Origin of the sequence: Clostridium sp. LIBA-8841 (assembly GCF_034439435.1) — a bacterium.
Taxonomy (GTDB): Bacteria; Bacillota; Clostridia; order Clostridiales; family Clostridiaceae; genus Sarcina.
The window spans coordinates 173,015-220,777 of record NZ_JAPCKJ010000006.1; the positions used below are offsets into that span (position 1 = coordinate 173,015).

A 47,763-nucleotide genomic window follows, 5' to 3' on the forward strand; every position below is an offset into this window, starting at 1 on the left:
TAATAGCTGATGATATAGAAGGCGAAGCTATGACAACATTAGTTGTTAATAAATTAAGAGGAACATTCACTTGTGTTGCTGTTAAGGCACCAGGATTTGGAGATAGAAGAAAAGAGATGTTACAAGATATAGCTATCTTAACAGGTGGAGTTGTTGTATCTGATGAATTAGGAAGAGATTTAAAAGAAGTTACATTAGATATGCTTGGAGAAGCTGAAAGTGTTAAGGTAACTAAAGATAATACAACAATAGTTAATGGAAGAGGAAATTCAGAAGAAATTAAAAATAGAATTAATCAAATAAAAATTCAATTGGAAGAGACTACTTCTGAGTTTGATAAAGAAAAATTACAAGAAAGACTTGCTAAACTAGCTGGTGGAGTTGCGGTGGTTAAAGTTGGTGCCGCTACAGAAACTGAGCTTAAGGAAAGTAAGCTAAGAATAGAAGATGCTTTAGCGGCTACAAAGGCAGCCGTTGAAGAAGGTATCGTTCCAGGTGGTGGAACTGCTTATGTAAATGTAATAAACGAAGTTGCTAAATTAACTTCAGATGTTCAAGATGAACAGGTTGGTATAAATATAATTGTAAGAGCCTTAGAAGAACCAATGAGACAAATAGCTCACAATGGAGGTTTAGAAGGTTCAGTTATAATAGAAAAGGTTAAGAATAGTGAAGCTGGTATAGGATTTGATGCTTTAAGAGGAGAATATAAAAATATGCTTAAAGCAGGTATTGTTGACCCAACTAAGGTTACAAGATCAGCTCTTCAAAATGCATCATCAGTAGCATCAACATTCTTAACAACAGAAGCTGCTGTAGCAGATATTCCAGAAAAAGAAATGCCTCAAGGTGCAGGTATGGGAATGGACGGAATGTATTAATGAAAAAAGGGATGGCATTTGTTTGTCATCTCTTTTTTATTGTATTATTTTGAAAATAATTACATAATATACTTTTAAAGGTTTAAATGTCGAAAAATCAATTGAAAATAGCATGTAAATAATTAATTTATAAACTAATTGTTATTAAAAGTATTAATTTTAAATTTTTAATTGGTGAAAAAAATATATATTAAAAAAAACAAAAAATATTGTATTATTTTGTAGACAACTGGAAAAATATGTGTTAATATAAATACATAAGTTACAAATGATTTTTTGAAAAACAAAAGAAATAGATACACTAAAGATAAAATAATGATTAACAAATGAACTTATAAAACAAAAGATATTAAAGTTACATATGATTTGAATTTATATAATAGCTTAATGCTATTACAACAAAAGACGTTAAAGAAAAACGAAAGAAGTTATAGAGTACGTACATAAATTAGAACAAACAAATGATTTAGATATACGAAAGATTTTAAGATAACTAAGGATTTTAAATAACATAAGAAATTTAATAAACGAATGATATATAGAAAGAGATTCTTTTTAAAAGAATCTCTTTTTTTATGTATAAAAATGGTAAAAAAGTCCATAATCCTAATATAAATCTAAAGTTAAAAATTATTTAACTTTATGAAAAATATAATAGGAGGGGTACAGAAATGGTATCACTAAAAAACACAAATTTTAAAAAAGAGGAATCTAGGAAAAAAAAGAAAAAGGGATTTACTTTAATTGAGTTGACTGTTGTTTTGGCTATTATGGCAATAATCATAACAGTCATAGCTCCAAATTTTTCCTCAGTAAAAGAAGGAGCTAGAACAAAAGTTGATGAACAAAACTGTGCGGCAATTGAAAGATCAGTAGAAATGCTATTAGCAGAAGATGTTATTGAAAGTAGTACAACAAATATAAAAATTGAACCTAATGATTCAGGGGTTGAAATATCAGGAATAAGTGGCGATGGAGAGAGTAAATTACAAGAGTTGCTTGAAGATTTAGATAAACCACAAAGTGGAGACTTCTATAATGTAAATATAGAAAATGGAAGAAAAGTAAAAGCAACAACAGGAAAAACAGAATCTTTTTAAAACTTAATTAGTTACAAGTTATATTTAAAGCTTTTGATAAAACTAAGATCAAAAGCTTATTTTTATAATGTGTAATTTAATGGATTATTAAGTATTATTTAAGAATATTGTTTATAAAAAGAAAAATAGTAAATTATTCATTTAATAAGATAAAAATGTTGTTTAAAATTATTTACAAAAAAATGTATGATGTTTATAATTAATATGAAATATTAATAAATAGTTAATTTTTTTAACTAATTTTGGAGGAACTGTGTCTATAATATTTTTTTTATTTGGATTAATAATTGGAAGTTTCTTGAATGTATGTATTTTTAGAATTCCTGCAGGTGAATCTATAGCATTTCCCCCTTCACACTGTGGTACATGCAAAAGAAACTTAAAACCTATAGATTTAGTACCTGTTTTAAGTTATTTATTCTTAGGGGGAAAGTGTAGATATTGTAAAACAAAAATATCTATAAGATATCCTCTAGTAGAATTACTTACAGGTTTTTTATATTTTTGTGTATATAAATATTATGGTATATCTTTTTTGACAATTAAGTATTTAGTCTTAATTACATTTCTTATAGTAATTTCACTTATAGATTATGATACTCAAGATGTTTATGCTGTTACAATTTATCCAGCAATATTACTTGGAATCATTTTTGCATTAATAGAAAAAATTTATTTTGGAGGAAGCATTTTAAATTATTTTTTTGGGTGCTTAATAGCAAGTGGAGTGATTTTTTTAGTTAGTAAGCTAACTGGAGCTATGGGAAGTGGAGACATAGAAATACATGCTATAGCAGGAATTTTTCTAGGATGGAAATTAGCTATAATAAATATATTTTTGTCATTTATAATCGGTGGAATATTAGCTGTTTTAGAGATTGTGTTCAAGAAAAAGAAAAGAGACGATTATATAGCTTTTGGACCAGCTATCGGTATATCAACTATAATATTAATTTTTATGGGAAATATTATAATTCCAATATATTTTGGAATTTAAGTATTTACTTTAGATAAAGGAGGATATTCCTTTGGTAAGTTATCAAAAGAAGCGTTTAGGAGATATCCTAATAGAATCAGGAAAACTGACAGAAAAAGAACTAAAAGAAGCTTTAGCAATTCAGAAACAAGTTGGTAAAAGACTTGGAGAAATACTTGTTGAGCAGAATTTTGTTACTGAAGAAGACATAATAGAGGTTTTAGAAAAACAATTAAATATAGAAAAGGTGAATCTTGAAATCATAACAATAGATAGAAGAGCTATAAAGATGATTTCTGAAACTGTCTGTAGAAAACACATGATATTTCCTTATGAAATAGATGGAAATATTATAAAGGTTGCTATGGCTGATCCTTTGGATATAGTAGCAATAGATGATGTTGAGATTTCTACAGGGTTAAAGGTTAAGCCTTATATAGCTTTAAAGCAATCTATTCAAAGAGCAATAGACATATATTATTCGAATCAGAAAGTTCTTTCAGTTGCAGAAGAATTATCAAAAGTATCAGGCGAAGAGAATAATGAACTTAATTTAGATAAAATTGAGGAAATTGATAATTTAGATAATGCACCTATTGTAAAAATGATAGAGTATGTTATTAAGAATGCAGTTGAAGAAAGAGCAAGTGATATACATATTGAATCTTATGAGAATATATTAAGGATTAGATATAGGATAGATGGTAAGCTACATACTATATCAACATTGCCAGTAGATACTTTAGCGCCCTTAGTAACACGTGTTAAAATACTGGCTAACCTTGATATATCGGAAAAAAGACTTCCACAGGATGGAAGAATACTTACTAAAGTAGGAAATAAACGAATAGATTTAAGAGTATCCATTTTACCTATGATAACAGGAGAAAAGATAGTTATAAGAATAGTAAATAGAGAGAACTTTATAATAGCTAAAGAAAGTCTTGGAATGAAGAAAGATGAGCTTGATTTATTAGAAAAAATAACTAAACATTCTAATGGATTAATACTTGTTACTGGGCCTACAGGTAGTGGTAAAACAACAACTCTTTATGCTATTTTGAATGAATTGAATATAGAGAGTAAAAATATTATTACGGTAGAAGACCCGGTTGAATGTGAAATAGAAGGAGTTAACCAAGTTAATGTTAATTTAAAAGCAGGGTTAACTTTCGCAACAGGATTAAGATCAATTTTAAGACAGGACCCTGATATTATAATGATTGGAGAAATTAGAGATACTGAAACGGCTCAAATTGCTATAAGAGCAGCTATTACAGGACATTTGGTTTTATCAACTTTGCATACTAATGATGCCCCTTCTAGTATTTTAAGATTAGAAGATATGGGAGTTCAAAAGTATCTAATAGCAAATGCTATTAAAGGAGTTATAGCTCAAAGACTTGTGAGAAAAATATGTCCTAAATGTGAAGAAAAGTATGAAGCAAATTCATATGAAAAATCGATTTTAGGAATAGATAAGCATGAAAATCTAATTTTACATAAAGGAAGAGGATGTGTTTATTGCAATAACACAGGTTATGTTGGAAGAGCTGGTATATATGAAATTATGGAAATTACTAAAAAACATAGAGATGCAATTTTAAATAGTGAAGGTGCTCATGTTCTTAAAGAAATTTCTATTAGACAAGGAATGAAAACTTTAGGACAAGCTTGTAGAGATTTAGTTTTAGAAGGGGTAACTACAGTAGAAGAAATGTTAGCAGTAACTCATGATGATTAGTTTTGATAAAAGAGAAGGAGATGAATTATGGCAAATTATAAATATAAGGCTATTAATTCAGAGGGACAAAGAATAGAAGGAACACAAACTGCCGATTCTGAGAGTCAAGTTAGGGAAATTCTTTTATCTAATGAATATTATCCTTTAAGCATAGAAGTAGTTAATGTCAGAAATAAAAAACGCTTTTCTTTTAGGCATAAAGTAAAACTAAAAGATATAGCAGTGTTTTGTAGACAATTCTATGTTATGTTAGATTCTGGTTTATCCGTAGGAAAAGTTTTAAATATATTAATAGAGCAGGATGAAAATCAGAAGATGAAGGAGGCATTAATTGGAGTAAATGCTGATGTAAAAAGAGGAGAAACTCTTGCTAGTTCTATGAAAAAAAGAAAAGGTGTTTTTCCCAATTTACTTACTAGTATGGTTGATGCAGGTGAGAGAAGTGGTAATTTAGATTTGATTCTAAAGAGAATGGCAGATTATTATGAAAAAGAGAATAAGATAAGAGGAAAAATAAAAAGTGCCATGATCTATCCTATAGTTTTAGGAATTGTTGCTATCATTGCAATAACTTTTATTCTTACCTTTGTAATGCCTACTTTTATGCAAATGTTTGAAGAAAATAATGTTGAGCTTCCAGCTATAACAAAATTTGTTTTAGGAACAAGCAAAATTTTGGGGAAATATGGAATAATATTATTTTTAATTTTAGTTTTGGGGATTTATTTCCTAGGAAAATATTTTAGGAGTGAAGAAGGTCAATATAGATTAAGTATTATAAATTTAAAAATTCCAGTTATAAAAAAGCTTACTCAAAAGATAATAGTTTCTAGATTTACAAGGACTATGGGAATAGTTTCTTCAAGTGGTATGTCTTTGGTTACCTCACTTGAGATTGTGGCTTCTGTTGTGGGAAATAAGATTGCAGAAAAGGAATTATTAAGAGTTAAGGATAAGGTTGTAAGAGGGGAAAGTCTTGGAGATTCAATTATGACAATTAAAATTTTTCCACCAATGCTTGCTTCTATGGTTAAAGTTGGAGAAGAATCTGGTTCTTTAGATAGTATATTAGATAAGACGGCTGATTTTTACGATGATGAGTTAGAGAGAGGAATACAGACTGCAACAGCTTTAATAGAGCCTTTTATGATAGTTGTTATGGGAGTAATTATAGGATTCCTATTAATTTCGATATTAACGCCTATGTTTAAGATGTATAACAGTATAGGTTAAGTTTAAGGAGGCGATAGTCTTGAGTATTAATAAAAGACTAAAGAAAAAAGGCTTTACTCTTATTGAACTTATTATAGTAATAGCAATAATAGCTATTTTGGCTGCAATAGCTATATTAAACTTTTTAGCTATTCAAAGGAAGGCTAAGGTTAATGCTGATATAGCTACCGGAAAAAGTTTGTATGATATAACTACGACTTTAATAGCAGAAGGCAAATCAAAAATGCCAGAACATACTGGAACTGGTAATGATGAAAGATGGGGGTATGGTATTGATTTATCTTCTTCTTATGATCAATCAAATTTAGTGAAAGCATATTTGCAAAATGGTGAATTACCTAAACCTCAATCAGTTAGTGGAGGATATTTTTATATAAATGTTCAGTTTGAATATGAAAATGGAAAACTTAATTTAAGTAAACCAATAATAAACGTATCCATCATTAACTCTAATAATAAAACAGTAGGCGATGTATATCCCACTCAAACAGGTATTTTAAAATTAGATTAAAAACTTAGACAAGCTAAGTTTAATAGTTTATGTAGTTAAAAATAATGTACTTTGAGAGTTACATCTAACTCTGACAGTGATTTTAAAAGAAATTAATAGTCTTTTGGGCTTTTAATAGATTACATATTATTTTAAGGAGGAAAACAAATGAATACAAAAAAACAAAATAAAAAGAAAAAAGGTTTTACTTTAATTGAGTTAATTATAGTAATAGCAATAATAGCAATATTAGCAGCAATAGCAATACCTAATTTCTTATCAATACAAAGAAAAGCTAAAGTAAAGGCTGATATAGCAAGTGCTAAAACAGTATATGATGCAACATCAGCATTAATAGCAGAGGGAAAAATAGTACCAGGCTCTAAAGATGCTACAGTATTAGCAAATGTTACACCAATAGATGGAACAAAAGATGTAAATGCAGATATACAAGACATACAAAATTATCTTCAAACAATACCTAAACCTGAATCAGTTGATAATGCTCACTTTGCAGTTAAAATAACTGGAACTGAATCTAACCCAGTTATACAAATATATATAGATGGAACAAGTGATGTATTAGTTTATCCTAATCCAACAGATGCTGAATATCAATTAAACTAGTAAGGAGGAAAACAAATGAATACAAAAAAACAAAATAAAAAGAAAAAAGGTTTTACTTTAATTGAGTTAATTATAGTAATAGCAATAATAGCAATATTAGCGGCTATAGCTATTCCAAACTTCTTATCAATTCAAAGAAAAGCTAAAGTTAAGGCAGATGTAGCCAGTGCGAAAACAATATATGATGCAACTTCAGCTTTAATAGCAGAAGGTCAAATAATTGCTCCTGGTGCAGATAAGACGATAACTTTAACTTTAAATGCTGATGGAATAGTTAATGGTGGTGACGGAAAAGATGATCCATCAACAGATCCTGGAATGGATGCACAAGATTTACAAAACTATTTACAAACAATTCCACTTGCTCAATCAGTAGATAAAGGAATATTTAAAGTTACAATTACAGGACCTGAAAGCAAACCTGTTATACAAGTAGATATTAATGATAAAAATATTTATCCTACAGCAGATTCAGAATATGCTTTAAATAAATAAGCTAAGTAAATAGCAAAATAATAAGTAATAAAATTATAAAATTATAAAGTGTAAGGACCAAGTATCCTTACACTTTTCAACTATAAAAGGCAAGGAGGGATCCCCTTGAATTTAGAGAAGAAAGATAAAAAAAACATATTGCAAATGGATGTTAGTGATATATTAAAAGTTTTTAAGAGAAAAAAGCAGAATAAAAAAACGATTAAAACTGCTAAGGTAATTTCTAAAAAGGCAGTATCTATAGATATTGGAAGCGAAAATATAAAGGTTGTAGTTGGAAGATACAACAAGAATAAAGTTGCTATAGAAAAAGCTTTTAAAATATCAACTCCAGAGGGTGCAATTGAAGATGGACATATAAAAAATATTGATGAGCTAAGTGACGTTATAGGTGATGCTTTAGATTTACATAAGGTAAATGTTGATAATATTATTTTTACTACTAATAGTACATCAATAATAAATAGAACCATAATGATACCTAAAGTAAATGAAGATGAAATAGAAACTGTAATTAAGTATGAAGTTAAACAATATCTTCCTATAAATTTAGAAGAACATATGATTCAATACAATATATTAAGTGAGAAAGTTATTGAGGGAAAGGAAAAATTAGAGGTTCTTATAGTTGTTTACCCTAATAGAATGATTTATTCCTATGAAGAGCTTACTAATTTGATTGGTGGAAAACCATATGCACTTGATTTAAATTACAATTCTAAGAGAAAGGCACTTTATGTAATGAATCCATATATAAAGGAAACAGTTTTAAGCATGGATATAGGTGCAAATAATATTAGCCTAACAATAATAAGTAATAATGAACTTGTTTTAATTAAAACAATAAATTCAGGTGGTAATCATTTAGATCATGAAATATCAAGAATGTTAGGACTGTCATTACAAGAAGCAGAAAGTGAGAAAAAAGAAAGTTGTAATTTAATGAGTAGAGAAGAGGGCCCTTTAGAACACTGTGTTAAAGAAAGTGTAGATATGTGGTTTGACGAAGCAAATAGATTGATAAAGTATTATAAAAGTAAAAATTCTCAGGGTAAAATAGATAAAATATATCTTTGTGGTGGTGGAGCTAACATAAAAGGACTAGAGAGATATGTTTCAACTAAATTTGATATGAGAGTTAAAATACTTCAAGGAAATAGCAATATAGAATTTAAAAAGAACGTAGATGAAGTAAGTATTTCTGAATACATAAATGCTATTGGAGCCTTAATAAGACTTTAGGTTGGTGATTAATAATGAGAGATTTTAACTTTTTCTCCCATATAGTTCAAGAAAGAAAAAGTGATTCAACAAGAAAATATATAGGGTTAAGTATACTAGGAGTAATTTTATTTATATTTATAGCAAGTTTTACAATAAATTTTGTGAAAATTCATCTTTTGAAAAAGCAAATAAGTACTTATGAAGCTGAAATAAATGCTGTTGATATGAAAGAAAATTTAGCTCAGGCAAAAAAAATTGATTCAGAACACTCTACTTTAGAAAAATATTATACAAATGTAAAAGCGGCTTCAGAACAAATTTGTAGTAATGACTATGTAAATACACAAAGAATAAAAATAATAAATAGTACAGTACCTAATGATGTTATATTTACTCAAATAAGCATAGATAATAAGAATTTAACAATCCAAGCTTTATCCAAAACAAGAAGTGCAATAAGTGATTTACAGTATAATTTAAATAATCTTGGATTTATTGAAAATACATATATAAGTGGTATTGGAGAAAGAGATGCAAAAGGAGAATATTCATTCTCTATAAGTTGTACTCTAAAGGAGGTAGGAAGTAATGAAAATAACTAAAAAAGAAAAGACTTTATTATTTGTCCTAGCTCTTGGAATTCTTGGCTTTGGATATTATAAATTAGTATGGGATTATCAATACAGTGAATTAAAATCTTTAGAGAGTAAAAAACAAAGTACTGAAAAAGAATATGAAGATGATGTGAAAATGGTTCAATCTATGGAACCAAATAAAGAAGAAATAAATATATTTAATACAGAAATCAACAATTTAACATCTAGATTTTATTCAAGTATTGAGCAACCTAATATTATTTTAGAGTTAAATAATTTAATGAATAATACTAATGTTAAGGGAACTATGAGCTTTTCTGAAGTAAAAGCTCTTCCAGTTGTACAAAAGAGTGATAAACAAAGTAATAATGAGAATGGTGAAGAAAATCAAAATCAGATACAAGGTATAGTAAATGATTATAATAATATAGTTGATGATAAAAAACAAGAAACTTCAAGTAAGAAACAAGAAGAGATTTACAACTTAAATCAAATGACTATTTCTTTAAGTGTAAATGGAACTTATGATGATATTATGAATTTTATGAAGGCTCTTGATGAAAATCCTAAGCATATAAATATACTTAATTTTAATTTAAGCGCTCAAACTGATGGGAAAGTTTCAGCTAATATAAATATACAATTAATTGCAATACCAAAGATTGATGCTACAACTGAAGAGTTTACAACAGCTGATGATAAATATGGTAAGGAAAATCCTTTTTCAGGAGCAAGTGTTGCAGGTAGTGGAACACTAGAAAGTCAATTAGAAAATTCAAAAACAAAAAATGATTTTTTAATGACTATTAGACCAATAAACTCAGATTTACCAACTATAGTATTAGGTAAAGCTGAAGATAAAAATAAGACAAGTTATTTAAGTAACGATGAAAATGATGTTACCAATGTAGAAATGTACATAACTGAAAAGGATGGTAAATATTATTATAAATATAAAGTAGGAAGTAAGACATATCCAGCAGATTTTAGTGGAGATGGTGAAGAATTTAAGCCAAATGGAAATGATATAAATTTTGAAATTTTCTCAGAGAAAAGAGGAAATAATGATGATAAATCTGGAGTTAATATAAAAATAGTAAATAGTTCAGATAAAAATGTTAATTTGGTTGTAGATAAGGATGATACATCCAATCCAAGAGTTAACGTAACAACAGAAGGTAAAGTGAAAGTAATAAAAAACTAGAAGAGGTGTGAAGCTTATGGGTATCAAAAAAAGAAAAAGTAAAAAAGGATTTACAGTGATAGAAGCTATAATTAGTTTGGTTTTGTTTACCTTAATAATGATACCCTTAGGAAGCTTTACTTTGACAGCAATTAAAACATCTAGCAAAAGTGCAGAAAAACAACAGGCTATAGACTTAGCACAAAGTACTCTTGAACAGATAAAAGCTTTAAAAGTTGATAAGTTATATAATTTATCAAATTATCCAGATACAAATAAGATAGTTTTGAATAATGGCATAATGATAACTTTGAATAAAGAAAATAATAGTGAAAATAATTTTGATTCATATAAAGTTAATGGTGTTGTTAAGTTTAATAATACAAATAAAAACTTTGAGGTTGAGGGAACTATAACACCAAATTTAAGTGGATATAACAATGATAAGGATGAAAATAATGAAAGTAATAAATTAGATTTTAATTATTGCGTTTATATTGGTAATACTAGTATTACTGTTTACAGAATAATAAATAGAGAGTGGTACAGGTTAAAATATAAACGAATTAACAATTTAAATAATGAGTTGCTTGAATTAACCATAGATAAAAATAGTGATGGAACTGTTGATATTAAATCAACTCATGAGGGAAATGATATCACAGTTAATAATGATAATGTGAAAACTGAAAGTGATATAAATAAAGCTGATTTAGCTAAAGAAAGCAAAGATTCTAAAGTGAAAGTTCTTTTTTATGAAGATGAAAAAAATAAATCTATAAAGTTAAGGGCTTTAAACAGTGATTTAGAAGGAGACTTAAGTATATATGCTTATAAATACAAGGGAAGTGGCGTAAGATATTATGATACTATTGAAGATACAAAGCCACAAGGGATAGTTAAGATCTACAAAAACTATGTTGAAAAGTCTCCTTATGACAATAAGGTAGGGTTATATGATATAAATTTAAATATAAAGTGTGGGAATGAAGAAATATACAACCTTAAAGCTACAGAATTTATAGGAGAGTGATTATATGTTATACATGAAAAAGAAAAAAGGAGCTTCTCTTGCCTATGTAATAGTAGTACTAGCAATAGTTGCAACAATTGGTACAGCAATAGTGTCACTTTCTTTGTCAAATTATAAAGCTATAATAGTTGAATCTAAAAAAACACAAAATTTATATATGTCTGAGTCAGGTTTAGATGAAGTTAAAGTTAAAATAAATGATATGACTGCAGAAGCTGTAGAGGCTGGGAATGATGCAGTTGCAAAGAGTAGTGTGGAGGGTTTAACTTCTGAAAATATAGAGAGTACTCAAAATTCTATATTCAAGAGTGAATACAAAAATTATATTCATGATAATTTTAAGAATCTATTTAAGATTAAAAATGGACAAGTTTTATTTAATACTAAGGGGTTTAAATATGAACAGAATTCTGATTATTATGATATAAGTGTTATTTCAATAAATGGAAAAGAAATTAATTCATATAGTGGGATTAACCAAATAAGTGATCTAGATAAATATTTTGTTTTTGGAGCTTCTGACAACAATGAGATTCTAACTATAAGATTAAACTCAAAATTTAATGTAAAAGACGGAAATAAAACTAAAAATTATAAGGATGTTCAATTGACTTTTAATATAGAGGTACCTGATTATAATGGTGCATATTATACAGAAAAAATACCTGTATATAATATATGGCAACAAGGGTTAGTTGTTGGGGAAAATCTTAATATTAATCAAAATAGTGATTTAAATATAAGTGGAAGTGCTTATGTTTCTGCTAATTATAGTTTTGATGATAATAAATCTTATAAAAATCAAAATCAAAATAAAGTTGCCAGTGGAATTGTAATTTCAGGGGGAAACTTAAATATAGATAATGGAGTTTTGGTGAGCAAGCAAGATATTATCCTTAATGGAGAAAATGGGTCACTTAAAGCTTTAGGTTCAGCAGGAACAAATAATAGTGGAATATATACTCATAATTTAGGTATATATTCTTTTGAAAATATAGATTCAAAGAAGGCTTTTGGAAATAGTGAGTTTTTAAAAGGAAATAGAATAGATTCTAAAGTACCAGTTTATACGATGAATGACTTGATAATGAATGGATTAAATTCTAGTATTAATCTTCAAGATGGATTTTATGGTTTGAATAGTAATAGTTCAAATGAAAATCTAGCAAGTGATAAGCAAAACTCTAGTGCTATAGTAATAAATGCAAAAGATTTAGGCGATGGATCTAATTTAGATATTAAAAATAAAGCAGTAATAATGGGAAGTGCATACATAAATACTTTAGGGGAGAGCTATCAAACAGGTGAATCAGTAGCGGTAAAAGGTAATTATATAGCATATACATATGCTGTAAAAGGAAAAGATGTAAAATTCAAATACTATAATCCACTACAGTTAGTAGAAAGTATAGATGGAGATAGTAGCTTGGATGCTAAGGCGAAATATTTTAAGGAAGCAAGTAAGGCTGTAAATATAAATAGTAAGGGCATTTCTTTGCCAGATTCAGATGATGTAACAAGTGTTGGTGTAACTGTTGAAGGTGATAATGATATAAAAGGAAATAATTTAACTTTAGACAAAGTTCAAGAAATAAGAAGTGATTATATAGATAATTATTTTAGAAAGATTAATTCTATAAATACGGAAAGCATGCTTTCAAAAAATCAAAAGTATGTTAATAAAATTACTAAGAGTAACGATTTAATATATATTGATATAAATAATGGAAGTAATATAGGTGAAAATAGCGATAATAGTCCATTAACAATTGATAAAAATACTGTAACTATAAATAAAGATTGCAATGGAATTATTATAACTGATAAAAATATAAAAATAGATAGTGATATAAGTTTTAAAGGGACTATAATAACTACTGGCAGTTTAGATGTTTTAAATAAGGGAAGAACTAAAAAACAAAATGTGAAAATAACTTATGATGAGGAATATTTGAAAGAATTAGTAGGAGATAATTACGAGGATTTTAAAGGTGTGTTTAGTGGAAATCCAACTTCTACATACTTAGTAGTTAAATCAGAAAAAGATATAAATGATACAACTTTAGATTTAGTAAAGACAAATGATTGGAAAGTAAACTAATGATAAGAGAAAGATGGTGATAAGAGTATGAAACTTAAAACTAAAAGGAAAGGTGTTTCTCTTATAGAGTTAGTTGTTGCTTTGTCATTAATTACTATAATATTAATGATAGTTGGACCTTTCTTTATATCAAACTATAGAAGTTTAAATAAGACAAGCAATCAAATAGATTTTCAAAGAGAAGCAAAGGTAATAATGAATTATTTTACTGATTCAGCTATGGAAGCTTCAAAGATTTTAGCGATTAATTTAAATAATAGTAAGGAAAATATAGACTTAGCGGAAAATAGTACAGCGGAATCTATAGGAAATGGTGATGCTATATCAATAACATTTGATAATGATGATATAAAGGATAATATAGAAACAAGATTTAGGTTAGATGATGAAATTTTATATTATAAAAAGGATGATAATAAAGAAGTTCAAATAGGACAATTTATTAAGAAAATGAGTTTTAATGCTATGCCTAGTGGAACAAATTTTGAGAATGCTAGTTCAATAGAAGTAAAAATAGAGTTTGATACTAATAATGCTACTCCATATGAGATTAGTAACATATTAACCTTTAGAAATAAAAAATAGATGTTTGGAGGTGAAATAGTTGATTAAGTTAGTTGATAATAGAAAAAATATTTTAATATTTATATTTGTAATAGGACTAATAAGCTTAGTAGGTCTAAATGTATTGGCATATCAAGTACCTTATATGTCAATAAATACTAGTACTACGGATTACATAATAAATAATGGTGAAGAAGTAAGTGTAACTTATACAGTTCAACCTCAAGACTTAGACCCAAGTTATTTTGGATATAGTAATAGAGAACAGCCTAATAGTATAGAAAGTCTTAATTATGCAATATTAGACTTAAATGTTCCAGATGGAATGCAAGTAAATGGGATAGAATGGAAGCAAAATGGAGTAAGTAAAAATATTGATGTAAATGGGCTTGACTTAACTTCAATTAAATTGCCTAGTATACAATATGAGTCTATTGGAAGTTGGAAGTGGAGTTGGCATTGGTATTGGAATGGATATTTTAGAGCAAACCCAATTGAAATAACTATAAAATATATTGGTAACAATTTAAGTAATGATGCTATCAAGGAATATTCAGTTGATGGAAGCATAAAAGTAGATTGGGAACGCGCAGGAGATTTACCTACTGTTAGATTTAGTGTTAATAAGGAGTTAAGTGTAAATATATCAGTAAGTGATTCAAGAGGAAATTTGGGAAAACCATATAATACGATAAATGATAAAGAAAATAAGCTTTATTATGAAGATTTAACTCAAGACAATACTTTAATAGGAAGAGGACTAGCTAATTTTAAAGTTTCAGGAATCGCAAAGGATAGAGATAGTAATTACTATTTAAAATATAGGTTTATTAAAAAAGGACAAGGTGATAATCCAGAGTGGCAAAATATATTATTAAATACAGATGTAATTAATGCTGATATAGATTATGATAATCCTAATAATTTAACCTTTAGATCATATGACGTTAACCATTTACCTACTTTAAGTGGAAATAGTCAATGGTCTGATCCAAATCTAGTATTTAAAAATCCATCAAGTAATATTAAGTATTTACCTACAAATGTTGCTAATAGTAAAAATCAGTATGGACATTTAAGTAGCTATGTTGATAGTGATGGAAGATTAAAATATAAATGGGTACCTAATATGGCCTTTTACAATAGTATGATGATTGGTGGAGAATATAAAGAGGCTGCAAAGTATTGGGGTTATATAAAACCTAAAAAAACTGGATGGTATAAGCTCGGTATATTATCCGATGATGGTGCAAAGGGTACTATTACTGCAGATGGAAAGGCTTATGCATTTTCAAAAGATGGTTTTTATCCACATGGAGTACAATACTTTTCTAATAGAGATGCTAACCCAATATATTTAAGCTCAGATGAGTATTATCCAATATCATTAGAGTACTTTAACTGGGGAGGTGGAGGAGCCTTCAAAGTAGGTTATGAGTATAGTACTAATAAAGATTATGGATATGGGTATAGAGAATATATGGGTGAAAATGGGTCAGCATTTACTTTTTATCCTTCAAAAAGTAAAGAACCAGGAGAAAATGCTGATGGTATATTTACTGGAGGAAAAGATGGAATACCATTCCCATCAGAAGAAGGAAGTTATTACATAGAATATAGAATAGTATCTATAGGAAAAAAGGATACATCAAATCAAAAGGTATTAAAAGAAGGAAAATATGGATATTTTAATGTTGAAAATAGGTTTATAACTAATATTAGCTTAGATAGTAGTGAAAAATTAGTTCAAGGGAAAAAGTATGATCTAAAATATACATTAAAGCCTAAACCTATTGCGACTAAAGATATAAGCAATGGATCAGAAGAAAAATTGCCGGATACTATAATATTGACTGACATTGAGATAAATGGAATGTTGCCACCTGGAATTAAGTTTGTTTCAAGAAATAATAGCAATCTAAATGAGAATTCAAATCGCTATTATACTATAGAAAAATCAGGAGATGAAACACCGAAGGGTACTAATTTTACGGTTAAATTTAATAATGACTTGGTTTATACATTGGATAGAAATGATATGATGTATAAAGCTCAAAATATAGAAATACCAGTTAAAATACAGATTGGTAGAATTGGACAATTTATTTTTGATGGAAATGATAATAGGATTACATATAAGTATTCAGGAAAAGATATGGCAACAATAACTCAGTATTTTCCAACAATAAATATAAATGCTATAAGTAGTTCAAAAATAATTCAGATGGGAATTTTAGATTCTGCAGCAAAGCCAAGTAATATTGGAAATATAAATGATGTTAGTAATGTAGTAAATGGAATTCCAAGCAAAGTAGCGTTAAGTGTAAAGGTAAATTCTCCTGGCACTATTATTGATGTTTCTTTAAATCAAAATTATTTAAGATCGGGAAATAGAAATATATCTGTAAGTAAATATAAAATAATAAATGATAATATTGACTTTATTAATTCAGAAACTGCAGAATTTAGTTTAAATAATAATGTCATAGCTATACAAGATAAAGATGGATTTAAATTAGAAGAAAATAATGATTATTTGATTGTTATAAATGTTACTCCAGATATACCTGATGGTGGACAATTAAAACTAGAAGGAACGATTGATGGAGGTAGTGATACTAATAAACATTACGCAATTCTTCAACCGACAGAAATGCCTGATGTATTTTAGAAAATAAAGATGGATAAGATTATACTTAAAATATAATCTTATCCTTTTTATTTAAGATGAAAATGTTAATAAAAAAAGAATAAAATGCAATTTAACAATCATTAAATATTAAAGCGAGAATTTAAACTTGCAAAAATACGCTTTTAAAATTAATTTATTGCATTTTGTTGACAAGCCTTCTTTCATAGATTATAATTAATAAAAATTAAACAAAACGGAATAGAAATAAACTCGTATAAGCTTTGAATAAGGCAAGGCGTTTCTACCGGAGACCTTAAATTTCCGTCTATGAGTGAATTTGATATACTATAGGTGTACTATAGGCATATTAACTTCACTTTGAGGTTAGTATGCTTTTTTTTGAATATAAAATTTCATTAAGAATGTATATTGCAAGTTTGCTTTCAAAAATAGTAGGGATTTAAAAGGGTAGAATTACAGAAAAATACTTAATTGTACATAAATAACTTTAAGATAGTGTGTGGAGGCGATAGTATGGCAAGAATATTAAAAACAGCATATACATTTGACGATGTATTATTAGTACCAAACAAATCAGAGGTCCTACCTAATGAGGTTTCTTTAAAAACTCAATTAACTAAAAAAATCCAATTAAACATTCCATTAATGAGTGCAAGTATGGATACAGTTACTGAATCTAAAATGGCAATAGCTATGGCTAGAGAAGGTGGAATAGGAATAGTCCATAAAAACATGACAATTGAAGATCAAGCAAGAGAAGTTGATAGAGTAAAAAGACAAGAAAATGGAGTAATAACAGATCCAATATTCTTATCAGAAGATCACACAGTAAGAGAAGCATTAGATTTAATGGCTCAATACAGAATTTCAGGAGTTCCTGTAACAAGAGAAGAAAAACTAGTTGGAATCATAACAAACAGAGATATAGTATTTGAAACAAACTATGATAAAAAGGTTTCAGAAGTTATGACTAAGAGTCCATTAGTTACTGCTAAAGAAGGAACTACTTTAGTTGAAGCTTTAGAAATATTAAAGCAACATAAAATAGAAAAACTTCCTTTAGTTGATGATGAAAATAACTTAAAGGGACTTATCACTATAAAAGATATAGAAAAAGCTAAAGCTTTCCCAAATGCGGCTAAGGATGAAAAAGGAAGACTTTTATGTGGAGCTTCAATCGGAGTAACTGCTGATATGATGGAAAGAGTAGACGCAGTAGTTAAAGCTAATGTTGATGTTATAGTTTTAGATACAGCTCACGGTCATTCAAAAGGAGTTATTGAAGGCGTTAAGAAAATAAAAGCTAAATATCCAGAACTTCAAGTAATAGCTGGTAACATAGCAACAGCAGAGGCCGTAAGAGACTTAGCAGAGGCTGGAGCAGACTGTGTTAAGGTTGGTATAGGACCAGGATCAATCTGTACTACAAGAATAGTTGCTGGGGTTGGAGTTCCTCAATTAACAGCAGTTATGGATTGTGCTGAAGAGGGTAAAAAATTAGGAATACCAGTAATAGCTGACGGTGGATTAAAATATTCAGGAGATATAGTTAAAGCTTTAGCAGCAGGAGCTTGTGCAGCTATGATGGGTTCAATCTTTGCGGGATGTGAAGAAGCACCAGGAGCTATAGAAATATACCAAGGTAGAAGCTATAAAGTTTATAGAGGAATGGGTTCACTTGGAGCTATGGAAAAAGGATCAAGCGATAGATACTTCCAAAATGGTACTAAGAAGTTCGTTCCAGAAGGTGTAGAAGGAAGAATAGCTTATAAAGGACATTTAGCAGAGACTATATATCAATTAATAGGTGGAATAAAATCAGGTATGGGTTACTTAGGAGCACCAACTTTAGAAAATCTATATGAAAATGCTAACTTTGTTGTTCAAACTTCAGCAGGATTTAGAGAGAGTCATCCTCATGATATAAATATAACTAAAGAAGCACCAAATTATAGCGTTAATCAATAATAAAAAGACTAGAAAATCCAACAAAATGTTAGAATAAATACATTGAAAGTTTTAACATTTTGTTGCAATATATTATATAAGATGAACGGAAAAATAAAGTTGTGGAGGAAAGCAAATGAGAGATTTAGTTTTAGTTGTCGACTTTGGTGGACAGTATAATCAGTTAATAGCAAGAAGAGTTAGAGAATGTGGAGTTTATTGTGAAATAATTCCTTATACATATAGCATAGAAAAAATAAAAGAGAAAAATCCAAAGGGAATAATCTTTACAGGTGGACCAAACTCAGTTTATGGAGAAAATACTCCTACATTAGATAAAGAAATATTCAACTTAAATGTTCCGATATTAGGAATATGTTATGGAGATCAATTAATGGCACACCTTCTAGGTGGAAAAGTTGCAACTGCTCCTGTAAGAGAATATGGAAAAACTAATGTAACTTTAGATAATTCATCAAAATTATTTGAAGGAATAGAAGAAAATGAAACTTGTTGGATGAGTCATACTGACTATATCGCAGAAGCACCAGAAGGATTTAAAATCATAGCTCATACAGATGTATGTCCAGTAGCAGCTATGGAAAATGAAGAAAGAAAACTTTATGGAGTTCAATTCCACCCAGAAGTTGAGCATACTCCATTTGGTCAAAATATGATGAGAAACTTCCTTTACAATATATGTGGATTAGAAAATTCTTGGTCAATGGCTTCTTTTGCTGAAGAGAAAATTGCTGAGATAAAAAGAGTAGTTGGAGATCAAAAGTTAATATGTGCATTATCAGGTGGAGTTGATTCATCAGTTGCCGCTGTTATGGTTCACAAGGCTGTTGGAAAGCAATTAACTTGTATCTTCGTTGATCACGGTTTATTAAGAAAAGATGAGGGAGATCAAGTAGAAAAAATCTTTAAAGAAGGTTTTGATATGAACCTTATCAGAGTTAATGCTCAAGATAGATTCTTAGGTAAATTAAAAGGAGTTTCAGATCCAGAAACTAAGAGAAAGATAATCGGAGAAGAGTTCATAAGAGTATTCGAAGAAGAAGCTAATAAATTAGGTGATATCAAATTCTTAGTTCAAGGAACTATATATCCAGACGTTGTTGAAAGTGGAACAGACACTTCAGCGGTAATTAAGAGTCACCACAATGTTGGAGGACTTCCAGAAGATATGGAATTCTCATTAATAGAACCATTAAGAGAATTATTTAAAGATGAAGTAAGAGCTGTAGGTGAAGAGTTAGGAATTCCTCATCATTTAGTATGGAGACAGCCATTCCCAGGACCAGGTCTAGCTATAAGAGTATTAGGTGAGGTTACTGAGGATAAATTAGAAGTTGTTAGAGAAGCAGATGCTATATTCAGAGAGGAAATAGCTTTAGCAGGCCTTGAAAGTGAAATATGGCAATACTTTGCAGTATTACCTAATATCCAATCTGTTGGAGTTATGGGTGACGAAAGAACTTACTGCCATACTGTAGGATTAAGAGCAGTTACATCATCAGATGGAATGACTTCAAACTGGGCTCATATACCATATGAAGTAATAGATAAGGTATCAAGAAGAATAGTAAATGAAGTTAAAGGAGTTAACAGAATTGTCTACGATGTAACTTCAAAACCACCAGCAACTATTGAGTGGGAATAAAAAATAAGCATCCAATTAATCATTAAATATATAAATTTTATTACTGATTAAATAGGCAATCAAAATTGATTGCCTATTTATTTGTGAGTAGATTCACAATTGCTTGTGATTAATAAAAAGTGTAATTATTAAAGATAAATGTGGATTAATTAAATTTATAAATTCTGTGGATAATATTTGGTTTTATATAAATAACTAATTAATCATTTGTAATTGTGTATAAATAAAAAAAGTAGCAATGAATTTTCATAGCTACTTTTTGTTTATATAAATATTTTATTTTACTGATTTTTTTTGGATTGCTTGGAATAAAGCAATTACTCCTATTGCTAATATCATTAAAACAATGAATACTGAGAATCCTTGTGAATATCCAGCAAATCCTGATTTATTTAAGAATGATGCCATTACAGGAGGTATTAAGAAGCCACCTAAAGCACCTAATCCACCAATCCATCCTGAAGCTCCACCCATTGCTTCTGGAACTGCATTAGGAACGATTTTGAATACTGCTGCATTTGCTATACCCATACCAACAGCAAGTAGTATTATACCTATTATTGCTAAAGTCATAGTTGAAGCAAATGTCATACAAATTGCACCAACAAGTGCTATTCCTAGAGAAATTATAGTTGTTATTTCTCCACCATTTTTATCAGCAAGTTTTCCACCATATACTCTAGTTAATGAAGTTAAGATAGAATAAAAGGCTGTTAAAAGACCTGCTATTTTTATGTTTAATCCGAAATAAGTCATCCAGTAGTTAGGGAACCATCCTGTTAATGCTAAGAAACCACCGAAAGTTGTAAAGTATATAAATACTAACGCCCAAGTTTTCCATGATTTAGCTGATATTAAAAGTGTTTCACTCGCTTTTCCTTTAGGGAATAATTCTTGACCATATTCTTTTGAAGCTATTTCTTTAGCTTCGTCTTTACTAATTCCTTTATCAAGAAGTTGGAAGTACCAAGCATTTTGACCTATCTTTATGTAAATTATTGTTCCAACTATTAAGAATATTAACCAAGCTAAGTAAGAACCAGGTAGTCCTAATAGAGGAAGTGCTAAGTTTGGAATTAATAATGCAAATATTCCAGGTGCTAAGTTACCAATACCACCATACATTCCTAAAGCTACACCTTGCTTGCTTTTTGGGAACCAGTATGATACTTGACTGACACCAACTGAGAATGTTGCTATACCACATCCTGATAATAGTCCAAGTGCAAATAATAAGTAATAATATTGATTTAAGTTATCACTGAAGAAGGCTAAAACTACGTATAAACCACCCATACCTATGATTGATAAAAGTAGTAAAACAATAAGTGGCTTTCTTCCTCCAGTTGTATCAACCCATGCTGAGAAAGGTATTCTAAGCAAAGAACCTGATAGGTTTGGGGCTGCTATAAGTAATGCTAATAATACCGGATTAAGGTTTACAAAAGCTTCTTTAAATACCGCAGAAGTTGGTCCATAAAGAGAAACTGCTGCGAATCCTATGAAGAAACCTAATGTAGCACCTATTAATCCACGATTTGGATTACCTTTTAGGTTTAAGTTTTTCATTTCATTCACTCCATTTTTTTAATTTGTTAATTTTTTAACTCTAAAATGTATAATATATCAAATTTAATTGCCATAAGATTATAACATTAAAAAGAAATATAAACTGTAACTTTTATCACGAATAAAAAGTAATAAATTATTTACAAGAGTAAATTATTAAAACTTCATAGTATATTTATTATTATCTATAAAATTAATAATTTGGCATATACACTTCATATACTTAGAGTAAATCATAATTGCAATTAAGATTTATTTATTGAAAGGAATAAATTTAATGTAAAAATATTTGTAATAAGAAAATTTATTTCCAATATTGCAAAAATATCGGAAATAAATTAAAATACAAATAATACAATTTCGAAAGACGGGTGTATTTCTGAGATATACACCAATTATTTTAATAATATATCTAGATATAGCTCTTAAATTTATTAATTTATTAATAAAAATACCTATTTACAAAGCAAAATCTAAGTTATATAATTTTAATATGAAAATAAAGTAAAATATGGAATAAAATTTTATTTTAGAAAATTACAGAAAATGTATGTATTGTAACATTAATTTAATATGGGGCATTGGAAAATTGTTACATACTAGCAATAAATATATTATAAGGGGGCAAAATTAATGAAAAGAAAATTAGTTACATTATTAACAGCTGGGTTAGCTACTTCAATGTTATTTGTAGCATGTGGAGGCGGAGCAGAAAAGCCAGCAGAGGGAAATAATGGTGGTTCAGCTTCAGGAGACTCAAGTTCAAGCGGGGAAAATAGGGATTTATCTAAGCCAGAGAGAATTGCAGCAGAAAATCCATCAGCTGTTCCAGAGACTGCTAAAAATAGAACTGATACATTAATAGTTGGAACAACAGATCCAAAGGGAGAGTTTGTACCCGTATATGGTTCTACAACTTATGATGGATGGGTTAATAATTTAATATTTGATGGATTAATTACAAATAATGAAAAAGGAGAACCTGTTCCAAATGTAGCAGAAAGTTATGAAATTTCTGAAGATGGAAAAACTTATACTTTTAAATTAAACCAAGGTATTAAGTTTACCAATGGAGAAGAGCTAAAAGCTAAGGATGTTGCCTTTACATTTACTACTATCTGTGACCCAGGATATGATGGTCCAAGAATGGATGCTGTAAGTAACTTAGTTGGTTACGAAGAGTATAACAAAGGTGATGCTACAAGTGTTGAGGGAATAAAAGTTGTTGATGATTATACAATAGAATTTACTAATAAGGAAGTAGATGCTCAAGGTATTTGGAATTATGCTTATGGAATTATGCCGGAAAGTGTTTATGGATTTGAAAAAGGAAACTTCCAAGCGGTTAAGGATAAATTATTACAACCAGTTGGTTCAGGAGCTTATAAGTTTGTTCACTTTAAACCAGGACAAGAAGTTAAATTTGAGAAGAATCCAGATTACTGGAAAGGTGAACCAAAAATTCCTTACATCGTAATGAAGGTTACAAATGCACAAACATTATTACAAGAGTTAATGGCTGGAACAGTTGATATAGATAGAGTTGGTGCTAAACCAGAAAATATAGATCCATTAAAACAAGCTGGGTTCTTAAATATGGATTTATATATGCAAAATGGATATGGATATATGGGAATGAATTATGGTAGCGATAAAGTTAAAGATCCTAAAGTAAGACAAGCATTGGTTTATGGATTAAATAGAGAAGGATTTATGCAATCTTATTATCAAGGATATGGCCAAGTTTATAATTCACACATACTTCCAACTTCATGGGCATATAACCCAGATGTACCTAAGTATGAGTACAATCCAGAAAAAGCTAATCAATTACTTGATGAAGCTGGATGGAAAGATACAAATGGAAATGGTACAAGAGATAAGGATGGAGTTGAATTAGAACTTCAATGGTTAACTTATACAGATTCTCAATACGTTGATGCTTTAATTCCAATAGTTCAACAATCATGGGAGCAAATTGGTGTTAAGGTTACTCCAGAATTAATGGAATTTGGAACAATGCTAGATAAGGTTGATAAGAGAGAATATGACATATTCAATGCAGCTTGGAACCTTTCAATAGACCCAGATCCATCAGGAATATTCGCAATTGAGCAAGATGTACCAGGCGGATTTAATAATGTTGGTTGGAGAGATGAAGAAGCAGATGCTTTATTAAAGAAAGGTAAAGGAACAACTAATCAAGATGAAAGAAAGAAAGCTTATGCTGAATGGCAATTAAAATTCTCTGAAGATGTACCATATATCCTTTTAGGAAATGCACAAGAAATGTTTGCATCAAGTGCAAGAGTTAAGGGGTATCAGCCTTCAACTTATATTGATTGGACTCATGATGTTCATAAATTAGAGTTAGTAAATGAATAAAAATAAAATAAATTAAGAATTAGCCTGGACAAAAAATCCAGGCTAATTTTGAAAAATGGGGGGAACAGCAAGATGCTACAGTATATTACTAGAAGAATACTTTTAATAATTCCAACTATTGTTGGAGTATCATTAGTACTTTTCTTTATATTTGCTATGGCTCCAGGTGATGCTATTACAGCAAATATGGATCCAAATATGAGTGTCGAAACTAAACAAGCAATAAGAGAAAAATATCATTTAGATGAGCCAAAAACAACACAGTATATGTATTGGTTAAAAGGTGTTGTAACAGAGGGATCATTGGGAGAGTCATTTTATTATAAGAGACCAGTTGCTGATGTAATGAAGGATTTTATACCAAATTCATTTATTTTGGGGGCTGCATCCTTGATTTTGGGATTAATAATCGCAGTGCCAATAGGAATTGTTTCAGCAACTAAGCAATATTCCTTTTTTGATAAATTCTTTACGGTATTTGCCCTTATGGGAATATCAATGCCATCCTTTTTCTTTGGACTTATATTAATAAAATATTTGGGGGTTGAACTCAATCTGTTTCCAATATCAGGTATGACTACTCCTGGAAGTGCATATACAGGAATGCAATATGTTTTAGATGTATTAAAACATATGATTTTACCACTTATAGTTTTAACACTTGGAAGTGTAGGTGGATGGATGAGATACACAAGATCAAGTATGCTTGAGGTAGTTAGACAAGACTACATAAGAACTGCTAGGGCGAAAGGATTAAAAGAGAAGGTTGTTATATACAAACATGCTTTAAGAAATGCTCTAATACCAGTTATAACATTATTAGGAATGTCAATTCCAGGGTTATTCTCAGGTGCTACATTAACAGAAAAAATCTTTAACTGGCCAGGTATAGGTCCAGTACAGTTAAGTGCAGTAAATAACAGAGATTATTACCTACTTATGGGTATAAACCTTACTTTAGCAATCTTAGTTTTAATAGGAAACTTGCTTGCTGATATTATATACGCATTTGTAGATCCAAGAATAAGGCTGAAGTAGGAGGTGCTTTTTAGATGCAAACAGAATTAAATAAAAAAGTTAAAATAAAAAAAGAAAAAATAGAAAGCCCTTGGACTGTAGCTTTTAAAAGATTAAAGAAGAATAAGTTAGCTTTAAGTGGATTATTCATACTTTTAATTTTAGTTGCAATTGCAATATTTGGGCCAATGTTATATCCACATGATCATTTAACAATAGATTTATTAAAAACTAATCAGCCTCCTTCAGCTCAGCATTGGCTAGGAACTGATGGATCTGGAAGAGATGTGTTAGCTAGACTTATGTATGGAGGTAGATATTCACTTTCAATAGGTATAGTTGCAGTAGGTATTTCTATAGTTATAGGAACAACTTTGGGGATATTAGCCGGATATTATGGTGGATTTATAGATAGTTTAATAATGAGAATTGTTGACGTATTTATGTGTTTCCCATTCTTATCATTATTAATAATGGTATCTGCTATAATGTCAGATTTAAAAATACCACCAGAATACAGAATTTTCGTAGTTATGTTTATTATAGGGGCTTTAAGTTGGACCAGTACTTGTCGTATGGTTAGAGGTATGGTTTTATCACTTAGAGAACAAGAGTTTATGCAAGCTGCAGAGGCTTTAGGTCTTTCAGATGCTAGAAAAATGTTCTTACACTTATTACCTAATACATTAGCTGTAATTATAGTTTCAGCTACATTAGGAATTGGGGGAGCAATCTTAACAGAATCATCTCTAAGCTTCTTAGGACTCGGAGTTACACCGCCTACACCAACATGGGGAAATATGATACAGACAGCTCAAGATTATTACACATTAACTAATAGATGGTGGTTATGGATACCACCAGGAATATGTATATTCTTAACGGTTATATCTATAAACATTTTTGGAGACGGATTAAGAGATGCTCTAGATCCTAAGCTAAAGGTTTAAGGGGGAGAGTATAATGGGAAAAACATTAGTAGAATTTAAAAATCTTGAAACTCACTTTCATACTGGTGAGGGAATAGTTAAAGCTGTAAATAATGTTAGTTTTAAAATAAAAGAAGGAGAGACAGTTTGTGTAGTTGGAGAATCTGGTTGTGGAAAATCTGTTACTGCCATGTCTCTTATGAGATTAATACCTAGCCCTCCAGGAAAAATAGTTGGAGGAGAAATCTTCTTTGATGGAAGAGATGTTCTTAAATTTACAGAAGAAGAACTTATGGCGATGAGGGGTAATGATATATCAGTTATTTTCCAAGAGCCTATGACATCATTAAATCCAGTATTTAAAATAGGAGATCAAATCTGTGAGGCTATAATTCTTCACCAGCACTTATCAAAGGAAGAAGCTGAGAAGAAAGCTATAGAAGTTTTAAAAATAATAGGTATAGCTAGAGCAGAAGAAATAATGAAATCTTACCCTCATGAGTTATCAGGAGGAATGAGACAAAGAATTATGATTGCAATGGCAGTTTGTTGTAATCCGAAGCTTTTAATAGCAGATGAGCCTACAACAGCACTTGATGTTACAATCCAAGCTCAGATTCTAGACCTTATGAGAGATATTAAAGAGAAATTAAATACTTCCATATTATTAATAACACATGACTTAGGTGTCGTTGCTGAGATGGCTGACTATGTTGTGGTAATGTATGCTGGTAAGGTTATTGAGGAAGCTCCAGTTATAGAGCTGTTTAAAAATCCTCTTCATCCATATACTCAAGGATTACTTAAATCTAAGCCAGCAGTTAATGGTACAGAAACTAGACTTTATTCAATACCTGGACAAGTTCCTAATCCAGTAGGTATGCCTGACAATTGTTACTTTAATGAGAGATGTGATAGATGTATAAAGAAATGTACAGAGACTCAACCAACTCTTATTGATGTAGGAAACAGACACAAGGTTTCATGCTGGTTATATAAGGAGGGAAAGTAGATGCAAGATAATACAGTTTTAAAAGTTGAAAATTTAAAAAAATACTTTCCAATTAAAGCAGGAGTCTTTTCTAAGACTGTTGGACACGTAAAAGCTGTTGATGGAGTAAGTTTTACTATAAATAAGGGTGAAACTTTAGGACTAGTTGGAGAATCAGGTTGTGGAAAATCAACAACAGGAAGAGCAATTTTAAGATTGTTTGAAAAAACTGATGGAAATGTATATTTTGAAGGAAAAGATATATTTGAACTTAAAAAGAAAGAATTAAGAGAATTAAGACCTAAGATGCAGATGATATTCCAAGATCCATACTCATCTCTGAATCCAAGATTACCAGTAGATTCTTTAGTTGGTGAAGCTCTTTTAAGTCATAAATTATGTAGTAAAGAAGAGCTTCCAGAGAGAGTAGCTCAGACTATAGAGAGATGTGGACTTGCTAGATATCATATGAAAAGATATCCACATGAATTCTCAGGTGGACAAAGACAAAGAATAGGTATAGCAAGAGCTTTAGTTTTAAATCCAAGTTTTATAGTTGCAGATGAGCCAGTTTCAGCTCTTGATGTTTCTATACAATCACAAATAGTAAATTTAATGATGGATTTACAGGAAGAGATGGGATTCTCATATCTTTTCATATCTCATGATTTAAGTATAGTAAAACATATTTGTCATAAGATAGGTGTAATGTACTTAGGAAGCTTAGTTGAATTAGCACCAAAAAATGAGCTTTATGAAAATCCTCTACATCCATATACAAAGGCACTTTTATCAGCAGTTCCAATACCAGATCCAACATTAAAAAGAGATAGAATAATATTAAAAGGTGATATTCCTTCACCAGCTAATCCACCAAGTGGATGTAAGTTCCATACTAGATGTCCATATGCTATGGATAAATGTAAGAAGGAAGCGCCAGAATACAAATGCGTTGGAAAAGACCATTTTGTTGCATGTCATTTAGTTTAATTTTAATTAAATGTAAGCAATATGTATTAAAATGTAAAAAATGAATTAAAAATTTAAATTTGTATAGTGTAGGGGATTGAATTCTCCTACACTATAACTATATATGATAAAATTTCATCAAATGTATAAAAAGTTCTATATTGTATTGTAATACATAAATAAGAAATGATAAAATATTAACGTGTGGTAAACGGAGGGAATTAAGTTTGTTTTGGTTTAAAGACGAAATAACTAGAAGAAAAGAAAAAGAAGAATACGAGAAATTAATGGAAGAGGTTAAAAATAAAGAAAAGCCAAACTTTAAAGATTTGGTTGCTATAATGATAGCGCAATACGCAATAATACTTCCAATGGTTTTTGGAGGGTTAATTATTTTTGCGATTATATTATATATATTAATGGCGTGGTTAAAATAAATTTATAAACGCTAATGGAGGTAGTAATAATGAAAAAAGGATTAGTTGTTGATTTATCAAAAGCAGCTCCATATTTAAAATCTCACGAAGTTGCTTACATGCAAGAAACTATAAACCAAGCACATGACAAACTACATAATGGAACAGGTGCAGGTAATGACTTTTTAGGATGGGTTGACCTACCTGTTAATTATGATAAAGATGAATTTGCTAGAATAAAAGAAGCTGCTAAAAAAATACAAAGCGATTCAGATGTTTTAGTTGTTATAGGAATTGGTGGTTCTTACCTAGGAGCAAGAGCTGCTATAGAAATGTTAACTAACAACTTTTATAATTCAATGTCAAAAGATAAGAGAAAAACTCCTGCTATATTCTATGCAGGAAATAACATAAGCTCAAGCTATATGGCTGACTTATTAAAAGCTATCGATGGATTAGATGTAAGCTTAAACGTTATATCTAAATCAGGTACTACTACAGAGCCTGCTATAGCTTTCAGAATATTAAAAGACTACATGGAAAAGAAATACGGAAAAGAAGAAGCTACTAAGAGAATATATGCTACAACAGATGCTAAAAAAGGTGCTTTAAAAACTTTAGCTGATGCTGAAGGATATGAAACTTTCGTAATTCCAGATGATGTTGGAGGAAGATTCTCAGTATTAACAGCGGTTGGATTATTACCAATAGCTGCTGCTGGAATAAACATCGACGAAATGATGGAAGGTGCTGCTGACGCTAGAGAAGAATACGCTAATCCTTCATTAGCTGATAATGAATGTTATAAATATGCAGCCGCTAGAAATGCTTTATACAATAAAGGTAAAGCAATTGAAATATTAGTTAACTATGAGCCAGCTGTTCACTACTTCAATGAATGGTGGAAACAATTATACGGAGAATCAGAAGGAAAAGACAACAAAGGATTATTCCCAGCTGCTGTTGATTTCTCAACTGATTTACACTCAATGGGACAATACATTCAAGAAGGTAGAAGAGACATCTTCGAAACAGTTATTAATGTAGGAACTCCAAGAGAAGAAATAACAATAGAAGCTAACGATGAAAACATAGATGGATTAAACTTCTTAGCTGGAAAAACTATGGACTATGTTAACAAGCAAGCATTCAGAGGAACTTTACTTGCTCACAATGATGGAGATGTTCCAAACATAGTTGTAAATGTTCCAGAGTTAACTCCATACTACTTCGGAAGATTAGTTTACTTCTTCGAAAAAGCTTGTGGAATCAGTGGATATGTTTTAGGAATAAATCCATTCGATCAACCAGGTGTTGAAGCTTACAAGAGAAACATGTTTGCTTTACTTGGAAAACCAGGTTTTGAAGACTTAAAAGCTGAGTTAGAAGAAAGATTAAAATAATATAAATTTAAAATAAAAAAGAAGCTCTTTTTAGAGCTTCTTTTTTATTTTAAAGGTATAATTTTATTAATAGTTTAAATTAAATTTTAGAATTAATATTTATAAATGTAATGGAGAATATATTAGGGGGAGGCGTATAAACATGAAAATAGTTGTTGATGGTGATGGTTGCGCAGGAAGAGAAATAATTGAAAAAGTCGCTAAAGAAAATTCAATAAAGATTTTAATATATTGTACAATAAATCACATGATAAGATCTGATTATTCAGAGGTTAAAATCGTTGATGATGGATTCCAGAGTGTAGATATGTATGTTGCTAACGCTACAGAAAAAAATGATATTGTGGTAACTCAAGATTATGGAGTGGCAGCTATGGCTTTGGGAAAGGGAGCGTTAGCTATTAGTCCGAGAGGATATATTTATGATAATAATAATATTGATAGGTTGCTTTTTGAAAGACACTTAAGTCAAAAAAATAGAAGAGCTGGTGGAAGAACAAAAGGAAATCATAAAAGAAGCAAAGAAGATGATGAGAGATTATACTATAATCTTAAAAAGCTTATAGAAAAAACAAACTAAGCTTAATGATAGGTTGGTAAAAAATTATTATTTTATATCTAAAAATCAATACTACTTTAAAAGAGAGGCTTTTACAAAATTATTGAGTTACAAAAATAAAGAAATCTCAGAATAGCTGAGATTTCTTTAATGGTTTGATTATATGGATATAATAAAATTAGGAGATTTACAGTGTTAAGTAACACTAGCTATAGTATATCCAGTTTAAAGTTTTTTTATACACCTTATAAAAGAGAAAAAAATGTAGAAATAGAGTATTTTATAACAAGAAAAATAGAAAATATTTACATAAAAACGGAAGTATAATATAATTTATTTATCTAGAATGTTTCGGGTTTTAGGGGGAGTGATTATGGGAGAATTGCTTTTAGAGTTAGATGAAAGGGATATAATAGAAGATAATAGTCCGGTTAACATAAAGATAATCAATAACACTGATGATAATTTGAAGTATAAAATATTAACAGGAAAGGATGGAATTTGGGAAACTTTAAGAGAATTTGAAAAGGAAAATAAATTTGTTTGGACTCCTAAGGATGTTGGGGAATATATGCTAATGGTCCAAGGGAAAAAAGATAAGTCAAATAAACCTTTTGATTATAAAGTTACTCAGAGTGTGAATGTGAATAAAAAAGGTGATGGACTTCATAATGAGATAAATGTAGAAGAAAAAAAAGATGAGAAACTAATAAAAGGAATTTACCTAAACAAAGATGTTTTTAATGTTGGGGAAAAGACTGTTTTAAAAGTTGATAGCACTAATGAAGATATTATGTACAGATATTTTATAAGTGGAAAGAACGGATGGCAGCTTATAAAAGATTATACTTTAGAAAATAAATTAAACTACACTATTAATGAAAGTGGACAGTTTGAATTTTTAATAGAATGCAAAAGACCTAGCTCAACTAATACAGCAGATGATTATGCGACAGTTATGTTCACAGCCAAAGAGTTTATAAAACCTGAAATAATTAATTTCGTTAATTTAAGTGAGAACTTATTAGTAAATTCAGATCTTACATTCCAAGTAGAAGCAAATTTTGAAGATGAAAGAACGGCATTATATAAATTTATAAAGATATCACCAGATGGAAGTAGAACTTGCATTCAAGATTTCTCATCAAGACGTATTGTAACATTTAGAGAATTTAAAGAAGGAAAATATAAGCTTCTATGTTTAATAAGAGACATGTATTCTAATAGAGAGTTTGACGATAGAGCCGTAATGGTTTATGACATAAAACCGTACGAACCTCTTCAATTAAGGAATTTCACTACAGATTTAAGTTCACCGCAGGTTAAAGGTGAAACAATATCAATAAAAGCTATTGTGGATGGAGGAAGTGATGTTCTTTATAGATTTAAAATAGATGGAGAAATATCAGAAGATTCAGGGTATACAAGAAATAGCACTTTTAAATGGAATGCTAAAAAAGAAGGTAATTATAGAATAACTCTTTGGGCAAAGGACGATTCATTTATTGGAGATTATGAAATAGAATCAAAACTAGATTATAAAATAGATAAAAAGGTTGCAAAACCAATAAAGATAACTGAATTGATTTTTGATAGGGATAAAACTCCTATTATAAATGAAGTTATAAAACTTAGAGTTAGTGCAGAGGGTGGTACTGACTTGAAATATTCTTTTATAATAATTAAAGATGGTCAAATTATGGAGAATATTGCTTATGGAAGTACTAACTGGGTTGAATTTATTCCTAGTGAAAAAGGTAACTATGAACTTGATGTTAGGGTTAAAGATAAATATTCAGCAAAAGAATATGATGTGCATACTGTTTTAAACTTTAAAGTAAAAGAATATGCAGAAGGAAAAATTGATCATATTTTAGTTCCCGCTAAAGAATATTTTTTAGTTGGAGATGATATTGATATTGAGGTTATAGCACAGAATACTAGACAGGTAAAGGTTAAGTATGTAACTAAGGTTAATGGCCAAATAGTTGAAGAAACTGATTATATAAAAAATAAGAGGTTTAAAGTAACTCCTAAATGTCCAGGAAAATATTCAGTAGATATTTTTGCAAGAAATGTTAAATGTAAAGAAGGTTTTGATTCAAGAAGAGAAGTAAAATTCTACATTAATGAAGCACCACCAGTTATGAATACTAAAATAAACACTTCAGATCAGGTATTTAAAATAAATGAAGAAATAAATTTTTCTACGAAATGCGAAGGTGGAAATAGAGTTTGTTATGAATACTATATAATGGTTAATGGCAACTGGTCACTAGTTCAAAAATATAGTAGAAAAAGTTATTATTCTTTTAGACCTTATGTACCAGGAAAATATAAAGTTTTAGTTTTAACTAGAAGTTATTATAAAAAATGTGCTTATGAAGATTATGATACTTTTGAATTTAGAGTGGAATAAAAAAATTAAGTAAGGCTCTGTTTTAAAATAATGTTGATTTTTAGATAGAACTGTAAGTTAGGTCTGAAGGGATAGCTAAAAATCAATATTGACCTAAAGCAGAGTCTTAGTTATTTTCTACAATATAATGAGTTGTAATTAGTTAGACTTTGCTTTATACTAACCACAGATATAAATGCAATTTTGTTAAAAGGAGTGATTAACTAGTGGAAAGATTGGATAAAGTCTTATCAAATTTAGGATACGGAACAAGAAAAGAAATAAAACAAGTTGTTAAAAAGGGACTTGTAACAATTAATGATAAAATAGTAAAAGATAATGGATTACAAATAGATCCTGAAAAAGACAAGATAGTTATAAATGGTGAAGAAGTAGAGTATAAAAAGTACATATATTTAATGATGAATAAGCCAGCTGGAGTAATTTCAGCAACTTATGATAAGAGAGATGAAACTGTTATTGACTTATTATATATGGAAGATCAAGTCTTTGAACCATTTCCAGTAGGAAGACTTGATAAGGATACAGTAGGGTTATTATTATTAACTAATGATGGAGACTTAAATCATAAGTTAATATCACCTAAGTATCATGTGGATAAAGTTTATTATGCTGAAATAGATGCACCTATAACAGATAAGGATATTAAAGCCTTTGAAAATGGTGTAACTTTAGATGATGGATATAAGTGTATGAGTGCTAAACTTAAAGTTATAGAAAACTTAGAAGACTCAGCTAGAGTAGAAGTCACTGTTCAAGAAGGAAAGTATCACCAAGTAAAAAGAATGTTTGAGGCAAGGGGTAAAAAAGTTGTTTATTTAAAAAGAACATCTTTTGGTAATCTTCCACTAGATGAAAATTTAGAAGAAGGCGAATATAAAGAGCTTTCTGAAAGTGAATTAGCGGTACTTTACAAAAATTTTTAGAAAATTAAATGATAATGATTGTGCTTGAAGAATTTATGTAGGAAAACTTGCAAAAAAAATATTAGATTACTTGCAATTTAAGTAAACATCTAATATAATAGTTGTGCGAGGATAAATAAAAGGAATAAATAGCCCCCTTTTTATTTATTGCTTATTGCTGAAACGCAACCTAGCCCCAAGGGTTGCGTTTTTTTATTTTATATAAATGCAAGAAAACTTGCAAGAATAATTAAAATTAAAAGAAAATATTCAAATATTATGTATAGAGTTAGTATATAAAAATACTAACTCTTTTTTTATATAAATAATAGTTTAAGTAAATTTATATATATAAGTTGAACTTTAATTTGTTTTTTATAAGTTTTGAAATAAGAGTAATGGCTTATTATATTTAGAAATATTTAATTTTATTCTTAACATTATATGATATTTTTTTAAAATATATGTTAAAAAGGTTATTTTTTTTATGTGCTATGAATATAAATATAGGGTTAAAAGAGAAGATTATGTTAAGGCTATAAAAAAAGGGGGAGGCAGTATGAGAAAAACTAAAAGTGTGTTTCTATGTACATTTTTAGCAATATTAACTTTTATGCTAGTTAAAAACACTGTTGTCTTTGCTGATGAAAAAGCTGGAGTAAGGGTAGATGTGGTAGAGGAAAATAATACTTTATTTGATGAAGAGGTTATTTGGAAACCTGGACATATAGAAGAAAGCTTACTTAATATTTCAAATAATTTAGATAAAGCTATAAAAATAAAAAATTTATCTTTTCATGATGATAGTATTTTTGACTATTTGAATTCTAAAAAGATAGATAAAAGTGATGAAATATATAAGCATTTTTTAGAGAATGCAGCAATTACTGTTAAAGATAATAAAGATATCATCTTTAAAGGAACCCTTGAGGATGTCTTTTCAAAAAGAAATATTAAATTAGAAAAAGAAATAATTGTACAAGCTAATGAAAGCAAGTCTATGGAATTAGAAATAAATCTTTCAGAGGATTTAGATGATAGAGGACAAGGAATACAACATGAATTTAGTGTTAGTGTTCATTATGAATATGAAGATGATAGTAATAATGGAAGTGGAGACTTACCAAATACAGGAGGCTTTAGCAATAAAGTATTTATGATTTTAGGAATACTTGCTTTAGGAGTAGGAAGAGCGGTATTAAAGTTACCTCAAAAGAGGGAGGAGGTTTAAGATGGAAAACGCTAAGATTAGAAAAATAACTGCATTAGTATTAGCTATAGGGATAACAGGAAGTGTTGGAAGTTTAGCTTATTTCTCTGATAAGGAAAAAATGAATGGAGAAATAAAATTAACCTTAGGTACTCTAAGTTCAGAAATAATTAAAGGAATTAAAATAGAAGGAATTGATATAGAAGTTCCTGTTAGTGATACATTTTTAATAACTAATAATGGTACATTAGATCAATCATTATTAATTAATTTTGAAAATTCATCAATAGGTAATGATGGATTAGAAAAAATAAAATATTCATTAAGTTTTAAAAGTAGTAAAGATAGAGAGCTAAAGTCATATGGAAATGGAGAAGAAACATTACTTTCTTTATTTGAAAATGGAGTTAAAGTAGTAGACTTAGATAACAATGAAATCATATTAGAAGAAGGTGAAATTTTAACAGCAACATTAACATTAAATATGCAAAGGGATATGCCAGAAAAATATTCAGGAACAGATTTTAATTTTGATTTAAGAGTTGGATATAATCAAGCAAATAATAAGTAGTAGGGGAGGAGTATAAGTGATTAGTAAAAATAAAATTATAGCATTAATTTTAGGAGTTTCACTTGCTTCAAGTGCTACTTATGGAAGTTATGCTTATTTTACAGGAGAGGATACTATTAATAATACTATTAAGATAGTGGAGTTAGATTTAAAAGATAGTGCTTTTGAAGTTTCTAAAATAAGCATTAGAGAGAATTCTTTAGTCTTAGAATTTTCTAAAAGAATATTTTACACTGGAGAGAATCTGGTTAATGATGTAGTTGGAAGTGAAAATTTTTTAGATGATGTTGAAATATCAATAGAAGGAAAGGAACTTATTATAACTAAAAAAGAGGGGGCATTTGTACTTCCAATAGGGTTAGAAAATAAGTTGCCTAGTATAACTTTAAATACAAATTTTGAAGACAGGTTTGGAAAAGATTTAGAAGAAATTACACTATATTTATATTCTGATTTCAATGAAAATATTAATTGGAGTTTGACTAATGATTATAAGGAGGATGTGATAGTACAGCCTGATAATGAGATTTTAGTTGAACCTCCAGTAGAAAATGAAGTTAATAATGAAGATATAGAAGCTCCTAAAGAAGAGGATAATAATTCTACTATAGAAAATAAATTACCAGAAAGTAATCAGGCAGAAGAAGAAAAAATAAATGAATTAGGTAAAGATAATGTAGAGGAAAATAATATTTCTGAGATATATAACAGTACTAATGAAGAAAAACAACCAATAGTAAATTAAAAGATTTTATTATAGGGTTATATATTAAAATTTAAATTTTAAATTTTTAGTATTAGATTTGAATTTAATGGTCACATTTTATAATGTGACCATTTATTTTTTTGTTAATCATGTAAAAGAATAATATGTCTGATAGAATATAATATATAGATTTATATGGTATAATAAAGTTTAGTTTTATTGTAGGAAGAGGAGTGATTTAATGGATTTAAAAAGCTTGCTTAATAAAGAACAATATGAAGCAGCAACAACAATTGATGGTCAAGTACTTATATTAGCAGGAGCAGGTTCTGGTAAAACTAGAGTACTTACACATAGAATAGCGTACATGATAGAAAAGGATATACAACCTTATAATATATTAGCAATAACATTTACAAATAAAGCAGCAGGAGAAATGAGAGAGAGGGTAAAATCTCTAGTTGGTGAAGTAGCAAATAATATGTGGATATCAACATTTCATTCATCTTGTGTAAGAATTTTAAGAAGAGAAATAGACAAATTAGGCTATAGTAAAGACTTCACAATATATGATTCATCAGATCAGAAAACATTAATAAAACTTGTAATGAAAGAGCTTAATATTAATGAAAAAGAGATAACTGATCAAGAGATTTTAGGTACTATAGGAAAAGCAAAAGATAATATACAAAGTGCGGAAAGTTTCAAAAAAGAAAATGAAGGAAATTTCAGAAAAAATAAAATAGCAGATGCCTATCTTTTATATCAAAAGAAATTAAAAGAAAATAATGCTCTAGATTTTGACGATTTAATAGTTAAAACAGTTGAACTATTTAAAAAGCATAGTGATGTATTAGATTTTTATCAAAATAAGTTTAAATACATAATGATAGATGAGTATCAAGATACAAATAAGGCCCAATATGAATTTGCTAAGCTTTTAGCAGCAAAATATAAAAACATATGTGTTGTTGGTGACGATGACCAATGTATTTATGCTTGGAGAGGTGCTGATATAAGAAATATATTAGACTTTGAAAAGGATTATCCAGAGGCTAAAGTTGTTAAACTTGAACAAAACTATAGATCAAAAGGAAATATCTTAGAGGCGGCTAACAAAGTTATAAAAAATAATGCAGAGAGAAAATTTAAAGTTTTAAGAACTGAGCAAGTAGAGGGAGAGAAAATAAGTATCCATAGAGCTTACTCAGATAAAATGGAATCATCTTTTGTAATTTCAGAAATAGAAAAGCTTAAAAGTGATAAAGGATATAAATACAAAGATTTCGCTGTTCTCTACAGAACAAATGCACAGTCACGTAACTTTGAGGAAGCTTTAAGAAGAGCAGGAATTCCATATAGAATTTTTGGGGGACTAAAATTCTATGATAGAAAAGAGATAAAAGATATCCTTTCATACTTAAAAATAATAGTGAATCCTAAGGATGCTATAAGTTTAAGAAGAATAATAAACGTTCCTAAAAGAAGTATTGGAGATGCCACTGTAGAAAAACTTCAAAATCATGCTAATGAAATAGAAGATACATTATACAATGTTTTATTAGATGTAGATTATGTACCAGGATTAACAGCTAGAAGTATAAATCCTATTAAAAAGTTTACTGATATGATGGAAGAAATAATGGTCATGTCAGAGCAATTAAGTGTATCTCAATTAATAGAATATGTTTTAGAGAAAACAGGTTACTTAAAAGCGCTTAAGGATTCTAATCTTATAGAAGATCAAAGTAGAATAGAAAACTTAGAGGAATTAGTTTCTGATGCTGTTGAATTTGAAAAGAGTAATGAAGAGGATAAATCATTATCAGCCTACTTAGAAAAAGTAGCTCTTGTTCAAGATATGGATGATTTAGAATCAGAAGATAACTATGTAATGCTTATGACAGTTCATAGTTCAAAGGGTCTTGAATTCCCAACTGTCTTCCTAGTTGGTATGGAAAATGGAATATTCCCAAGTGCAGCTTGTTTTGAACATGATAACCAAATGGAAGAGGCTAGAAGACTTTGCTATGTTGGAATAACTAGAGCAGAGGAAAAACTATATATGACATCAGCTGAAACAAGAATGATATTTGGTAAGACTGTAGCTTATTCACAATCAGACTTTATATCAGAAATTCCAGCTAATATAAAAGACTATGTAAATATTAATGGTAAAAGTTCAAGTAGCTCTTTCAAAAATAATGCTTCAACTTATGGAGAATCAAGAAAAAGTTATAATCCACATAAGCTTAGAACCACAATGAATGATTCTCAGGCTAGTGCAGCTTTAAATAAAATATTTTCAGAAAATGATAAAAAAGCTGATATCGATGAATTAACTATAGGAAGAAAGGTTAAGCATCCTAAGTTTGGAGTGGGAACATTAATAACAAAAAGTAAGGTTGGAGATGATTACAAACTTACAATAGCCTTTGATAGTCAAGGAGTTAAACACTTAATGTTTAGCTTTGCGCCACTAGAGCTTCTTTAATTTAAGGTTTGTTTTAGGTGAAATATGGTTTTACAGTTTTATGTAAAAATCAATAATAATAAGTAGCCTTAATTTTATAATGGAAATTTACTTTAATAAGGAGTAGATGAGTAAAATGGATAAGAAAAAAAGAATAGAAGAGTTAGTTGAAGAATTAAATAAGTATGCATATGAGTATTATGTTTTAGGAAATTCTTCAGTAACAGATAAAGATTATGATAAAAAGTACTATGAATTAGTAGATTTAGAAAAGGAAATAGGATATAAATTACCATATTCACCTACTCAAAGAGTTGGCGATGTAATTCTTCCTGAATTTAAGAAATATACTCATAAAGCTAGACTTTGGAGTTTAGATAAAGCGCAATCTTTAGATGAAATTAAAGAATGGCATAATAGAAATGTTAAGTTTATTGAAGAATATAATAGAACTTCAGGTGAAGAATTACCACCATTAAAATATATTTTAACTAAAAAATTTGATGGCTTAACAATAAACCTTTCTTATGATGAAAATGGAGTGTTGGTTACTGGTGCAACTAGAGGTACGGGAGCTATTGGAGAAGATGTAACAGCCCAAGTCAAAACTATAAAATCAATACCTTTAAAAATAAATTGTCATGACTTTTTAGAAATTCATGGAGAAGCTGTTATGACCACTGAAGCTTTTGAAAAATATAATTCAGAAGCGGATACTCCTCTTAAAAATTTAAGAAATGGAGCAGCAGGGGCTTTAAGAAATCTAAATGTAGCAGAGACAGCTAAAAGAAATCTTTCAGCTTTCTTCTATGATATTGGATATAAGGAAGGAACTCCATTTAAAACTTATATGGAGATGCTAGAATTCATAAAAGTTAAGGGATTTCCAATGGATGATTACATTAGAGAATGCACTACATTAGATGAAATTCAAAAAGAAATTGATTATATAAGAGATATAAGATTTGATTTAAATTATGACATAGATGGATTAGTTATAGCTATAGATGATATAAGAACAAGAGAACTTTTAGGTTATACAGTTAAGTTCCCTAAGTGGGCTATTGCATATAAGTTTGAGGCTCAAGAAGCTACAACTAAACTTTTAGATGTTGAATGGAATGTAGGTAGAAGTGGTAGAGTTTCACCAACGGCTATCTTGGAACCAGTAGAGTTAGCAGGGGTTACTGTTAAGAGAGCTACTTTAAATAATATGGACGATATAGCTAGAAAAGGAGTAAGATTAGGTGCTGAAGTCTTCGTAAGAAGAAGTAATGATGTTATTCCAGAAATTATGGGAGTAGTTCCAGAAAGTTTAGAGGGTACAAAAGAAATTGAAGAACCAAAGGTATGCCCAGCTTGTGGAGCTCACTTAGTTCATGAAGGAGTTCACATTTATTGTGAAAATACTTTAGGGTGTAAGCCTCAAATGGTTAAAACTATAGTTCACTTTGCAGGAAGAGAAGCTATGAATATAGCAGGATTCTCTGAAAGAACAGCAGAGCAATTATTTGAAAAACTTGATATAAGAGATATATCAGATCTTTATAAATTAGAGTATGAAAAATTATTAGACTTAGATAAATTTGGTCCAAAGAAAGCTCAAAATCTTTTAGATGCTATAGAAAAAAGTAAGAATTGTACTTTAGAAGCCTTTTTATATTCTTTAGGAATTCCTAATGTAGGAGTTAAGACTGCTAAGGATCTAGTTAAGCGATTTGAGTCTTTAGATAATTTAGAAAAGGCTACTTTTGAGGAATTAGTATCTGTTCAAGATGTTGGAGATATAGTTGCTAGAAGTATAATAGAATTCTTTAAAGAGGAAAGAACTTTAAAAGTTATAAATGAATTATTAGCTCTTGGAGTAAATCCTCATTATGAGAAAAAGGAAGTTTTAGAAAGTCCATTTATGGGTAAAACAGTAGTTGTAACTGGTACTTTAGAAAACTATTCTAGAACTTCAATAAAAGAAAAATTAGAGTCTTTAGGAGCAAAGGTTGCTGGAAGTGTAAGTAAAAAGACTGACTTTGTAATAGCAGGAGAAGCTGCAGGTTCAAAATATGATAAGGCAAAATCTTTAGGTGTTACTATATTAAGTGAAGAAGAATTTGAAAATATGATATAAAAATCAACATAGCAAAAAATAAAAGTCATGTGATTAATCTCACATGACTTTTATTTTTCGCTTATTTCTATAGCGTCTTCAATTTCTTTTGATATCTCTATATCTTCTTCTAAAGCTGGTTCAGCTATATCATCTTTATCTAAAAGGTTTTCTTTTATTTCAGAATATGAAACTGAGTCATCCATATCATTTAAGTTATCAAATATTTTTTCTTTATTTCTTATTAGAGATATGTTATGTGCTATTTTTTCAAGTAAATAATTTTTATATTTTATTTGTCTATATGCCTTGTTAGCTATAACAAAACTCCAGATTCCTAAGAACATCATTGTTAGCATGAAAAGTATAGCAATAACTTGAACTGCTAAAGTCATCTAACTTTACCTCCATATAAAATAATAAATAAATTATACCATAATAATAGGAAAAAATAGTGTTAAATAATTATTACATTAGAACATATAATTTAGTAAGCAATAAATGAGGAGAGAAAACTATGCTCAAATCCTTTTATATTTTATTGAACTCAAAAAATATAGAAAAGTCACTTATGAAGTTCAGGAAAATATCAATAAAAAAAGTAAGTCAAATAATAATTAAAGAGTGTATTAAAGAAAATTTAAATTATGAAATAATCAAAAAAAATAATAATGAATTTTTAATCGAAATAAGTTCTAGTAGAAAGAAGACATTAATAGCATTTCACAAAATATTAGCTGTAACAATTTATGATTATGATAGATTTATACATTTAATGCAAGATAGAGAAGTTGATAAAGGCGTATATATAACTACGGGAGTATTTCAACAGGATGTCTATAACAGAGTAGAAACAGATAGATTTATAAACAAAATAAAACTTTTAGATGGAAAAGAGTTTGTTGTTAAGCAAAGATGGATAAAGAGGAAAAAACATCATCATATTTCCTATGATAAATTAAGTTTTAAATCTTTATTCTAAGGTGTAAGTATTTCTTTTATTAAAATTGTCAATAATCTAGAGGGTAAAAGATTATTGAAGGAGATATTTACATGAAGAAAGTAATTTTATTTATATGTTTAATAGTTTTGTTAAGCGTAGGTTTGCTGAAGAGTTATGTAGAGGTAACTCCAGTTTCTACTGTTAATTTTAAAACTAATGAAAGCTTAATATATGCAGTTGATAGCCTACCAAATTCTATAAGCCCTAGTGAGTTCGTAAGTAGGGGAGAAGAAGATTTAACATGCTCTATATTTTCAGGATTAATTGAGTTAAATGAAAAAGGAGAGCCAATCCCAGACCTAGCTATGGGATGGAAGGTTAGTGAAGATGGACTTGAATATACATTTAAGATTAATGAGGAAAATAAGTGGAGTAATGGTAAGGAAATAGTAGCTAAAGATTTTCAGATATTCTTTAGGGAGTTATTAAGTCCAGATAATGAAGAGTATTCAAGTGATGAATTAGATAGCATATATGGAGTTAAGGAATATAGAGAAGGAAAATCAGATTTTAGTAAGGTAGCTATTAATAGCCCAGATGATTATACACTTACTATAAGAATGAATAATAAGGATGATCAATTGTTAAAAAAATTATCAAAACCTATATATAGATTAAGAGATTTAAATGAACCTTTAGATAATTATAAAAAAGATTTTAATCAAGTATCATATACTGGTCCTTATACTATATATGATATAACTGATAATGGATTTATTCACTTGAAAGACAACCCATATAATAAAAGTCAACTTGAAATAAAAGATGTAGTTTTAAAGGAAAAAGAAGCTGATGAAGTTGAACTAGCTGCTTTTAATTTGAATAAAGTAGATATTTTAAAAAATCCTCCAATAATATATTCAGATGACTTAGGTTTATATAAGGACTTAAGTAAATTTAATAATGAAACTTTAAAGGTTATGCTTGTAAATAGTGAAAATCCTGAATTAAGCCAAGGAATATCTTCTATTATGAATGTTCTGATTAATGAAAGTAATATATTAAAAAATAATTTGGGAGAACCTTATGTGAATTTAATAGATAATAAAGAAAAGCTCTCATTAAAAAATAAACAAAGTAGTGAATTAAATCATAAAATAAGTGATGGGGAAAAAAATAATTATAGAGAAATAGCAAAAAGTAAATTGAAAAAATGTATTGATGAAAATGAAGTATTAAAAATAATTATAGAAGATAAAGAAGAGGATAAAATATTAGCAAATGAGCTAAAAAGTTTCTTAGAAAAAGAGTTATCTATAAAAAGTATAATTAAAGTACATGAAGAGGGAATTGATGAAGTTATAAAAAAAGGAGATTTTAATATAGCTTTAGTGGAATTAAATTTAAATAAAGATGAAGAATTATTAGAAGAATCCAAAGAAGAGATCAGTGATTTAGAAAATGAGGAAAAGGATTCAGTTGATAGTAATACTGAGGAAAATTTAGAAAATAAAGAAAAAGAAATGTTTTTAAAAGAAGAGAACTTGAGTTTAATAAGCTTATATTTTAAAAATGATGTTTGGTGTAAATCTCAAAAGGTTAATTATCTATTTATAGATGGAAATGGGAATTTAATATTTAAATATAGTAGTTAATAAAGAAGCTGTATCAAATAATATTTGATACAGCTTTTTATCACAAATCTGTGGAAGTAAGAACATTTTTCATTTTATCATCTAGATTTTCTTCTTTTACATCAGTTGTATTAGAGCCTTCAGAAATTTCTCTAGGTAAAATTCCATTAGTTACTGGAGGAGGAATTGGATGAATTTTGCTTGGTTCTTTTATAATTTTATCTTCTGTTTCTATAGTATTTGGAGGAATTAAAGGATCCTCTATATCTGGTGTTTTATTGACATCTAGTTTGTCTATGTTCTCTACATCTTTTATTGCTTCTATTTTTTCTATTGAAAGAGTATATTTTTCTTCTACATTTGCATCAGTAATATAATCAATATATCTATCAATAAAGCTATCTATAAATACAAAGAATATAAACATATTTTTTGTACTATCAAAAGTAGTTTTATCAGAAGTGAAAATTGATTTTCTATTAGAGTATTTTATATTCTTTACAAAGATAGGTGCCATTCCAGTAAGTTCAGGACTATTAGCATTTGTTATTCTAAACATTGATTCATCAATTAAATCATCTGGTTTTAAAGAGAATTTTTTATATCTTTCATGAGAATCTAGGTTTGGAGCGTCTGGGAAACTAGTAACCATTCCAGAATTTATCACATAGTTTTTATAGACTTTAGCTATTATATTTTCTCTTTTTTCTGAGCCTTCTTTATCTATATCAAAAGATATTAAGAGATTTGTTAAGTATAAACAGATTTCAACGTTAGAATATTTATATTCTTTTTTATCTGTTCCTTTTATTATTATTCCTTTATCATCATTAAACATGTTGCTGAAAAGTTCAATTAAGTCTAAGTAAGCATCTTTAAATATAAGTATGTTTGTATTCTTGTAGCTTAAGTACATATTTAATGCTAAAAGTGATGTTGTTTCAATGTCAGAAAATGTATTACTTGATTCGTAGTATTTATTTAGTATAAAGTCAGACAAGTCTAAAACTAAGGACTTACAATCTTCGCTATTAGAGTATAGAAGCATGTTATTTAAACAATAGTTTATCTTACAACATTCATCTAGTGGAAGTGAGTAAATTTCATCCTTAAAATTGATGAACATGTTTAATATTTGAAAAGCAAAGTCTTCATAAGTTTTACTATCTGGATCTTCAGGACAGATAGTACTATACAAATAGTATGCTAACATCATAAACGCTTGATCTGAATAAGATATAGCATCCTCTTTTTCACTTATGTTCAATCCAGATTTAGATGAAGAATCCTCATTTTTTTTATTTACAAAGAAACCTTCAGGATTTCTTAGATAATTATAATAAAAGTCAAGTTGTAGTTTGCTTAAATTTTTATAAAAAGCAACTTTTTTATAGAGAGCATTATTAATTTTTTTAAACTTTTCATAGTAAGGACAAAGTCTTAAAATAGAAAGGGTCATTAATGCATTAGAGGAAATAGGGATATCCTTTTTAAATGTTGTATCATCCCAAGTTTTTGAATACTTAGAAGAATAGATATTAGGTTTTGCTTTTCTGTATATGCATACTAATGGAGTATTATTTTTAAAAAAGGAAATTTCATCTTTTTTAAAATTTTCTTTAAGATTTTTATAGTTTGTAGATATTCCACATCTAGATTCAAGTACTATGTGGTTTACTGATTCTTTTGAAAGAAAAAGTAATTGTGATTTTATCTCTTCTTTTGAAAGAGAATTTTTTTTGAAGAATGAACCTATATATTTCAAATAATTCACCTCATGATATTATTTCTTATATATATTAATATGAATTTTTATTATAAATATTACCTGGTGAGTATATAATACCTTTATAGAAAATATAGAGTTTAAGTAATTTTCGTAAGTATATTTATTAGTGGATTTTAATAGGTAAAATATTGATAAAGGATAAAATAACCAATATACTATTCTTATAATTAGTGTTTGAAATTAAAATAAGGTAAGGAGATATTGAATGAGAAGTAGTGGAAGAAAAAAAGAACAGATAAGACCAGTTAAAATAACAAGAAACTTCACAAAGTATGCTGAGGGTTCTGTACTAATAGAAGTAGGAGATACAAAGGTATTATGTACTGCTTCTATAGAAGATAAGGTTCCACCTTTTTTAAAAGGTTCAGGTGAAGGATGGATAACTGCTGAATATAATATGCTTCCAAGGAGTACTCAAAGTAGAAAGCAAAGAGATATAAATAAATTAAAAATAGATGGAAGAACAATGGAAATACAAAGGCTTATAGGAAGAGCACTTAGAGCCGCTGTAGATATGAAAGCTTTAGGAGAAAAAACTATTTGGATAGATTGTGATGTTCTTCAAGCTGATGGTGGAACAAGAACAACTTCTATTACCGGTTCTTTTGTAGCTTTAATTGATGCTGTAAATAAACTTCATCAAAAGAAACCTTTTGAGGTATATCCAGTAAGAAATTTTGTTAGTGCAATAAGTGTAGGGATAGTAGGTGGAGAGAAAATATTAGATTTATGTTATGAGGAAGATCATATTGCCAAGGTTGATATGAATGTTGTCATGACAGAAGAGGGCGAGTTTATAGAAATTCAAGGAACAGGAGAAGCTGGTCCTTTTTCAAGAAAAGAATTGGATGAATTATTAAATCTTGCTGAAAAAGGAGCAAGACAAATGATACAAGCACAAAAAGATGCTTTAAAAACTGATTCTTTATGGATTGGAACAGGGAGAGAATAAGATGAAAAGATTTATATTAGCAAGTAATAATGCACATAAGATTAAAGAGATAAAAGAAATATTAAAGGATTTTGATTTTGAGATATTATCTTTAAAAGAAGCTGGAATAGACATAGATGTTGAGGAAGATGGGAAAACTTTTGAAGAGAATTCTTTTAAGAAAGCTGATGAAATAAGAAAATATTTAGATAGCCAAGGTGAATGTGATTTTATTGTAATGGCTGATGATTCTGGCTTAGAAGTAGAATATTTAAATGGAGAACCAGGAATATATTCAGCTAGATATGCTGGGGAACACGGCAATGATGCAAAAAACAATGAAAAGTTATTAAATGAATTAAAAGGTATTAAAGAGGAAAATAGAAAGGCTAATTTTATATGCGTAATAGTAGCTGTTACAGATAAGGGAGAAAAGATAGTAGCTGAAGGAAAAAGCTATGGGATAATTTTAGAAGAGTTAAGTGGAAATGAAGGGTTTGGATATGATCCATTATTCTTTGTACCAGAATATAAAAAGACTTTTGCAGAAATGACTTCAGATGAAAAAAATGCTATTAGTCATAGAGGGAGAGCTTTAGAAAAACTAAAGAGTAAGTTAAAAGATTTACTTAAATAGGAGGAGAAGGAATGAGGGTAGCTATAGTAAGTGATACACATGGAGTTACAAATGTTATTGAATATATAAAAACGTTATTAAATGATTCAGATGTGCTTATACATTTAGGAGATAGTATAAATGATGCTAAGCTTTTAAGTTCAGGATTTAATGGAAAGGTATATGCCGTTATAGGTAATTGTGATTATGAGAAAGATGGCGAAGTAGAACAAGTCATTGAAATAGAAGGGAAAAAGTTTTTAATAACCCATGGACATAAGTATGAGGTTAAATATGGCTTAGACAGAATATACTATAGAGGAATGGAATTAGGAGTGGACGGAGTTATTTTTGGACATACACATAGAAAAATAGCATTACAAGAAGGAAATATGTGGATTATTAATCCTGGTAGCCCCTCTATACCTAAAGATGGTGAAGCTAGTATAGCATTTATGGATATAAATGGTGATAATACAAGTGTGAGATTTTTTGCTATATAATTAGAATATAATTTAACAAGAATAGGTGTTAATATATAAAAAATGTTATGTATTAACACTTTTTTTGAAAAGAAAACCTAGATTTAATCAGGGGTTCAGAGGATTCGATAAATTTTTTAAAAAAAACTTTGCAAAAAGTGTTGACAGAATAATAAGTATACTGTAGAATAACTATTGTCGTCGCGAGAGAGCGGCGGTGAAACAAAGC

Annotated in this window: 40 protein-coding genes and 1 riboswitch (1 of these 41 running past the window's edge); of the genes, 37 read left to right on the plus strand and 3 right to left on the minus strand. The window is 28.9% G+C overall.

Annotated elements, in window-relative coordinates; genetic code table 11:
- The 17 genes from groL to guaA all read left to right on the plus strand — a co-directional run.
- Positions 1-881: the 3' portion of a chaperonin GroEL gene (groL, locus tag OIF33_RS15275; protein WP_322505089.1), read on the plus strand. 739 nt of this gene lie to the left of the window's left edge; the window shows 881 of its 1,620 coding nt (coding positions 740-1,620); its start codon lies beyond the left edge, outside the window; its stop codon occupies positions 879-881.
- 671 nt (positions 882-1,552) lie between these two features.
- Positions 1,553-1,981: a type II secretion system protein gene (locus OIF33_RS15280; RefSeq protein ID WP_322505090.1), complete on the plus strand. Its 429-nt coding sequence runs from the start codon at positions 1,553-1,555 to the stop codon at positions 1,979-1,981.
- A gap of 253 nt (positions 1,982-2,234) precedes the next feature.
- The gene (locus OIF33_RS15285) at positions 2,235-2,978 is read left to right on the plus strand and encodes a prepilin peptidase (RefSeq protein WP_322505091.1); all 744 of its coding nucleotides are present in this window, start codon (positions 2,235-2,237) and stop codon (positions 2,976-2,978) included.
- 31 nt (positions 2,979-3,009) lie between these two features.
- A complete protein-coding gene (locus tag OIF33_RS15290) occupies positions 3,010-4,701 on the plus strand; it encodes a GspE/PulE family protein (protein WP_322505092.1) in 1,692 nt (563 codons plus the stop codon).
- Between the two features lie 27 nt (positions 4,702-4,728).
- Positions 4,729-5,934 carry a type II secretion system F family protein gene (locus OIF33_RS15295; protein WP_322505093.1) on the plus strand — a complete coding sequence of 402 codons (1,206 nt, stop codon included), beginning with the start codon at positions 4,729-4,731 and terminating at the stop codon, positions 5,932-5,934.
- Between the two features lie 19 nt (positions 5,935-5,953).
- Positions 5,954-6,445 carry a prepilin-type N-terminal cleavage/methylation domain-containing protein gene (locus OIF33_RS15300; RefSeq protein ID WP_322505094.1) on the plus strand — a complete coding sequence of 164 codons (492 nt, stop codon included), beginning with the start codon at positions 5,954-5,956 and terminating at the stop codon, positions 6,443-6,445.
- Between the two features lie 147 nt (positions 6,446-6,592).
- Positions 6,593-7,051: a prepilin-type N-terminal cleavage/methylation domain-containing protein gene (locus OIF33_RS15305; RefSeq protein ID WP_322505095.1), complete on the plus strand. Its 459-nt coding sequence runs from the start codon at positions 6,593-6,595 to the stop codon at positions 7,049-7,051.
- A 15-nt stretch (positions 7,052-7,066) separates the two neighbouring features.
- The gene (locus OIF33_RS15310) at positions 7,067-7,546 is read left to right on the plus strand and encodes a prepilin-type N-terminal cleavage/methylation domain-containing protein (protein WP_322505096.1); all 480 of its coding nucleotides are present in this window, start codon (positions 7,067-7,069) and stop codon (positions 7,544-7,546) included.
- 144 nt (positions 7,547-7,690) lie between these two features.
- Positions 7,691-8,788: a type IV pilus assembly protein PilM gene (gene pilM, locus OIF33_RS15315; protein ID WP_416173366.1), complete on the plus strand. Its 1,098-nt coding sequence runs from the start codon at positions 7,691-7,693 to the stop codon at positions 8,786-8,788.
- Positions 8,789-8,802: 14 nt separating this feature from the next.
- Positions 8,803-9,372, plus strand: a complete 570-nt coding sequence (locus OIF33_RS15320; RefSeq protein ID WP_322505098.1) for a PilN domain-containing protein — start codon at positions 8,803-8,805, stop codon at positions 9,370-9,372.
- Positions 9,359-10,570: a hypothetical protein gene (locus tag OIF33_RS15325; protein ID WP_322505099.1), complete on the plus strand. Its 1,212-nt coding sequence runs from the start codon at positions 9,359-9,361 to the stop codon at positions 10,568-10,570. Before OIF33_RS15320 ends, OIF33_RS15325 begins: the two co-directional genes overlap by 14 nt.
- A gap of 16 nt (positions 10,571-10,586) precedes the next feature.
- Positions 10,587-11,582 (plus strand): type IV pilus modification PilV family protein, encoded by a 996-nt coding sequence (locus OIF33_RS15330; RefSeq protein ID WP_322505100.1) that lies wholly within the window; start codon positions 10,587-10,589, stop codon positions 11,580-11,582.
- Between the two features lie 4 nt (positions 11,583-11,586).
- On the plus strand, positions 11,587-13,683 hold the full coding sequence (locus OIF33_RS15335) for a type II secretion system protein (RefSeq protein ID WP_322505101.1): 2,097 nt from the start codon (positions 11,587-11,589) through the stop codon (positions 13,681-13,683).
- Between the two features lie 27 nt (positions 13,684-13,710).
- Complete coding sequence (locus OIF33_RS15340) at positions 13,711-14,268, plus strand: PilW family protein (RefSeq protein ID WP_322505102.1); 558 nt, start codon at positions 13,711-13,713, stop codon at positions 14,266-14,268.
- Positions 14,269-14,287: 19 nt separating this feature from the next.
- Complete coding sequence (locus OIF33_RS15345; protein ID WP_322505103.1) at positions 14,288-16,918, plus strand: hypothetical protein; 2,631 nt, start codon at positions 14,288-14,290, stop codon at positions 16,916-16,918.
- A 211-nt stretch (positions 16,919-17,129) separates the two neighbouring features.
- Positions 17,130-17,227, plus strand: a riboswitch (purine riboswitch).
- 186 nt (positions 17,228-17,413) lie between these two features.
- Entirely contained in the window at positions 17,414-18,868 is a 1,455-nt protein-coding gene (gene guaB / locus OIF33_RS15350) for an IMP dehydrogenase (protein ID WP_322505104.1), read from the plus strand.
- 115 nt (positions 18,869-18,983) lie between these two features.
- Complete coding sequence (guaA, locus tag OIF33_RS15355) at positions 18,984-20,513, plus strand: glutamine-hydrolyzing GMP synthase (protein ID WP_322505105.1); 1,530 nt, start codon at positions 18,984-18,986, stop codon at positions 20,511-20,513.
- A 276-nt stretch (positions 20,514-20,789) separates the two neighbouring features.
- Here guaA and OIF33_RS15360 read toward each other — a convergent pair whose 3' ends face one another.
- Positions 20,790-22,082, minus strand: coding sequence for an MFS transporter (locus tag OIF33_RS15360; protein ID WP_322505106.1), 1,293 nt, complete (start codon positions 22,080-22,082; stop codon positions 20,790-20,792).
- Between the two features lie 633 nt (positions 22,083-22,715).
- On the opposite strand from OIF33_RS15360, the gene OIF33_RS15365 reads away from it, so the two are divergent.
- The 15 genes from OIF33_RS15365 to ligA all read left to right on the plus strand — a co-directional run bounded on the left by OIF33_RS15365 (position 22,716) and on the right by ligA (position 41,160).
- Positions 22,716-24,467 (plus strand): ABC transporter substrate-binding protein, encoded by a 1,752-nt coding sequence (locus OIF33_RS15365; protein ID WP_322505107.1) that lies wholly within the window; start codon positions 22,716-22,718, stop codon positions 24,465-24,467.
- Positions 24,468-24,539: 72 nt separating this feature from the next.
- Entirely contained in the window at positions 24,540-25,505 is a 966-nt protein-coding gene (locus tag OIF33_RS15370; protein WP_322505108.1) for an ABC transporter permease, read from the plus strand.
- A 14-nt stretch (positions 25,506-25,519) separates the two neighbouring features.
- The gene (gene opp4C / locus OIF33_RS15375; protein ID WP_322505109.1) at positions 25,520-26,434 is read left to right on the plus strand and encodes an oligopeptide ABC transporter permease; all 915 of its coding nucleotides are present in this window, start codon (positions 25,520-25,522) and stop codon (positions 26,432-26,434) included.
- A gap of 13 nt (positions 26,435-26,447) precedes the next feature.
- Positions 26,448-27,425 carry an ABC transporter ATP-binding protein gene (locus tag OIF33_RS15380; RefSeq protein WP_322505110.1) on the plus strand — a complete coding sequence of 326 codons (978 nt, stop codon included), beginning with the start codon at positions 26,448-26,450 and terminating at the stop codon, positions 27,423-27,425.
- On the plus strand, positions 27,426-28,394 hold the full coding sequence (locus tag OIF33_RS15385) for a dipeptide ABC transporter ATP-binding protein (protein WP_322505111.1): 969 nt from the start codon (positions 27,426-27,428) through the stop codon (positions 28,392-28,394). It abuts the gene before it with no gap.
- Between the two features lie 206 nt (positions 28,395-28,600).
- Positions 28,601-28,810 (plus strand): hypothetical protein, encoded by a 210-nt coding sequence (locus OIF33_RS15390; protein WP_322505112.1) that lies wholly within the window; start codon positions 28,601-28,603, stop codon positions 28,808-28,810.
- 29 nt (positions 28,811-28,839) lie between these two features.
- Positions 28,840-30,192, plus strand: a complete 1,353-nt coding sequence (locus tag OIF33_RS15395) for a glucose-6-phosphate isomerase (RefSeq protein ID WP_322505113.1) — start codon at positions 28,840-28,842, stop codon at positions 30,190-30,192.
- Between the two features lie 142 nt (positions 30,193-30,334).
- Positions 30,335-30,772 carry a YaiI/YqxD family protein gene (locus OIF33_RS15400; protein WP_322505114.1) on the plus strand — a complete coding sequence of 146 codons (438 nt, stop codon included), beginning with the start codon at positions 30,335-30,337 and terminating at the stop codon, positions 30,770-30,772.
- A 352-nt stretch (positions 30,773-31,124) separates the two neighbouring features.
- Positions 31,125-33,170, plus strand: coding sequence for a triple tyrosine motif-containing protein (locus OIF33_RS15405; protein WP_322505115.1), 2,046 nt, complete (start codon positions 31,125-31,127; stop codon positions 33,168-33,170).
- 206 nt (positions 33,171-33,376) lie between these two features.
- Positions 33,377-34,096, plus strand: a complete 720-nt coding sequence (locus tag OIF33_RS15410; RefSeq protein WP_322505116.1) for a pseudouridine synthase — start codon at positions 33,377-33,379, stop codon at positions 34,094-34,096.
- A gap of 538 nt (positions 34,097-34,634) precedes the next feature.
- The gene (locus OIF33_RS15415; protein ID WP_322505117.1) at positions 34,635-35,306 is read left to right on the plus strand and encodes an LPXTG cell wall anchor domain-containing protein; all 672 of its coding nucleotides are present in this window, start codon (positions 34,635-34,637) and stop codon (positions 35,304-35,306) included.
- 1 nt (position 35,307) lies between these two features.
- Positions 35,308-35,856 (plus strand): SipW-dependent-type signal peptide-containing protein, encoded by a 549-nt coding sequence (locus OIF33_RS15420; RefSeq protein WP_322505118.1) that lies wholly within the window; start codon positions 35,308-35,310, stop codon positions 35,854-35,856.
- A gap of 16 nt (positions 35,857-35,872) precedes the next feature.
- Positions 35,873-36,601 carry a hypothetical protein gene (locus tag OIF33_RS15425; protein WP_322505119.1) on the plus strand — a complete coding sequence of 243 codons (729 nt, stop codon included), beginning with the start codon at positions 35,873-35,875 and terminating at the stop codon, positions 36,599-36,601.
- A gap of 202 nt (positions 36,602-36,803) precedes the next feature.
- Positions 36,804-39,056: a DNA helicase PcrA gene (gene pcrA, locus OIF33_RS15430; protein WP_322505120.1), complete on the plus strand. Its 2,253-nt coding sequence runs from the start codon at positions 36,804-36,806 to the stop codon at positions 39,054-39,056.
- Between the two features lie 115 nt (positions 39,057-39,171).
- Positions 39,172-41,160 carry an NAD-dependent DNA ligase LigA gene (ligA, locus tag OIF33_RS15435; RefSeq protein ID WP_322505121.1) on the plus strand — a complete coding sequence of 663 codons (1,989 nt, stop codon included), beginning with the start codon at positions 39,172-39,174 and terminating at the stop codon, positions 41,158-41,160.
- Positions 41,161-41,210: 50 nt separating this feature from the next.
- Here ligA and OIF33_RS15440 read toward each other — a convergent pair whose 3' ends face one another.
- Positions 41,211-41,534, minus strand: a complete 324-nt coding sequence (locus OIF33_RS15440) for a hypothetical protein (protein ID WP_322505122.1) — start codon at positions 41,532-41,534, stop codon at positions 41,211-41,213.
- Positions 41,535-41,710: 176 nt separating this feature from the next.
- Here OIF33_RS15440 and OIF33_RS15445 point away from each other — a divergent pair, with 176 nt between their 5' ends.
- Positions 41,711-42,121: a restriction endonuclease gene (locus OIF33_RS15445; protein WP_322505123.1), complete on the plus strand. Its 411-nt coding sequence runs from the start codon at positions 41,711-41,713 to the stop codon at positions 42,119-42,121.
- Between the two features lie 71 nt (positions 42,122-42,192).
- Entirely contained in the window at positions 42,193-43,737 is a 1,545-nt protein-coding gene (locus OIF33_RS15450; protein ID WP_322505124.1) for an ABC transporter substrate-binding protein, read from the plus strand.
- Positions 43,738-43,777: 40 nt separating this feature from the next.
- Here the strand turns inward: OIF33_RS15450 and OIF33_RS15455 are convergent, their stop codons facing one another.
- Entirely contained in the window at positions 43,778-45,481 is a 1,704-nt protein-coding gene (locus OIF33_RS15455) for a hypothetical protein (protein ID WP_416173365.1), read from the minus strand.
- Between the two features lie 229 nt (positions 45,482-45,710).
- Here OIF33_RS15455 and rph point away from each other — a divergent pair, with 229 nt between their 5' ends.
- Genes rph through OIF33_RS15470 form a run of 3 tightly spaced genes read left to right on the plus strand, consistent with a single transcriptional unit; the run spans position 45,711 to position 47,555 of the window.
- Entirely contained in the window at positions 45,711-46,457 is a 747-nt protein-coding gene (rph, locus tag OIF33_RS15460) for a ribonuclease PH (protein ID WP_322505126.1), read from the plus strand.
- 1 nt (position 46,458) lies between these two features.
- Complete coding sequence (locus OIF33_RS15465) at positions 46,459-47,073, plus strand: XTP/dITP diphosphatase (protein ID WP_322505127.1); 615 nt, start codon at positions 46,459-46,461, stop codon at positions 47,071-47,073.
- Between the two features lie 11 nt (positions 47,074-47,084).
- Positions 47,085-47,555 carry a metallophosphoesterase gene (locus OIF33_RS15470; protein ID WP_322505128.1) on the plus strand — a complete coding sequence of 157 codons (471 nt, stop codon included), beginning with the start codon at positions 47,085-47,087 and terminating at the stop codon, positions 47,553-47,555.
- Positions 47,556-47,763: the final 208 nt, after the last annotated feature.

Coding starts and splice junctions, on each gene's coding strand:
- OIF33_RS15280 (WP_322505090.1), top strand. CDS start 1,553: ATGGTATCACTAAAAAACACAAATTTTAAAAAAGAGGAATCTAGGAAA.
- OIF33_RS15295 (WP_322505093.1), top strand. CDS start 4,729: ATGGCAAATTATAAATATAAGGCTATTAATTCAGAGGGACAAAGAATA.
- OIF33_RS15305 (WP_322505095.1), top strand. CDS start 6,593: ATGAATACAAAAAAACAAAATAAAAAGAAAAAAGGTTTTACTTTAATT.
- OIF33_RS15310 (WP_322505096.1), top strand. CDS start 7,067: ATGAATACAAAAAAACAAAATAAAAAGAAAAAAGGTTTTACTTTAATT.
- pilM (WP_416173366.1), top strand. CDS start 7,691: ATGGATGTTAGTGATATATTAAAAGTTTTTAAGAGAAAAAAGCAGAAT.
- OIF33_RS15320 (WP_322505098.1), top strand. CDS start 8,803: ATGAGAGATTTTAACTTTTTCTCCCATATAGTTCAAGAAAGAAAAAGT.
- OIF33_RS15325 (WP_322505099.1), top strand. CDS start 9,359: ATGAAAATAACTAAAAAAGAAAAGACTTTATTATTTGTCCTAGCTCTT.
- OIF33_RS15330 (WP_322505100.1), top strand. CDS start 10,587: ATGGGTATCAAAAAAAGAAAAAGTAAAAAAGGATTTACAGTGATAGAA.
- OIF33_RS15335 (WP_322505101.1), top strand. CDS start 11,587: ATGTTATACATGAAAAAGAAAAAAGGAGCTTCTCTTGCCTATGTAATA.
- OIF33_RS15340 (WP_322505102.1), top strand. CDS start 13,711: ATGAAACTTAAAACTAAAAGGAAAGGTGTTTCTCTTATAGAGTTAGTT.
- guaB (WP_322505104.1), top strand. CDS start 17,414: ATGGCAAGAATATTAAAAACAGCATATACATTTGACGATGTATTATTA.
- guaA (WP_322505105.1), top strand. CDS start 18,984: ATGAGAGATTTAGTTTTAGTTGTCGACTTTGGTGGACAGTATAATCAG.
- OIF33_RS15360 (WP_322505106.1), bottom strand. CDS start 22,082: ATGAAAAACTTAAACCTAAAAGGTAATCCAAATCGTGGATTAATAGGT.
- OIF33_RS15365 (WP_322505107.1), top strand. CDS start 22,716: ATGAAAAGAAAATTAGTTACATTATTAACAGCTGGGTTAGCTACTTCA.
- OIF33_RS15370 (WP_322505108.1), top strand. CDS start 24,540: ATGCTACAGTATATTACTAGAAGAATACTTTTAATAATTCCAACTATT.
- opp4C (WP_322505109.1), top strand. CDS start 25,520: ATGCAAACAGAATTAAATAAAAAAGTTAAAATAAAAAAAGAAAAAATA.
- OIF33_RS15380 (WP_322505110.1), top strand. CDS start 26,448: ATGGGAAAAACATTAGTAGAATTTAAAAATCTTGAAACTCACTTTCAT.
- OIF33_RS15385 (WP_322505111.1), top strand. CDS start 27,426: ATGCAAGATAATACAGTTTTAAAAGTTGAAAATTTAAAAAAATACTTT.
- OIF33_RS15395 (WP_322505113.1), top strand. CDS start 28,840: ATGAAAAAAGGATTAGTTGTTGATTTATCAAAAGCAGCTCCATATTTA.
- OIF33_RS15400 (WP_322505114.1), top strand. CDS start 30,335: ATGAAAATAGTTGTTGATGGTGATGGTTGCGCAGGAAGAGAAATAATT.
- OIF33_RS15405 (WP_322505115.1), top strand. CDS start 31,125: ATGGGAGAATTGCTTTTAGAGTTAGATGAAAGGGATATAATAGAAGAT.
- OIF33_RS15415 (WP_322505117.1), top strand. CDS start 34,635: ATGAGAAAAACTAAAAGTGTGTTTCTATGTACATTTTTAGCAATATTA.
- OIF33_RS15420 (WP_322505118.1), top strand. CDS start 35,308: ATGGAAAACGCTAAGATTAGAAAAATAACTGCATTAGTATTAGCTATA.
- pcrA (WP_322505120.1), top strand. CDS start 36,804: ATGGATTTAAAAAGCTTGCTTAATAAAGAACAATATGAAGCAGCAACA.
- ligA (WP_322505121.1), top strand. CDS start 39,172: ATGGATAAGAAAAAAAGAATAGAAGAGTTAGTTGAAGAATTAAATAAG.
- OIF33_RS15440 (WP_322505122.1), bottom strand. CDS start 41,534: ATGACTTTAGCAGTTCAAGTTATTGCTATACTTTTCATGCTAACAATG.
- OIF33_RS15445 (WP_322505123.1), top strand. CDS start 41,711: ATGAAGTTCAGGAAAATATCAATAAAAAAAGTAAGTCAAATAATAATT.
- OIF33_RS15450 (WP_322505124.1), top strand. CDS start 42,193: ATGAAGAAAGTAATTTTATTTATATGTTTAATAGTTTTGTTAAGCGTA.
- rph (WP_322505126.1), top strand. CDS start 45,711: ATGAGAAGTAGTGGAAGAAAAAAAGAACAGATAAGACCAGTTAAAATA.
- OIF33_RS15465 (WP_322505127.1), top strand. CDS start 46,459: ATGAAAAGATTTATATTAGCAAGTAATAATGCACATAAGATTAAAGAG.
- OIF33_RS15470 (WP_322505128.1), top strand. CDS start 47,085: ATGAGGGTAGCTATAGTAAGTGATACACATGGAGTTACAAATGTTATT.